Here is a 56,467-nt window from a genome sequence, read left to right on the forward strand (position 1 = left end):
ATACAACCGAATCAGGCTCCACAGCTACAACAACTACCTGTCGCCAATAGCCATGGAGCAAAAAGCGGCATAAACACCGTAATCGGTGTCCGGGATTACTTGACCAGTTCAGCCCCCTCCCACATTGTCCTGAGTTGATTTCAGACAGCTCGGTTTCAACCCTTCCTACCGCCAATTCCCTTCTTCGTGCTCTTCGCGGGCAGGCCTGTTGTCGCCTGCAAAAAACCTCGTTATAAGAGCTAGTGGCATACCGCCACACAACAGGGAGTGTTGCGATGACCCAGGGAAGTTTTGTCATAGAGAAGCTGTACAAGCACTACAACGTCCATGTAGAGCAACTGGGCAACGACCCGCGCAGAAAAACCGTGTTGCTGGTCAACGGTGCACTGTCCACCACGCGTGCCTTTGCGCGCACCAGCAGGTGCCTGGCCGGGCATTTCAATGTGGTGCTGTTCGACCTGCCTTTCTCCGGCTACTCGCGTGAATACAACACCGACCTGGACCTGGTGACCAAGGACGACGAAGTGCAGATGCTCCGCGCCCTGGTGGAGCGCTTCGAGGTCAACCACCTGGTATCGGCCTCCTGGGGCGGTATCTCCACGCTGCTGACCCTGGCGCACAACCCGCCGTCCATCGAAAGCTCGGTGGTGATGGCCCTCGCCCCCAACCTCAACCCGGCCATGCTTGCGTACGTGGAGCGCGTGCGTGTGCTGATCGAGGCCGATGACAAATCCGCCGTGGGCCACCTGCTCAACGAGACAGTCGGCAAATACCTGTCGCCGCGCCTCAAGCGCAACAACCACCGCCACCTGTCGAACATGGCCACCACCGAATATCGCCAGGCGCGTTTTCATATCCACCAGGTGTTGGCGCTGGGCGATGGCAACTACTTGCCGGCGCTGCGGCACATTGCAACACCGGTGCACTTCCTCAACGGTACGCTGGACGAATACACCCCTGCCGCCGAAGCCCGGTTGTTCGGCGATTACGTAGAGCGCAGCAGTTTCGCCGTGGCCGAACACACCGGCCATTTGCTCGACCTGGAATCACGCGAGGCGGCGCTGGCGGTGCATCGTGCCTTGCTGGATTTTCTGGTGGGCGAGCACGCCGCGTTGTCGGCTATAGACGAACCGCTAGTGGGAAAAACAGCGACGAATGGCGCATAATCGCCGACACATAGCCTGCTAACAAAAGGGTTCCCATGCCGAATCGTGCCCCTCTCGACGCCAAGACCGCCCGCTGGCTCCCCTGGGTGGTCGCGATTGCCTTCTTCATGCAGTCGCTGGACGGGACGATCCTCAACACGGCGCTGCCGGCCATGGCCCGGGACCTGGCGGAAAACCCGCTGCGCATGCAGGGCGTGGTCATTGCCTACATGCTCACCGTCGCCTTGCTGATCCCCGCGTCGGGCTGGATCGCCGACCGCTTCGGCACCAAGAAAATCTTCTTTGGCGCCATCCTGCTGTTCAGCATCGGATCATTGTTGTGCGCCTTGTCCAGCAGCTTGAGCATGCTGGTGGGTGCGCGGGTGATCCAGGGCCTGGGCGGCGCGCTGATGCTGCCGGTCGGGCGCCTGGTGGTCCTGCGCGCCTATCCCCGTTCCGAGCTGGTGCGGATCATGGGCTTCATTACCATCCCCGGCCTGCTCGGCCCATTGCTCGGCCCGACCCTGGGCGGCTGGATGGTGCAATACCTGACCTGGCACTGGATCTTCCTGATCAACTTGCCGGTGGGCATGATCGGCTGCTACGCGGTGTGGAAGTTCATCCCCGACCTGCGCGGCAGCGAGCGCACGCGTTTCGATAGCCTCGGCTTCCTGCTGTTCGGCGCGGCCATGGTGCTGATCACCATCGCCATGGAGGGCCTGGGCGAACTGCACCTGCCGCACCTGCGGGTGATGTTGCTGCTGTTCGGCGGGCTGGCGTGCCTGGCGGCGTATTGGCTGCGCGCCGGGCATATCGACAACGCCCTGTTCTCGCCGGTGCTGTTCAAGACCCGCACCTTTGCCGTGGGCATCCTCGGTAACCTGTTCGCGCGCCTGGGCAGCGGTGCGCTGCCGTTCCTGGTGCCGCTGCTGCTGCAGGTAGCGCTGGGTTATTCGCCGTCACAGGCGGGCATGAGCATGCTGCCGCTGGCGGCGGCGGCGATGTTCGCCAAGTCCATCGCCCGGCCGTTGATCGAGCGCCTGGGTTATCGCGTGGTGCTCACCGGCAACACCCTGGCCCTGGGCGCCATGCTCGCGAGCATGGGCCTGGTCAGCGAGCAAACCCCTTACCCGCTGCTGCTGGCGATGCTGGCGGTGCTCGGCGCCATCAACTCGCTGCAATTCACGGCGATGAACACCGTGACCCTGATCGACCTCGACGACGCCCAGGCCAGCAGCGGCAACAGTTTGCTCTCGGTGGTGGCGCAACTGTCCCTCAGCCTCGGCGTGGCCTGCGCCGGTGCCCTGCTCGGCGGGTTCACCCTGGAGACCGGCAATGATGGGGTGAACACGGTGCTCGGCGCGTTCCAGCTGACGTTCCTCACCGTGGGAATCATGGCCATGCTGGCGGCGGCGATCTTCCTGCAATTGTCGCCAAAAGACGGCAAACGCGTGGTCAGCCGCGAGCATGATATCGAGCACTGACCGGCGTCTCGTCTAGAACTTGCGGGGAAATTCCCACGAGACTGGTACACTGCGCGACATTTTGTTTTGCAGAGCCAGTCCCGTGACCACCATCGCCACCGCTTTTAATACTTTGCCCCTGTCCGCCGCCATGCTGGCTAACCTCGACTCGCTGGGTTATGTCGAGATGACGCAGATCCAGGCGCAGAGCTTGCCGGTGATCCTCAAGGGGCTGGACCTGATTGCCCAGGCCAAGACCGGCAGCGGCAAGACCGCCGCCTTCGGTATCGGCCTGCTGAACCCGATCAACCCGCGCTATTTCGGGTGCCAGGCCCTAGTGATGTGCCCGACCCGCGAGCTGGCCGACCAGGTGGCCAAGGAAATCCGTCGCCTGGCCCGCGCCGAAGACAACATCAAGGTGCTGACCCTGTGCGGCGGCGTGTCCCTCGGCCCGCAGATCGCCTCCCTTGAGCACGGCGCCCACGTGATCGTCGGCACCCCGGGCCGCATCCAGCAGCACCTGCGCAAAGGTTCGCTGGTACTGGACGGCTTGAACACGCTGATCCTCGACGAAGCCGACCGCATGCTCGACATGGGTTTCTACGACGCCATCGAAGACATCATCAGCAAGACCCCGGCACGCCGCCAGACCCTGCTGTTCTCGGCCACCTACCCGGTGAGCATCAAGCAACTGGCCTCCAAGTTCATGCGCGCGCCGCAGCAAGTGAAGGCCGAAGCGTTCCACTCCGACGATCAGATCGAACAGCGGTTCTACGAGATCTCGCCGGAAGAACGCATGGACGCCGTGACCAAGGTGCTGGCGCATTTCCGCCCGGCGTCGTGCGTGGCGTTCTGCTTTACCAAGCAGCAAGTGCAGGAAACCGTGGATCACCTGACGTCCAAGGGCATTTCCGCCGTCGGCCTGCACGGTGACCTGGAGCAACGCGACCGTGACCAGGTACTGGCCATGTTCGCCAACCGCAGCACCTCGGTGCTGGTGGCCACCGACGTCGCCGCCCGTGGCCTGGACATCGACTCGCTGGACATGGTGATCAACGTCGAACTGGCCCGCGACTCGGAAATCCACATTCACCGTGTTGGCCGTACCGGTCGCGCGGGAGAGACCGGCCTCGCCATCAGCCTGGTGGCGCCGTCCGAAGCGCACCGCGCCCAGGCCATCGAGCAACTGCAGAAGTCGCCGCTGAACTGGGATCAACTGGACAACCTCAAGCCGCAGAGCGGTGGCCCGCTGCTGCCGGTGATGAGCACGCTGTGCATCGCCGCCGGCCGCAAGGACAAGGTTCGCCCAGGCGACATCCTCGGCGCCCTGACGGGTGACGCCGGCATCCCCGGTGCCCAGGTCGGCAAAATTGCGATCTTTGACTTCCAGGCCTTCGTGGCCGTGGAACGCGGCATCGCCAAGCAGGCGCTGCAGCGCTTGAACGACGGCAAGATCAAAGGCCGTTCGTTGCGCGTGCGGATCCTGTAACACGACCGTTGATCCAATGAAGATCCAATGTGGGAGGGGGCTTGCCCCCGATGGCGGTGTGTCAGTCAGTCCATCTGTTACTGATACACCGCTATCGGGGGCAAGCCCCCTCCCACAGTTTTGATTACATTTCAGATGAATATTTGTATGAGGACATGGCTGTGCGCTCGACCGAAGTTGTGATCATTGGCGCCGGCGCCGCTGGCTTGATGTGCGCACTGACCGCCGCCGGGCGCGGGCGCAAGGTGATGCTGATCGACCATGCGAACAAGGCCGGCAAAAAGATCCTGATGTCCGGTGGTGGCCGCTGCAACTTCACTAATCTGTACACCGAGCCGGCCAACTTCCTCTCGCACAACGCGCACTTCTGCAAGTCGGCGCTGGCGCGCTACACCCAGTGGGATTTCATCGGCTTGGTGGCCAAGCACGGCGTGCCGTACCACGAAAAGAAACTCGGCCAGCTGTTCTGCGACAACAAGTCCAGCGATATCCTCGGCATGCTGCTCGATGAATGCATCCAGACCGGCGTGAGCCTGCACCTGGACACCTCCGTCCAGCAAATCGCCAGGCTCGACAGCGGCTATCAGTTGCACACCACCTTGGGCGAGCTGCACTGCGAGTCCCTGGTGATTGCCACCGGCGGCTTGTCGATACCGACCCTGGGCGCCACCGGTTTCGGCTATCAAGTGGCCAGACAGTTCGGCCATGAACTGCTGCCGACCCGCGCGGGATTGGTGCCGTTCACCATCACCGACCAGCTCAAGGACCTGTGCGGCGAGCTGTCCGGCACCTCGGTGGATTGCCTGGTCAGTTGCAACGGCCAGAGCTTTCGCGAGAACCTGCTGTTTACCCATCGCGGCCTGAGCGGGCCGGCGATTTTGCAGATTTCCTCCTACTGGGAGCCGGGTGACACCGTGGAGATCAATCTGCTGCCCGACCACGACGCCCACGCGTGGCTGCAACAGCAACAGGCCGAGCGTCCCAACAGCGAGTTGAAGACACTGCTGGGCGAGATTTTCACCAAGAAGATGGCCAACCTGCTGGCGGACACCTGGTTCGCGTCCAAGCCGATGAAGCAGTACACCCATGCCGAAATCGCCGAGATCGCCGAGAAGCTCGGCAACTGGCAACTGGTACCGGCGGGCACCGAGGGCTATCGCACGGCCGAGGTGACGCTGGGCGGGGTGGATACGCGGGAAGTGTCGTCCAAGACCATGGAATCCCTGAAAAGCCCCGGGCTGTACTTCATCGGTGAAGTGCTGGATGTGACCGGTCACCTGGGCGGGTTCAATTTCCAGTGGGCCTGGGCTTCGGGCTACGCAGCCGCGCAATATGCCTGAAGGGTGTACTCGGTCAAATGTGGGAGGGGGCTTGCCCCCGATGGCGGTGTATCAGTCACCTGATGAGCTGGCTGACACACTGCTATCGGGGGCAAGCCCCCTCCCACATTGACTGCATTCCACATTGAGAATGGGTGTGCGGGAATAATTTTCTGTTGGATGTGATCACCACCCTTGCCGTGGCGTCCTTGATAGCTCAATTTAGCGACAACGTCCCGGAAGACTCCAGACTTCATGTCATCGACCTCGTTCAAGCAGTCCCTGCGACGCCTGTGGGCACTGGATAAATTCAGCTACAGCATTCGGGTATTCATCGCCCTGACCGGCAGCATGGCGCTGTGCTGGTATCAGGATGAAATGACGCTGCTGATCCCGCTGTTCCTGGGGATTATCGCCAGCGCCCTGGCCGAGACCGATGACAGTTGGCAAGGCCGTCTCAACGCCCTGGCGGTGACGCTGGTGTGTTTCAGCATCGCCGCGCTGTCGGTGGAGCTGCTGTTTCCCTACCCCTGGATTTTCGCGGCCTCCCTGGCCCTGGCCACGTTCGGCCTGACCATGCTCGGCGCGCTCGGCGAACGCTATGGCGCGATTGCCTCGGCCACGTTGATCCTGTCGGTCTACACCATGATCGGCGTGGACCAGCGCGGCGGTGCCGTCAGTGATTTCTGGCACGAGCCGCTGCTGCTGGTGGCGGGCGCGGCCTGGTACGGCGTGCTGTCGGTGCTGTGGCAGGCGCTGTTTTCCAACCAGCCGGTGCAGCAGAGCCTGGCGCGGTTGTTCCGCGAGCTGGGACGTTACCTGAAGCTCAAATCTGCGTTGTTCGAGCCGATCCGCCAACTGGATGTGGAAGCACGCCGCCTGGAACTGGCCCAGCAGAATGGCCGCGTGGTCGCGGCGTTGAATGCGGCCAAGGAAATCATCCTGCACCGCGTCGGCAATGGCCGGCCCGGCTCGAAGGTCAGCCGCTACCTGAAGCTGTACTTTCTGGCCCAGGACATCCACGAGCGTGCCAGTTCGTCCCACTACCCGTATAACGCACTGGCCGACGCGTTCTTCCACAGCGACGTGCTGTTCCGCTGCCAACGCCTGCTGCGCCAGCAGGGCAAGGCCTGCCAGGCCCTGGCCGAGTCGATCCAACTGCGCCAGCCGTTCATTTATGACGACAGCTTTGCCGAAGCCCTGGGCGATTTGAATGCCTCCCTGGAACACCTGCGCATCCAGAGCAACCCGGCCTGGCGCGGTTTGCTGCGCTCGTTGCGCGCCCTGGCCGCCAACCTGTCGACCCTCGACCGCCTGCTCGGCGACGCAAGCAACCCCGACGCCCTGGCCGACGCCACCGACAGCAACCTGCTGGACCGTGCCCCACGCAACCTCAAGGAAATGTGGACGCGCCTGCGCACCCAGCTCACGCCCACCTCGCTGCTGTTTCGCCACGCCTTGCGCCTGTCCCTGGCATTGACCGTCGGCTACGCCACCCTGCATGCCATCCATGCCTCCCAGGGTTACTGGATCATCCTCACCACGCTGTTTGTTTGCCAACCGAACTACGGGGCGACGCGCCGCAAGCTCGGCCAGCGGATCATCGGCACCGCCATCGGCCTGACCGTGGCCTGGGCGCTGTTCGACCTGTTCCCAAACCCGGTGGTGCAGTCGATGTTCGCCATCGCCGCCGGCCTGGTGTTCTTTATCAACCGCACCACGCGCTACACCCTGGCCACGGCGGCGATCACCCTGATGGTGCTGTTCTGTTTCAACCAGGTGGGCGATGGCTACGGACTGTTCCTGCCACGCCTGTTCGATACCTTGCTCGGCAGCCTGATCGCGGGCCTGGCGGTGTTCCTGTTCCTGCCGGACTGGCAAGGCCGGCGCCTGAACAAAGTGCTGGCCAACACCCTGACCTGCAACAGCATTTACCTGCGCCAGATCATGCAGCAGTACGCCGCCGGCAAGAGCGACGACCTGGCTTACCGCCTGGCCCGTCGCAACGCGCACAACGCCGATGCGGCGCTGTCCACCACCCTGGCGAATATGCTGATGGAGCCTGGGCACTTTCGTAAGGAGGCCGACGTCGGCTTCCGCTTCCTGGTGCTCTCGCACACGCTGCTCAGCTATTTGTCGGGCCTTGGCGCGCACCGCGATACCCAACTGCCGGCCGACGTGCGCGAACAGTTGATCGCAGGCGCGGGCAACAGCCTGGCAGCGAGCATCGATGAGATCGCCACGGGGCTGGCGAACAAACAGCCGATTGCGATCCAGAGCGATGATGAGGAAGCACTGGCCGCGCAGCTTGAGCAGATGCCGGATGAGATCGATGAGGGCCAGCGGCTGGTGCAGACGCAGTTGGCGTTGATTTGTCGGCAGTTGGGGCCGTTGCGTACGTTGGCGGCGCACTTGATCAAGGATACCAGCGCGGCTTAGGCCGCTATCGGGGGCAAGCCCCCTCCCACATTTGACGGTGTTCACAAATCAAAAGTGTGGGAGGGGGCTTGCCCCCGGTGAGGCCTGCACAGACGCTACATCCCATGGGCCTTCATCAACTTCGCATAACTGCCATCCGCCTTCATCCTGGCGATCTCCCGATCAAAGCCGGCAACGATCTGCGCATGCTCGGGGTTCTTCAGGCTGACCAGGATATGCAGGCTGTTCTCGCTCAGCGGCTCGCCCACGAACTCCACGGCGCTGCGCACCCTGGGCGACTCGCGCGCCAGGTAGTAACGCGCCACGAACTCATCCTCCAGGGTCAGGCGCACACGTTTTGCCGCCAGCATCCGCACGGCCATGGCAAAGTTATGCACCGGCACTTTCTGTAGCAGCGCATCCTGGTCGAACGCCGCCGAATAGGCATAACCACGCACCACGGCGATGCTTTCGCCGTGCAACTGTTGCAGGTCCTGATAATCGACAGGGTCGTCGCGGCGCTTGATAAAGCGCACGCGGTTGACCAGATATTGCGCGGAAAACTCACCCAACTGCGTGCGCTCATCGTTGTACCAGGCGTTGATCAGCACATCGTAGCGCCCATCGCCTATGCCCTTGAGCGCGCGCGCCCAAGGCACCTGCTCAAAATCACTCGCGTACCCGGCCCGAGCCAGCGCGGTGCTGACAATATCCGTAGCCAGCCCGCCGTTGATCAGCGTGACATCGGTAAACGGCGGCCAACCGTCCGCCACCAGGCGCAAACGCTGCGCCAATACCGGTTGAGCCAGCAACAACACTGCAATCAAAGCAACGGCACGAGACAATCGCGGCATGCTTAAAATCCTTGGCGGGCAGGCGATGGCCTGATAACAGTAGCTCATCAATGAGCCGGCATTGGTTATTGCACAAAGAAGTCAGGCACGCATGCACTGAATGATGGCAAATTGACGCCATTCACAAAAATGACCGGCTTTGGACAGCAGCGCCGGTCGCACTTACTATCCCTGCCAAGCCTTTGACAAGAGCGCACCTCATGACGGTCGATTGGATCTGCAGACATCACGACGATCTGGGCAAGGAACAGCTGTACGCCATCCTGCGCCTGCGCGGCGAAGTGTTCGTGGTTGAGCAACAGTGTGTTTACCAGGACATCGACGGGCAGGACCTGTCCGGCGATACCCACCACCTGATGGCCTGGAAAGCGGATGAGCTGGTGGCCTACCTGCGGCTGCTCGACCCGGAGTCACAGGGCGGCGATGTGGTGATTGGCCGGGTGATCGTTGCGCCGTCGGCGCGGGGCACCGGGCTGGGGCATTTGATGATGGAAGAGACCCTCAAGCAGATCGAGGAGATCTGGCCCGAGACACCGATCTTCCTGTCGGCCCAGGCGCATTTGCAGGGGTATTACGGGCGGTATGGGTTTGTGGTGGAGGGTGAGGAATATCTGGAGGACGATATTCCACATATTGGTATGCGGCGGGCTTGAGGGCCTCATCGGGGGCAAGCCCCCTCCCACACTTGATGTGTGAATACATTCAAATGTGGGAGGGGGCTTGCCCCCGATAGCGCCAGCCCAGACACCGCATCACTCAGGGATAACCCAACACCCGCTTGACCGCCGCAAGATTGGCCTCGATCCACCCCCGATCAATCGCCCCCCACTCACGAATCCGATAACCCCCGGCGTGATTGCGCGCCCCCTCTTCCTGCTCGAACTCACACACGATATCCAGGTCAGCCAACGCCGCAATCGTGTCCTGCGCCGTGCGCCGCGGCATACCGGTCACTTCAGTCAGCGCCGGGACGCTGCTGGCCAGCCCGCTGTCGATCAGGTACGCCACATACAAGCGACGGTAAAAGCTGCTCTTGGTCTTGCTCACATCCATGGTCAATCGCCTTGTAATTGGGGCTTGCCCTGCAAATCGCGCCAGGTCAGGTACACCCGCAGGTCGAATTCCACTTGGTGGTAGCCCGGCATCATGTGTTCACAGAGTTTATAGAACGCCTTGTTGTGGTCCGACTCCTTGAAGTGAGCCAGTTCGTGCACCACGATCATGCGCAGAAATTCGGGGGCCGCCTCCTTGAACAGCGAGGCGATGCGGATCTCTTTCTTGGACTTGAGATTGCCGCCCTGCACCCGGGAAATCGTGGTGTGCAAACCCAGGGCGCGGTGGGTCAGGTCCAGGCGGTTATCGAACAGCACCTTGTCGATCGACGGTGCATTGCGCAGGTGTTCCTGCTTCAAGGCCAGGGCGTAGCTGTACAGGGCCTTGTCGCTCTGCACGGCGTGGCGCTCGGGGTAACGCTGCTCCAGGTAGGCGCCCAACTGGTCCTTGGCGATCAATTGGCGCACTTGTTCCTGAAGGGCGGCGGGATAGGCCTGAAGGTATTTCAACGCGGTCATGGGGGCTGCAATGTGATTCGGACGGCCGCCAGTGTAGCGAATTCACAGCGCGTGAGGGTGCGACCAACCGACGACGTCCTCGGCCATCAGCGGTGCCGCCGCCCAGGTGCCCTGGATCAATGAACACCCGTTGGCCTTGAGCCACTGCGCCTGTTCGAGGGTCTGCACGCCTTCGGCGATCACCAGCACCTCAAAATGCCCGCACAGCTCGATGATGCTGCGCGCCATTGCGGCATCCCGCGCGGAGCCTGGCAATCGGGCCACCAATTGCGGGTCAAGCTTGAGGGTGTCGAACGCCAGGTCGCGCAGGTGGGCCAGGGAACAGCGACCCGCGCCAAAGTCATCCAGGGCGATACGCACCCCCAGCTCACGCAACAATGTGAGTTGCTTGGTCGATTCCTCAAGGTTGCTCATCAGGCAGTCTTCACTGATTTCCACCTCCAGTTGCCGCCCCTGCAAACCGTGCCGTTCGAGGACCTGCCGCAGTTGGCCGACCAGGTTGGGCGTATTGAACTGGCTGCTGCTCAGGCTCACGCTCAACACCAGCTCATCATCGAAAGACGCTTGCCAGACCTGGCGCTGGGCAGCGACCTGCTGGTAAATCCAACTGCTCAACTGGCTGATCAGCCGCGCCTCTTCCAGCAGCGGCAGGAACAATCCCGGCGGCACGTCACCGACACTCGGGTGCTGCCAGCGCAGCAACGCCTCGACACCCCGCAAGCGCCCGTCCACCAGCGACACTTGGGGCTGGTACACCAGGACGAAATCCTTGTTTTGAATCGCGGTGCGCACACTGTCTTCAAGCATCAGGCGCGAGCGGGCTCGACCGTTCATTTCATGGTCGTAATAGCGATATTGCTGACGGCCGGCGCGCTTGGCTTCGTACATGGCGATGTCCGCCGCGCGCAGCAGGCCGCTCAGGTCCGAGCCGCAGTCCGGGAAGGTCGCGATACCGATGCTGACGCCGAGCATCACCTCCAAACCGTCGACCTGCTGGCACACCGACACCCGCTCGATCAGTTTTTCCGCAATCTTCGCCGCCTGCTCCGGGAATTCCAGCTCCAGCAATGCCGTGAACTCATCCCCGCCCATGCGCCCAAGAATGTCGTAGGAGCGCAGGCACGCCTGCATCTGCTCGGACACCCAGCGCAGCACGCGATCGCCGGCGTCGTGGCCCAGGGTGTCGTTGACGCGCTTGAAGCCATCCAGGTCCAGGTACAGCAGCACCAGCGACTGCTCATTGCGCTCGCTGCGCGACAACATGCTCTCCACCGTCTGGTGGAAGCCCCGACGATTGAGCAGCCCGGTCAACGGGTCGGTCACCGCCTGGAACTCCAACTGCTGGTGCAGGTGGCGCACCTCGGACATGTCCAGCACCGTCACCACCATTGCCTTCTGCTCTGCGGGCAAGGGTGCGCAGGACAACGCCACCGGCACCTGTTGACCGCGACTGGTGCGCAAAATAGCGTCGTGCAAGCGCCACGTTTCGCCTTTGCAATACGCCTCGTACATCGGGAACCCCAGCCAGGCCGGCACATGGGGCTTTTGCAGGAAACTCAGGAAACTCTCGCCCTGCAACTCGGCCATGGTGGCATTGAGCAACCTTGAGATAGCCGGGTTGGCGTACTGGATCACGCTGCCCTCGCCCACCACCAGAATCCCTTCGGCGGCGTTGTCCAATACCGAGGCATTGAAGGCGCGGGCGGCCTCCAGGTCATGGCTCAACCGCTGCAGCTCACGGCGATTACGCTGATGTTCCAGCAGTGCCTGTACCTTGGGCTTGAGAATATGCGGGTCGAAGGGTTTGAACAGGTAGTCGATCGCACCGCTGGCGTAGCCCTGGAGCACCGCGTCGGGGGACTGGGCATTGGCCGAGAGAAAGATGATCGGCGTCATGCTCGTGCGCTGGCTGCCGCGCATCAGACGGGCCACCTCGAAGCCATCCATACCGGGCATCCGCACGTCCAGCAACACCAGGTCGACGTCATGCTCCAGCAGCAACTCCAGGGCCTGCAAACCGGAAGTCGCGGTAATCACTCGCCAGTCTTCACGCTGTAACACGGCACGCATGCTGACGAGATTTTCCGGGTAGTCATCGACCACCAGGAGAACTGAACTACCGTCGCCGAGGTTTGAAGCGCAATCCATGCTACGTCTCTTCCTTAAGGAACTGCACCGGTCACTTCGGGTACTCAAAACCGGACAAATAATGAGGCCTCACTCTAGCCCCGGGAATATAAAAGCAGAAGTAACGTCGGTGCCATCATCGCGCCAAACCCCGGGAAGCCGACTAACGGTAAGGCGCTACAGCCCGCGTACCATGGGCAACATGGCTTTTTGGCATTCCTCTGACGCCAATAAATCGCCAGCCAGCGTTTAACAAGTGGGTTAACACCACCTATAAAGAACCTGTGCAGCCCTCGGGCTAAAGCGTTCACCCCTCGTCAAAAGGCCAACACCATGATCGACCTTTCCACCTGGAACCTGAGCATTCCGGTCGGCTCCCCGCCCACGACCATCGAAACCCCGAAGCTGCTCAGCGGCTTCAATGACCAGTACTTCCAGGCCGAAGGCAGCGATGTGCAGTTCTGGACGCCCGTCACCGGCACCCGCACCGAAAACGCCATCTACCCGCGCAGCGAACTGCGCGAAACCTACGCCGACGGGCGCCTGCGCAACTGGACCTACCCCGAGGCCGACAACTTCCTGCGCGCCACGCTCACCGTCAACCAGGTGCCGTCCAGCGGCAAGGTCGTGATCGGCCAGATCCATGCCTATGACAGCCAGAAACCCCTGATCAAGCTGGAGTACCAATTCAAGGAAAAAACCCAGACCGGCAACATCGTCGCCAAAGTGCGCATGCGCCCGGATGAATCCGAAAGCAGGGTCATCACGGTCGCCTCCAACGTGCCCCTGGAGAAGAGCTTTACCTATGTGATCAACCTCAACAAGGCCGGATTGCTCAGCGTGAACGCGGCCGACAGCGAGTGGAATGATCGCATCGGCGCGGCCTGGGGCGACAAGCCGCTGTACTTCAAGGCGGGGGTGTATGTGCAGGACAACAGTGGGGACAGCAAGGAAGGCGCACGGGTGACGTTTGCCAAGTTGGATATTGATCACGAGTAAAACGGATCGGCCCAGCTTATGCAGGCAAGGTCTGATAAACCCAGGGACCGTTCCCAGGCCTTGAATCCACTGCAGTCCACCTGTGGGAGGGGGCTTGCCCCCGATGGCGGTGGGCCAGTCACCCACTCCGTTTGCTGACACACCGCAATCTTGCGGGTTTTCCACAAGCCTTAATGCAAAGGCTTTACCACCGGCTTGCGTCGCATACCCGACGCCACCGAGTCGTGTAACGCCATCGCACGGCCCGCGTCCCACTCCTTGCGCATTGTGGAAAAAAGCTCAACATCAACTCGCGTCTGATGGGCGCCAAGCGCCTCGGACATCGCGTCTGCAATACGCTCGATGATCACGCCTGGGGCTGCTACACCGCAGTGCTTGCGACCAAACTCAATCAGTTGCTGACGGTCAGGGTACGCCTTGGTTTTGTTCATCTTGATTGCCAACGTGCGATCAACCAATGCCTGGCCGGATTTCGGATTGTAGTGTTCATAGGCCGTGGTGGTTGTGACATCGAACACAGGCGCCAACTGCGCGGTTTCGGGGGAGCCCGGATGGGTATAGAGTACGCCGAAATTTTTCAGATGGGCATCGCCGTTGCGCACCATGACCGACAGGCAAATCATAGAGAAAAAACGTTCGAGCTCACGCAACACATCGCCCTGGCCGCAAACCTCGCGGATCACCGCGGCGAGCGTTTCGTAACTTTGGGAATATTTGTAGTTGTCGTGAGGATCCTTGTTCAATCCCAGCAATACAGCCATGTCCTCAAAGCCCAACCTGCCGGACGGTGTCAGATCAAAGCGCTCCATGACAAAAAGATCACCACTGTCGGAGAGCCAGAAACGCGGCGTTTCCAAGCCGCAAAGGCGAGCTGCTTCTAAACAGAGGAATTCGTTTTGCGCCAGGTGGGGATATTCATCTGCGCCGGATTTTACAATCAGGTCAGAGCTGAGCATGGTTTTGCGGTTGCCTTTGAGCTTGTCCAGATCAGGCACCAGCACCTTGGGCTGCACTCCCGAAATACCTGATTCAAAATAGGTGTCTACCAGGAAATCGAACACACCCTGCGAGCCCTGTGCTGACAATATCTCCTGCAATCCCACCTGAGCTTTAACAGGGACCGATGCTTCTACAGGATTCTCATAACTCAGCCGACCAATCTGGTTGCCTCCAATGATCGACAGCAGGCGCATTTCGTCCACCTGCATATGCTTGGCCATGCGGCGCTTGATTTGATCAGCCAGAAAACCTTCGGGCACATTCATATCGAAAATTGGATGCAGAACATTACTGACCGTAGGCGTCGGGTCGTAAGGCATGACCAATGACACCTCACGAGACGCCTCGGCCGACGCATAGGCGAATGAAAACTGCGACCCCTCGGACAGTTCACCCGCATTGCCTTGAGGTGTGGCAATGTTAAGCCGCTTGATTTTACTCATCGTGCTCAACCAGTTCGGCAAGGGATTTGAGATCGATTCGCCGGTCAACCACTTCCAATGCCATTCCCAACGCCATAATCACCCTGAAGGCGGTGTACATGGCAACGTTTTCCCCTGCTTCCAGGTCGATGATGGTTTTACGGCTGCACCGCGCTTTTTCCGCGAGTTGCTGCTGACTGTAGTGCTTCGCCCGGCGCAATTGCCTGATCCGCTCGCCAAAAGCCGGGGGAGTAGTGATGAGCAAAATGTCACCTATACAGAACTTTTAATGAAATTAATCTGATTATGTCCGTTATAACGGACATTTCAATCACCATACGTCTGATGCAATTGCCGACGAGCGTCTGCTCACGAGTAACGGATTGGCCTCAATGCGAGTAGGCCATGCCCGATGAGCGCGAGGATAAGTCCAGACGCTTGAATACCCTGTGGGAGGGGGCTTGCCCCCGATAGCGGTGGGCCAGCCGCCGACTGTGCATGCTGACACTCCGCAATCGGGGGCAAGCCCCCTCCCACAGTTGTCCTGCCTGGCCTGAGAGGCCGGTGTTCGTCCTACAGTACCGTTGCGGCCAGACAGATGGCCGCTTATAGTTCGCTCCGTCGCTGGCATTGATCGGCGACAGGGTTTCGCAGCCCTACAGAGTTAATTCCGCATCCGTCAAAACAGCCCAGGCTCCCAGCCGAAGGTCGTCTTTGTTATGGCGGCTGTGCGTGGGAGACCTTCGGGTCTGCCGGGTCTTAACTCCTCGGTCTGCGAACCCGCGTACAGCTGCCACCCAATTTGTTTCGCAGCAAACGGTGGCTATTCTTCTTTCGAGTTAAGGATTTGCCATGAACAACCAACTTCCGCCCCGCCGTTTTTATCCCTGCACTGAGTCCGCGACCGATTCGCCCGTTCTCTTGATAGACAGCAACGCCCCACTGCTAGACCTCCACGCCTGCCTGCGCGAACGCCTCAACGCCGCCCTCGAACACCTCAACCTCATGGCCTGCTCCAGCCTGCCGGACTTCGCCGAGCGCGACCTGAACAACGCGGCCAATACCGCACGCATTCTGGTGCAGGATGTGAGTGATGTGTTTCGAGTGATTGAACAGCGTGGTTTAGATACGCCCCACGCCGCCTGATCAAACCCAAGGCAAAAAAAAGCCCGCATCGCTGCGGGCTTCCTTAGTTAAACGCTTAAGACTCAGTTCACCTTAGCGTTCAACTCACCCTTCAAATACCGCTGATACATAGCCTCCAAAGAAATCGGCTTGATCTTCGAAGCATTACCGGCAGTACCAAATGCTTCATAACGCGCGATACACACATCACGCATCGCAGTCACGGTCGCACCGAAGAATTTACGCGGGTCGAATTCGCTCGGGTTGGTGGCCATCAGGCGACGCATCGCACCGGTGGAGGCCAGGCGCAGGTCGGTGTCGATGTTGACCTTGCGCACGCCGTACTTGATGCCTTCGACGATTTCTTCAACCGGTACGCCGTAGGTTTCCTTGATGTCGCCGCCGTACTGGTTGATGATCGCCAGCCACTCTTGCGGTACCGAGGAAGAGCCGTGCATCACCAGGTGGGTGTTGGGGATGCGTTTGTGGATTTCCTTGATACGATCAATCGCCAGCACGTCGCCGGTAGGCGGCTTGGTGAACTTGTAGGCGCCGTGGCTGGTGCCGATGGCGATGGCCAGGGCGTCGACCTGGGTCTTCTTGACGAAGTCCGCAGCCTCTTCCGGATCGGTCAGCATCTGGCTGTGGTCGAGCACGCCTTCGGCGCCGATGCCATCTTCTTCACCGGCCATGCCGGTTTCCAGGGAGCCCAGGCAGCCCAGTTCGCCTTCTACCGACACGCCGCAGGCATGAGCCATGGCCACGGTTTGCTGGGTCACGCGTACGTTGTACTCGTAATCGGTCGGGGTCTTGCCGTCCTCGCCCAGGGAGCCGTCCATCATCACCGAGCTGAAGCCCAGTTGGATGGAGCGCTGGCACACGTCAGGGCTGGTGCCGTGGTCCTGGTGCATGCACACCGGGATGTGCGGGAATTCTTCAATGGCGGCAAGGATCAGGTGGCGCAGGAACGGCGCGCCGGCGTATTTGCGGGCACCGGCCGAAGCCTGGACGATCACGGGGGAGTCGGTCTTGTCAGCGGCTTCCATGATGGCGCGCATCTGCTCAAGGTTGTTGACGTTAAAGGCTGGAACGCCGTAGCCGAACTCGGCTGCGTGGTCCAGCATTTGACGCATGCTGATAAGTGCCATTGTGTTGTCTCTCCCGATCGAGGGTCGTTAATCGTGCAAGCCTGCCGTAGCGGCGGCTGCTATTCAAGTTATTGCAGATCAAGGGGTTGAGCTTGAGCTGCTGAATCGTTATTGCTGGTGTAGCCGACTCAAATTCCAAGTTGAAACCGAATCAATGTGGGAGGGGGCTTGCTCCCGATAGCGGTCAGCCTGACACCCAAGTGCTGACTGACACACCGCAATCGGGGGCAAGCCCCCTCCCACATTTGGATCTCATCTCATGACAGATCTCAGTTGGCCTTGCAGCCGCGCCCAATCAAATCATCCGTGGCCACCCAATACACCAGGCCTTCCTCACCCTTGGTGTGAAAGGCCAGCTGGCCGTCGCTGTACAGCGCGCCCGATGCCGCCACGTCCTGCTTGAGGCGGTAAACCTGATCCGAACCACCGAGACGTACATCCACCTCGCTGCGGTCCTGATTGACAAAGCGCCAGTTGACCTCGGCCTTGCTGTCGCAGGTCCAGGTGGTCCACTTGTCTGCAGGCTCAGCCTTGTCGAACATGCTCATGCTGCTGCAACCGGCCAACAAGGCCAGGGTTGCCAGGGCGAAAACGCCTTTCATTGCCAATCCTCGCAGGGCGACCAGGGGCCGCCGTTGCTGTGGGTTAGTGGATCAGACCCGTCATGGGCAACCCTGTTCCTGACCGTTGGGCGCGGAGTCGTATTTCTCCAGCCGTTCGTTGCCGATGCGCTTGTTGATCACCGGCATGGTCTCGGCTTGCCAGTCAGCCTGGTAGCAGCTTTTTTTAAGCGGTGCCGAGGCCTTTTCCGCCTCGGGCGCCGCACTCGGCGTGCTGCCGCAGCCGGCCAACAGGCCCGCTGCGATCACCAGTGCCAACGACTTGATCATGGGAACGCTCCTTTTCCTGATCACGCGCGCCTTAACCCTTGGCCCGGGTTTCCAGCACTTCCACGGCCGGCAGTACCTTGCCCTCGACGAATTCAAGGAACGCACCGCCACCAGTAGAAATGTAGGAGATCTGATCAGCAACGCCATATTTATCGATGGCCGCCAGGGTGTCACCGCCGCCGGCGATGGAAAATGCGGAGCTTTCAGCAATGGCTTTGGCCAATACTTTGGTGCCATTGCCGAATTGGTCGAATTCGAAGACGCCGACCGGGCCATTCCACAGGATGGTCTGGGAAGCTTTCAACAGTTCAGCGAAGTTGGCTGCGGTTTGCGGGCCGATGTCCAGGATCATGTCGTCGTCGGCCACGTCAGCGATCAGCTTGACGGTCGCTTCGGCGCTTTCAGCGAATTCCTTGGCGACCACCACGTCCACCGGCAGCGGCACGCTGACTTTGGCGGCGATGGCGCGGGCGGTGTCCAGCAGGTCCGGCTCGTACAGGGACTTGCCCACCGGGTGACCCGCTGCAGCCAGGAAGGTGTTGGCGATGCCGCCGCCGACGATCAACTGGTTGCAGATCTGGCTGAGGCTGTTGAGCACGTCCAGCTTGGTGGAGACCTTGGAACCCGCGACGATGGCGGCCATCGGTTGTGCCGGAGCGCCCAGGGCCTTGCCCAACGCATCCAGCTCAGCCGCCAGCAGCGGGCCGGCCGCCGCGACCTTGGCGAACTTGGCCACGCCGTGGGTCGAGCCTTCGGCGCGGTGGGCGGTGCCAAAGGCGTCCATCACGAACACGTCGCACAAAGCTGCGTATTGCTGGGCCAGTTCGTCGCTGTTCTTTTTCTCGCCCTTGTTGAAGCGCACGTTTTCGAACAGCACGATGTCGCCGGCTTTCACGTCCACGCCACCCAGATAATCTGCGACCAACGGCACGTCACGGCCCAGGGCCTTGCTCAGGTACTCGGCGACCGGCTTGAGGCTGTTTTCGGCGGAAAACTCGCCTTCGGTCGGGCGGCCCAGGTGGGAGCAGACCATCACGGCCGCGCCTTTTTCCAGGGCCAGCTTGATGGTCGGCAGCGAGGCCAGGATTCGCGCATCGCTGGTGACAACACCGTCCTTGACTGGGACGTTGAGGTCTTCGCGAATCAGTACGCGCTTACCTTGCAGATCGAGGTCGGTCATCTTCAACACGGTCATGGGTCGCAGTTCCTGAGTTACTGTTGAGGTTGTTTAGCGGCGATGTGCAGATAGTGTTCTGCCACATCAAGCATGCGGTTGGCAAAGCCCCATTCGTTGTCGAACCAGGCCAGAATGTTCACCAGCCTCGGGCCGGAAACGCGGGTCTGGCTGGCATCGACAATGGCCGAATGCGGGTCATGGTTGAAATCACAACTGGCGTGCGGCAACTCGGTGTAGGCCAGCAGGCCTTTGAGCGGGCCGCGGGTGGCGGCGTCGCGCAGGATCCGGTTGACCTCCGTCGCATCGGTGTCGCTGACGGTTTGCAGGGTGATGTCCAGGCAAGACACATTCACCGTCGGCACCCGTACGGCTTTGGCCTGGATTCGTCCGGCAAGTTCCGGCAACAGTCGCTCGATGCCGCGGGCCAAGCCGGTGGACACCGGAATCACCGACTGGAATGCCGAGCGCGTGCGGCGCAGGTCTTCATGATGATAGGCGTCGATCACCGGCTGGTCGTTCATTGCCGAGTGAATCGTGGTGATCGACACGTAATCGATGCCGATCGCCTGATCCAGCAGGCGCAACAACGGCACGCTGCAGTTGGTGGTGCACGACGCATTGGACACCAGCAGCTCAGCGCCGGTCAGGCAATCCTGGTTGATGCCGTAGACGATGGTGGCGTCGACATCGGCCTCGCTGGCCATCGGCTGGGAAAACAGCACGCGCGGTGCGCCGGCGTCGAGAAAACGCTGGCCGTCGGCACGGGTGTTATAGACACCGGAACATTCCAGCACCAGGTCGACGCCCAGTGCTTTCCAGTCGATGCCTTCAGGGGTGGCGCTGCGCAAGACCTGCACGCAGCTGCCATTAATATGCAGACAATCACCTTCGATCCGCACTTCGCCGGGGAAACGGCCGTGGGTGGAGTCAAAGCGTGTCAGGTATTCGATGCTGGCCATGTCGGCCAGATCGTTGATCGCGACAATTTCAAACCCGGCCGCCGCCCCTCGTTCGAACAGCGCACGCAAGACGCAACGACCAATGCGGCCGTAGCCGTTGAGTGCAACTTTGTAGGGACGCGGTTGGGGCATGGGGTTCTCGCATTGTGGGCGACACAAACTGTAGGAGCGAGCTTGCTCGCGAAGAACTTGAGAGCGCCGCGTTAAACCAGAAACGCTGCGTTATCGTTGACGATCTTCGCGAGCAAGCTCGCTCCTACAGTAGAGGCGGTGGCCAGTGGGCCACCGCGTTAGCGCCTTAGTCTTCCAGCAGTTCTTCAGCCTGACCCAGAATGTTTTCCAGGGTGAAACCGAACTCTTCGAACAAGGCTGGCGCCGGCGCCGACTCACCGTAGGTGGTCATGCCGATCACGCGGCCTTCCAGGCCCACGTACTTGTACCAGTAGTCAGCGTGGGCCGCTTCGACAGCGATACGCGCGCTGACCTGCAACGGCAGTACCGATTGCTTGTAGCCGGCGTCCTGGGCTTCGAACACGCTGGTGCACGGCATGGACACAACGCGAACGTTGCGACCTTGCGCGGTCAGCTTGTCGTAGGCCTGGACGGTCAGGCCCACTTCGGAACCGGTGGAGATCAGGATCAGTTCCGGCTCGCCGATGCAGTCCTTGAGCACATAACCACCACGGCTGATGTCGGCGATCTGCGCGTCGGTCCGCACCTGGTGCTGCAGGTTCTGACGCGAGAAGATCAGCGCCGAAGGGCCGTCCTTGCGCTCGATGGCGTGCTTCCAGGCCACGGCGGATTCCACCGCGTCGGCGGGGCGCCAGCAATCCAGGTTCGGCGTGGTGCGCAGGCTGGTCAGTTGCTCGACCGGCTGGTGCGTCGGGCCGTCTTCACCCAGGCCGATGGAGTCGTGGGTGTACACATGGATCACACGCTTCTTCATCAGCGCGGCCATGCGTACGGCGTTACGCGCGTATTCCATGAACATCAGGAAGGTCGCGCCGTAAGGCACCAGGCCACCGTGCAGGGACACGCCGTTCATGATGGCGCTCATGCCGAACTCACGCACGCCGTAGTACATGTAGTTACCGCTGGCGTCTTCAGCCGACACGCCTTTGCAGCCTTTCCACAGGGTCAGGTTAGAGCCGGCCAGGTCGGCCGAACCGCCAAGGAACTCCGGCAGCAACGGACCGAAGGCGTTCAGGGTGTTCTGGCTGGCTTTACGGCTGGCGATGGTCTCGCCCTTGGCCGCGACTTCGGCGATGTAGGCCGAGGCTTTTTCCGAGAAGTCGGCAGGCAGGTCACCGGCCAGGCGGCGTACCAGTTCATTGGCCAGCTCCGGGAATTCGGCGGAGTAGGCAGCGAAACGCTGGTCCCACTCGGCTTCGGCGGCCAGGCCTTTTTCTTTGGCATCCCATTCGGCGTAGATATCAGCCGGGATTTCAAACGGGCCGTGGGTCCACTTCAGCGCTTCACGGGTCAGGGCGATTTCCGCGTCACCCAGTGGGGCGCCGTGGCAGTCTTCCTTGCCTTGCTTGTTCGGCGAACCGAAACCGATGGTGGTCTTGCAGCAGATCAGGGTCGGCTGCGCGCTCTTGCGGGCGGTGTCGATGGCGATCTTGATTTCTTCCGGATCGTGACCGTCGACGTTGCGGATTACCTGCCAGTTGTAGGCTTCGAAACGCTTGGGGGTGTCATCGGTGAACCAGCCTTCGACTTCGCCGTCGATGGAGATGCCGTTGTCATCGTAGAAGGCAATCAGCTTGCCCAGGCCCAGCGTGCCGGCCAGGGAGGCGACTTCGTGGGAAATGCCTTCCATCATGCAGCCATCACCCAGGAACACATAGGTGTGGTGGTCGACGATGTCATGGCCGGGGCGGTTGAACTGCGCGCCCAGGACTTTTTCCGCCAGCGCGAAGCCGACAGCGTTGGCCAGGCCCTGGCCCAGGGGACCGGTGGTGGTCTCGACGCCTGGGGTGTAGCCGAATTCAGGGTGGCCGGGGGTGCGGCTGTGCAGTTGACGGAAGCTTTTCAAGTCGTCGATGGTGACGTCATAGCCGGTCAGGTGCAGCAGCGAATAGATCAACATCGAGCCGTGGCCGTTGGACAGCACGAAGCGGTCACGGTCGGCGAACGACGGGTTGCTCGGGTTGTGTTTCAGGTAGTCACGCCAAAGTACCTCGGCGATATCCGCCATGCCCATCGGGGCACCGGGATGGCCGCTGTTGGCTTTTTGCACGGCATCCATGCTGAGGGCACGAATGGCGTTGGCACGCTCACGACGGCTGGGCATCGCTGATCTCCTGGGGGCTTGAATAAGGAAACGGAAAAAAGGACCGGCATTTTCCCTCAGCCACCGCCTGCGGGCAATGACAGATAGTCACTTGAGCAGGTTTTTCCCGCGGTTTGCGCGCCGATCCCTTGCACAATTGCGCTGCGGGTTCGTCTAAAGGCAATAGCGGCTGCTTATAACCGCCACTTATCGATCAATATCAAAACTTTTTGATATTGGCCTTGCGGCGAGTACCACCCGTCTCTAGACTGCTGGCCTTATGAACCTACCCGTGCCCTCCCTGCTTCCCGCCGACAGCGATGAACTGGCAGCCCTTTGCAAGGCTGCGGGTGATCCGTTGCGCTTGAACGTATTGCGCGCACTGGCCAATGATTCATTCGGGGTACTGGAACTGGCGCAGATCTTCGCCATCGGCCAGTCCGGCATGAGCCATCACTTGAAGGTACTGGCCCAGGCCGACCTGGTGGCCACTCGCCGCGAAGGCAATGCGATTTTTTACCGCCGCGCCCTGCCCCACACCGAGTTGCTCGGCGGCAAATTGCACGCGGCGCTGCTCGAAGAAGTCGACAACCTGGGCCTGCCCGGCGCTGTGCAAGCGCGGATCGCCCAGGTGCATGGGCAACGTGCTGCCGCCAGCCAGGACTTTTTCTCCCGGGTCGCCGACAAGTTTCGTGCCCAGCAGGACCTGATCGCCGGCTTGCCCCAGTACCGCGAAAGCGTACTGGCGCTGTTGGACAAGCTGAGCTTCAGTGATAAGGCCACGGCCTTGGAAGTGGGCCCTGGCGACGGCGGTTTTCTGCCGGACCTGGCGCGACGCTTCGGGCAGGTGACGGCACTGGACAACAGCCCGGCGATGCTCGAACTGGCCCGCCAGTTGTGTGAGCGCGAAGCGTTGGCCAATGTCAGCCTGCAACTGGCCGACGCCCTGAGTGACACCCGCCTGCAGGCCGATTGCGTGGTGCTGAACATGGTCTTGCACCATTTCGCCGCCCCGGCCGATGCGCTCAGGCAAATGGCCGGGCTGTTGCACCCCGGCGGTAGCCTGCTGGTGACGGATTTATGCAGCCACAACCAGAATTGGGCCAAGGAGGCCTGCGGTGATCTCTGGCTGGGTTTTGAACAGGACGATCTGGCCCGTTGGGCCACCGCTGCGGGACTCGTTCCCGGGGAAAGCCTCTATGTAGGTTTACGTAATGGTTTCCAGATTCAGGTCCGCCATTTTCAGCGACCGGCTGGCGACACTCACCATCGGTAAATATCAGGAAAACATCGAGATGAGCGAATACTCCCTTTTCACCTCCGAGTCCGTGTCTGAAGGGCATCCGGACAAAATCGCCGACCAGATTTCTGACGCGGTGCTGGACGCCATCATTGCTGAAGACAAGTTCGCCCGTGTGGCGTGCGAGACTCTGGTGAAAACGGGCGTGGCGATCATCGCCGGCGAAGTCACCACTACGGCCTGGGTCGACCTGGAACAGATCGTGCGAGACGTGATCACCGACATCGGCTACACCAGCTCCGATGTGGGCTTTGACGGCGCGACCTGCGGCGTGATGAACATCATCGGCAAGCAGTCCCCCGACATCAACCAGGGCGTCGACCGCGCTAAGCCTGAAGATCAGGGCGCCGGCGACCAGGGCCTGATGTTCGGCTACGCCAGCAATGAAACCGACGTGCTGATGCCTGCGCCTATCACCTTCTCCCACCAGTTGGTGCAGCGCCAGGCCGAAGCGCGCAAATCCGGGCTGTTGCCATGGCTGCGCCCGGACGCCAAGTCCCAGGTCACCTGCCGCTACGACGGCGGCAAAGTGGTCGGTATCGACGCCGTCGTACTGTCCACCCAGCACAACCCGGACGTTTCCTACAAAGACCTGCGCGAAGGCGTGATGGAGCTGATCGTCAAGCACGTGCTGCCGGCCGAACTGCTCACCAAGGACACCCAGTTCCATATCAACCCGACCGGCCAGTTCATCATTGGTGGCCCGGTGGGCGACTGCGGCCTGACCGGTCGCAAGATCATCGTCGACAGCTACGGCGGCATGGCCCGCCACGGCGGTGGTGCATTTTCGGGCAAAGACCCTTCCAAGGTTGACCGTTCCGCCGCCTACGCCGGTCGCTACGTGGCCAAGAACATCGTCGCCGCAGGCCTGGCCGAGCGTTGCGAGATCCAGGTGTCCTACGCCATTGGCGTAGCCCAGCCGACGTCTATCTCGCTGAATACCTTCGGTACCGGCAAGATCAGCGATGACAAGATCGTCAAGTTGGTGCGTGAGATTTTCGACCTGCGCCCTTACGCGATCACCACCATGCTCGACCTGCTGCACCCGATGTACAAGGAAACCGCAGCCTACGGCCACTTCGGCCGTACCCCTGCGCAGAAGACGGTCGGCGACGACACCTTCACCACCTTCACCTGGGAAAAAACCGACCGCGCCAACGACCTGCGGACCGCTGCCGGCCTGTAATCGCTCGCGGCCGCCAAAGCCCCGCCGGGTTCGCCCGGTGGGGCTTTTTCGTTTCTCAAAGGTTGCAACAAAATCGTTGAAACCACGGCCGAAGTCGACGCGGGCCAGCAAAAGCGCGGCGCCGAGACGCATAACAACGACGCGCCGCACGCGTGGGGCGGCCTGTTCACCCAAGCAGAAACACCCGGTAAAAAGCCCCGCTCGGTCGGGGCTTTTTTGTGGCCGTGCCGATCACTTAGGCTGAGCACCCTTTCCGAGCAAGGATGCTCACGATGCGTCTGTTGATGATTTTCCTGATCAGCTTTCTAGCGTGCCGGGCCTGGGCCGAAGACTGCCCCGATGATGTCCGAGCGCAAATCGACACGTTGGCCAGGCAGGTCAGCCAATGGGATGACGCCTACCACCGACAGGGTCAATCCCCCATCAGCGATGAACTGTACGACCAGGCCCGGCGTCGCCTGGCCCATTGGCGCAAATGCGCGCTGCAACCCACACCCAGGGCTGACAATCCGCTGGCAAGCGCTCGTGGCACAGTCCGCCATCCGGTCGCCCATACCGGGCTGGAGAAGCTGTTGGACGCATCCGAAGTGGGTGATTGGCTCAGCACCCGACAGGACGTCTGGATTCAACCCAAGGTCGACGGCGTCGCCGTGACCCTGGTGTATCGCAAAGGCCGCTTGCACCAACTCATCAGCCGCGGCGACGGCCTGCTCGGTCACGATTGGTCCGCTGGCGCCCGCAGAATCCCGGGTATCGTCCAGCAACTGTCGGAGCCGGTCGATGCGGTACTGCAAGGCGAGCTCTACTGGCGCCTCGACGACCACGTACAGTCTGCACAGGGCGGACTCAACGCGCGCAGTAAAGTGGCTGGCTTGATGAACCGACGGCAATTGAGCGACACCGAGGCAGGCGGGATCGGGCTGTTCGTGTGGGCCTGGCCCGAGGGCCCGGCCAGCTTCACCGAGCGCCTGGCCACGCTGGCGCGGTGGGGGTTTACCGACAGCCAGCGGTATAGCCAGTCCATCGCCAGCATCAGCGATGCCGCGCGTTGGCGTCTGCATTGGTACAACCATCCGCTGCCGTTCGCCAGCGATGGCGTGGTGTTGCATCAGGCGGCGCGCGCGCCGGCCAAACGCTGGAAAGCCAGCGCACCCTACTGGGCCGTGGCCTGGAAGTACCCGGTGAGCAAGGCGTTGGCACTGGTGCGCAAGGTGCAGTTCAGGATCGGGCGTACCGGGCGTATCACACCGATTCTCGAACTGGACCCCGTGTGGCTGGATGATCGGCAAATCAGGCGGGTCAGCGCAGGCTCGCTGAAAAACTGGCAGAACCTGGACATCCGTCCCGGCGACCAAGTGTCCATCAGCCTGGCCGGCCAGGTCATTCCCCGGCTCGACGAGGTGGTCCTGCGCAACAAGACCCGGGTGGAAGTGCCGGTGCCCGATACTCGCGACTTTCATGCCTTGAGTTGCTGGCAACTGGACCCTGGTTGCGAGGAGCAACTGCTCTCGCGCCTCACCTGGCTGAGCAGCAACCAGGGCCTGGCCTTGCCCCATATGGGGCGTGAGACCTGGAACGTATTGATCCAGGCCGGTCTAATCGCAGGCTTTCTCGATTGGTTGACCCTGGATGCGGCAGAGCTTGCTAACATTGATGGCTTCGGCGAACGCACCCGTACGCGGGTGCTCGACAGTATTCACAGCGCCCGCAAACGGCCTTTTGCACAATGGCTCAAAGCATTGGGGGTGCCGCCCGCGGCGCGCAACAACCTGCAGGGCGACTGGCATACGCTGGTCGCCAAAGACACCCAAGCCTGGCTGGCCTCTGACGGCATCGGCCCGGGACGCGCAGCGCAACTGAGCGCTTTTTTCCGCGACCCGCAGGTACAGGCATTGGCTGAAATATTACATGGCGCCGGCATAGACGGTTTTTGAAACCGGCCCGGCCCTCTGATTGCTACCTTGGAGCCCTTATATGAAATTTCTTGCCCCTCTTGCGTTACTCACCTTCGCAAGCTTCACGACCACGCCGCTGCTGGCCGCCGACGAAGCCCCCCAACTGACAGGCTGCGCCGCCAAGCGCCAAGCCATCAGTACCCAGATCGAACAGGCCAAGGCCCATGGCAACAGCGCCCAACAGGCCGGGCTGGAAAAAGCCCTGAGCGAGGTCACCGCCAACTGCACTGACGCATCGCTGAAGAAAGAGCGCGAAAACAAGGTGCTCGATGCCAAGCACGAAGTCAGCCGCCGTCAGGCCGACCTCGACAAGGCCATGAAAAAAGGCGATGCGGACAAGATCAACAAGCGCAAGGACAAGCTCGCCGAATCGCGCAAAGAGCTGCAGGATGCGGTGGAAGAACTCGACCAGTAAAACCGGTCAATGGTCCCGGAACTGCTTATGGCAAGCGCTGCAGGCATCTTCGACTTTCTGCACCGCAGGTTGAAGGCTGCCGGCCTTATAGGGCTGGACGCGGCTTGCGGTCACCAATTCACCGGTGGCCGCCTCGAGGTCGCGAGCCAGTTGCTGAAATTGCGCCTGCTTTTGCCACACTTCGTCCCTGGCACTGGTGTGGTCGTCTTCACGTACGCTCGGGAAGTGCTGCCAGGGTTCATGGGCCAACACGTCCAGCTTGACCGCGCCGTCGGCAAACCGGGCGCCGTCGAACGGGATACGCCCGCGCAACATGCCACCCAGGTCTTCGCTGGTCTTGAGCATCTGCTTGAAGATCGCCTTGCGCTGACCCAGGGGCGAATTGGGGTCAACACCGCCGCAGGCGGACAAGGCCAGGCAGGCCAGCACTACAACCGTCATATGTTTAAAAGTCATGGTGGCTCAGGGTCACGGGAAACGGCGGCCAGTATCCCCGCCTCGTCCGCAAAGACCAATAGCCCTATTAATAATAAGGGTTGCCCAACGCGATAAAGCCCGGGCAATCGCTTCAGGAATTACGTGCATGAATGACAATTGGAAACCCTGGAGCCGCCTGGCGTGGGCTCTGCCGATGATCGCGCTGCTGGCCGGCTGCGACCTGGGCAAGGACGCGGGCAAAGAGCCCGCCAAAGAAGAAGCCGCCAAACCCCATGCCGTCGCCACTTACGTGAGCGCGCCGTGGGAGGCGCTGCCGTCTGTTTCCGACAGCGATCTGCTGGCGGGTTTCGAATCCTGGCGCAGTGCCTGCCAGCGCCTCAAGGCCGACCCGGTCTGGGGTGCGACTTGCGCAGCCGCAGCGAGCGTGCCGGGCGATGCCGTGGCGGTTCGCGGGTTCCTCAAGGAGCGCCTGGATGTATTTGGCCTGCGTTCAGCCGACAACACGCCGAACGGCCTGATCACCGGCTACTACGAGCCGGTCTACCCCGGCAGCCTCACCGAAACCGCCACCGCCCATGTGCCGGTGTATGGCGTGCCGGACGACCTGATTATCGTCAACCTGGAAGCCATCTACCCGGAACTCAAGGGCAAACGCCTGCGCGGTCGCCTGGAGGGCCGCGTGCTCAAGCCATATGACGATGCCGGCACCCTCAACGGCCAAGGCTCGAGCGCCAAGCCGATCGCCTGGCTGACCGACCCGATGGACCTGCAGTTCCTGCAGATCCAGGGCTCCGGGCGTATTCAACTGGCCGGTGGGCGTCAACTGCGCGTGGGTTATGCCGACCAGAACGGCTATCCCTATCGCCCTATCGGTCGCTGGCTGGTCGAGCAGGGCGAGCTGAAAAAGGAAGACGTGAGCATGGCCGCCATCAGCGCCTGGGCCAAGGCGCACCCGCAACGCATCCCCGAACTGCTGGCGAGCAACCCCAGCTACGTGTTCTTCAGCGCCCGCCCCGACAGCAATGAAGGGCCGCGCGGCTCGCTGAACGTGCCCTTGACGGCGGGATACAGCGTAGCGGTTGACCGCAAGGTGATTCCGCTGGGGAGCCTGTTGTGGCTGTCCACCACCAAACCCGACGGCTCACCGATCGCCAGACCCGTCGCAGCGCAAGACACCGGCGGCGCCATCACCGGAGAAGTACGCGCAGATTTGTTCTGGGGCACAGGCGAAGCAGCAGGCGAGTTGGCGGGGAACATGAAGCAGCAGGGACAGATCTGGATGCTATGGCCCAAGGGTACGCCGCTGCCGCACGTGCCGGATGCCCCCGCGGGCACCTGACAGCCATAGGTATCGACACAACGCGGTAGCACCCAACGCTAACCACGATGCGAAGCGAGTCGCCCTTGATCTGGCTTTTGATCTTGATCTTAGGCGCCCCGTTAAACCACGCTGGCCGAACGCAGGCTTGAATCCGTGGGCAACCCGGCAGGACGCCGGGTTAGCCGCACTGGGCCAGGGATGGCCCATTGCGGCGGCCCACGGATTCAAGCCGGAGAGAGGGCACACCGAGCCTAAGCGAGGTGCCGAGTGGTGGGGCAAGAGCGTTTTGCTTACTTTTGCGCTTTTCAAAAGTGAGCCGCCGTCAGGGCGGAACCCTAAGCAGCCGTTACCGCAGAAACGGATATGTACTCAGTCTGATCCAGCATTCTGGTCGGCCCAGAGGCCGCCATCGGGGGCAAGCCCCCTCCCACAAGGGATCTGCGCTAACCGACTGGCATTGGGGCAAGCCCCCTCCCACAGGGGATCTGCGCCAACCGACTGGCATTGGGGCCAGCCCCCTCCCACAGGGGATCTGCGCTAACCGACCGGCATGGGGGCCAGCCCCCTCCCACAGGGGATCTGCGCTTAACCGACTGGCATTGCGGCCAGCCCCCCTCCCGCAAGATTCCGCGTCAGGCTTCAGATCGAAACAAAGAAGAAACTCGCAATCAGCGCCATCCCCACAATCCACACCAGCGAACGCAACATCGCCCAGTCCGCCAGGTAGCAAATGATGTACAGCAGGCGGCTGGTGATAAACAGCACCGCCAGCACATTGATCGTCACCAACTCGGCCGTACCGGCCAAGTGGGCGATAATCACCGCCGCCGCAAAGGCCGGAGTCACTTCAAAGCTGTTGAGCTGCGCATTGTGGGCACGCTTGGCAACGCCTCCGACCGTGTCCAGAAACGCGCGCGGGTCGCGGTTATGCCGTAGCTCAAACTTGCCCTCGCTGAACTTGGCCACACCCGTACACAGGTACGGCAGAAAGATCGCAATCAACACACACCAGAAAGCCACTGTCATCAGTCATTCCCTTTTAAGATTTATCAAGGCAGTCAAAGCTTCATCACCCATGTGCCAATCAGCCCCACCCACAAGCTATGAGCCGTGACCGGCCGAAAGGTTCTTTCAGGTAATTGCACCTGTTTATACTAAACGACTTCTTATACCAAACGACTTCGCGACGCACGCTGTGCGCCTCTACGTCCCCGCCCCAAGGACCCCGGATGCTTGAACTTGTTGCCGCCTTCATTTGCCTCACCACCCTGCTCACTTATGTGAACTTCCGTTTTATCGGCCTGCCGCCGACCATCGGCGTGATGGTCACTGCGCTGCTGTTTTCGTTGCTCCTGCAAGGCCTCAGTTTCATCGGCTACCCGGGCCTGGAGGAACGCATCCAGCAACTGATCGGCCAGATCGACTTCGGCGATTTGCTGATGAACTGGATGCTCTCGTTCCTGCTGTTCGCCGGCGCGTTGCACGTCAACTTGAGCGACCTGCGCAGCTACCGCTGGCCCATCGGCCTGTTGGCGACCTTTGGCGTTTTGATCGCCACCGTCGTGATCGGCAGCCTGGCGTACTACATTTTTGCCCTGTTCGGCTGGCACGTGAGCTTCCTGTATTGCCTGTTGTTCGGCGCGCTGATCTCGCCCACCGACCCGATTGCGGTGCTGGGTGTGCTGCGTACCGCCAATGCGTCGAAGCCGCTGAAAACCACTATCGTCGGCGAATCGCTATTCAACGACGGCACAGCGGTGGTGGTGTTTACCGTACTGCTGGGCATCGCGCAGTTGGGTGAAACACCGACCCTGGGCGCCACCGCAATGCTGTTCGCCCATGAGGCGATTGGCGGCGTGGTATTCGGCGGGCTGATCGGTTACCTCGTGTACCTGATGATCAAGAGCATCGAACAACACCAGATCGAAGTCATGCTGACCCTGGCGCTGGTGATCGGCGGCTCGGCGATGGCCACCGAGCTGCACGTCTCGGCACCGATTGCGATGGTGGTGGCCGGCCTGATCATCGGCAACCTGGGGCGCAAGCTGGCGATGAACGACATGACGCGGCGCTATCTGGATGGTTTCTGGGAGTTGCTTGACGACATGCTCAACGCCTTGCTGTTCGCACTGATCGGCATGGAACTGCTGCTGTTGCCCTTCAACTGGCTGCACGTATTGGCGGCCAGCTTGCTGGCGGTGGCGATCCTGCTGTCACGCCTGCTGACCGTGGCCCCGGCGATCCTCCTGCTGCGACGCTGGCGCACGGTCCCGCGCGGCACTATCCGCATCCTCACCTGGGGCGGGTTGCGCGGCGGCGTCTCGGTAGCGCTGGCCCTGGCATTGCCGCTGGGCCCGGAACGCGACCTGCTGCTGAGCATCACGTATATCGTGGTGCTGTCGTCGATCCTGCTCCAGGGCCTGAGCATCGGCAAACTGGTCAAGCGCGTGACCCAGGGCGAACCCGAGGCCACGGCCGAAGAACATCACTGATCCTTGTCGACCTGCTGCGGATGCCTCGGGTCCGCAGCCTTCTTGCCCGGCAAGCTGCCTTCACTGCGAATCTGTGCATGGCTGATCAACGCAAAGATAAAGCTGCCACCGATGATATTGCCGGCCAGGGTGGGGCCGGCAAATACCAGCCAGAAGTCATGCCACGACAGTTCACCGGCAAACACCAGGTATGACACTTCCGCCGAGCCCACCACGATGTGGGTGAAATCGCCCAACGCCATCAGGTAGGTGATCAGGATGATGATCCACATCTTGGCGCTTTCCATCGACGGAATCATCCACACCATGGTGGCGATCATCCAGCCGGAGACGATGCCTTTGGCGAACATCTGGCCGGCGTCGTTTTCCATGATCTTGCGCCCGATTTCGAGGAAGGCCATGTCGGTCTTGGTGTCGAATATCGGCAGGTGCAGCATCACGTAGGCCACCAGCAGGGTGCCACACAGGTTGCCCACCAGCACCACCGCCCACAGGCGCAACAGGCGCCCGGCATTGGCCAGGGTCGGCTTGCTCATCACCGGCAACACGGCGGTGAGGGTGTTTTCGGTAAACAGTTGCTGGCGCGCAAGGATCACCGCGAGGAAACCGGCGCAATAACCAAAGCTGGCGATGACCTTGAACGCTTCGCCGTCCGGCAGGCGCGAATTGAGCAATCCCATGGCCATCAGCGACAGGCCCATGGTCAGGCCGGCAGCCAGCGCAGACCACCACAACGCCGCGACGCTGCGCTCCAGTTCCTGGTCGCCCTGGGTACGGATGATTTCGTGCAGCACCGCCGCGCGGGGCGGCTGGTTTTCGTCTACGTCCTGCTGTTCTTCCTGCGACAGATTGGGGGTTTTACCTGCTTCGTCGGTGGCCATGATTATCCGGAGTCCAAGGGGGGCGTGTAGCTACGACACGCGGCCACCGTACCTGTTCAGTGGCCCCGCAACTAAACCGGAATCCTCCAGGCCCTGGCCATTTGTACCGTGGTCAAACCGGACGCTTTATCCCATGGTTTATTACGTGCGCTATAGCGCTCGCCGAGGGTGTCGAGCACACGATTGAACTCGCTGGGCGTGGTAGCCCACCCCAAGTCTTGAGCCGTACGATGGAGCAGTTCGACATTGGCCTCGGGTTGGCCAGGCCGAAACAACGAAGGGTAGATCACCTCCCGTGTGAAGTTGTCTGCCTTGATCGCAATATCGCGCACGCCCATCTGGGCGACAGCACCGACGAGGACTTTGGACACCGGCGGCGCACTGCCTGCGACCTGCCTGGCCGCCATTTGCAGCAATTGCTGAAAGTTGCGCTGATCGGCGCCATTGAGTCGCCCTGCCAACCAGTCGATTTGCTCAGGCCGTTGTACAAGGGCATCCAGGTTGCGCAGCGCTGATGAGATTTGCGGCGTAAACATCAACGTATCGTGGGTCTGATTCGCTTCGGTGATCGCCTGATCCAAGGCTTGCAACGCCTGCTGCGCGTTGCTTCTGAACGTCAGTACATCTACGGCGGCCGCATCTTTTTGCAGCGCCGACTGAACGCTGGCGAGCAGTCGATCATCCATGGCCAGCACGGCGTCATGCAGGCTTTGAAACCCATGATGCTCAAGGGCTGTGGAGCGGCGCTCCAAATGCATCTCCACCGCTTGACGCGCCTTGGCCTGCAAATGTTGCTTGTGCTCATCCTGCATAATGAAGTTGACGGTGCCGCCGAGCAGGCCGCGAAAATCACCTTCTTCGGTCTTCAGCGGCAGTGTGACGACTTGATCGGCAAACGCTTCGAGCTTTTTCTCCTGGAAGGCTTCAGCGGCCGAATGCGCAACACCGGTGACGCGATCGGCCACACTGCTGAGAAAGCTGCCGCTTCGCGCCGGTGTCTCGCTGGTGCTGGGCTCAAACTTGACGATCAACGCTTCAGGCTTGTTCAAGGGACTATCGGGAAATGACCTGTGCACCACACCCGGCGCCGGGGTATTGAGCAATAAGCCACCGTCCTTGAACGCGGTGATTTCACCTGAGGCCTGAAAGCCATGACCTTGTTCCACGGGGCTTTTGAACACCACCGGCAAGGAACCGGAAATATGCGCCGCCCGAGCGATGTCCATCTGTGGGGTCAGATCGGCATTGAACACCACCAACTGCGGGCGCTCGGCAAACATACCGGTGCCGGTGATACTCAGCTGCTTGATCGCGGGGATATACCGGTTCAACACCTCAAGGTCACCGAACGTCGGTGCGCTGCCGGCACTCAACTTGTCGGCAATCTTCATCACTTGCGCGGGCCGGGTGTCCCGAGGGCTTTGCGCGATATGCGCAAGCAGCGACCGGCGCGACTCATTTCGGATCATCTCCTCCAGAGGACAGGCTTCAGTTTGCAGGCGCGGCAACAATGTCACCAATAACTGAGACACATGGCCGACGGGGCCGGGCAAGCGGCCGATGAGCGTGCCGAGTGTGCTACTGGCGTCCTGCATCCACGCCGTCACGGTATCCGTGCTGTTGAGCAGGCTCGGCAGATCAATGCTATCGCATAACCTGTCGAAGGCTGCCGCCCCAAGCCACTGGCGATCAACGCCGCCGAAATCGCGCCGGCGGATGAGCCGCAAGCCAATTGGATGCCTTGCAGCTTTCCCGCCTGCTCAAGGGCCTGCACCACCCCCGAAAAAGCGATGCCCTTGGCTCCTCCGCCGCTGAGCACCAGGCTGGTGGCTGGCGCCGCCGACAAAATCACTTCGACCCGTCCCCGGTCATCACGCAGCAGCGTCACATTGCGCTCGCCCACCCCCTCCAGCAGAGGCATCTTGGCGCCGGGCGTGGCCGCCGACTTGACCTCGTTATCCAATGAGTGCTGAATCCGGGCACTTGAACTGAACACTTGCATACACAGGCTCTCCATAGGGTGTGAGCCTGAGTGATGAAAGCGTCTCGTGACGATCCGTACGGAATGATTTGGTAAAGCAAATCACACCGCTACGTCGTCACTCGGACAGACTGTCTTCCTTGAACTGATCCTTCACGTATCTGATTTCAGTGCGACCATGGGGCGCCGGCAGGCCATCTTCACCGAGGTTGACGAAGACCATTTTCTCCACGGTCAGGATGCTCTTGCGGGTGATCTTGTTGCGCACTTCACAGGTGAGGGTGATGGAGGTACGCCCGAACTCGGTGGCGGTGATGCCCAGCTCGATGATGTCGCCCTGGCGCGAGGCGCTGACAAAGTTGATTTCGGAAATGTACTTGGTCACGACGCGCTGGTTACCCAATTGCACGATCGCGTAGATAGCCGCTTCTTCGTCGATCCAGCGCAGCAGGCTGCCACCGAACAGGGTGCCGTTGGGGTTGAGGTCTTCGGGTTTTACCCATTTGCGGGTGTGGAAGTTCATGGTCACTCCAAAGCGTCTTGCGAAATGATGGGTAACATCATGGCAGAGCCCGGAGCCAAGCTCTATGAGCCATTGGCTATCACCCCCATGAGCGATCTTCATGCCGCCGACGGAAAGGCTTGGGAAGTGCCGCATACACGGCTATAATCGCCCCCGTTTCAAAACGGTCATCTTCAGTTGATACCGTTCTCCCGCCACCTGTCCGAGGGGCGCTGCAGCAGGCTTGGCCTGTCAGGCTCGGATGGGGCGTTGTCCGGCCTGGTCTTGCAGCTGGATACTAAACGCACAACGGCGCCCATTCGCACACTACGAATGGAGGCTCTTCATGAGCGCTGTCAACACGCCTGCAGATTTCACCGACTACAAAGTCGCCGACATGTCCCTCGCCGCCTGGGGCCGTCGCGAAACCTTTATCGCCGAATCCGAAATGCCAGCCCTGATGGGCCTGCGTCGCAAGTACGCCGCTGAGCAGCCGCTCAAGGGCGCGAAGATTCTCGGCTGCATCCACATGACCATCCAGACCGCCGTGCTGATCGAAACCCTGGTTGCCCTGGGTGCCGAAGTGCGCTGGTCGTCGTGCAACATCTTCTCGACCCAGGACCAGGCCGCTGCCGCTATCGCCGCCGCCGGTATCCCGGTATTCGCCTGGAAAGGCGAGACCGAAGAAGAGTATGAGTGGTGCCTGGAGCAAACCATCCTCAAGGATGGCGCGCCTTGGGATGCCAACATGATCCTAGACGACGGCGGCGACCTGACCGAGCTGCTGCACAAGAAGTACCCGCAGATTCTCGACCGCGTCCACGGCGTGACCGAAGAGACCACCACCGGCGTGCACCGTCTGCTGGACATGCTGGCCAAGGGCGAGCTGAAAATTCCGGCCATCAACGTCAACGACTCGGTGACCAAGAGCAAGAACGACAACAAGTACGGCTGCCGTCACAGCCTGAACGATGCGATCAAGCGCGGCACCGACCACCTGCTGTCGGGCAAGCAAGCCCTGGTCATCGGCTACGGCGACGTGGGCAAGGGTTCATCCCAGTCCCTGCGCCAGGAAGGCATGATCGTCAAGGTGTCCGAAGTTGACCCGATCTGCGCCATGCAAGCCTGCATGGACGGTTTCGAACTGGTGTCGCCGTTCATCGACGGCATCAACGACGGCACCGAAGCGAGCATCGACAAGGCCCTGCTGGGCAAGATCGACCTGATCGTCACCACCACCGGCAACGTGAATGTCTGTGACGCGAACATGCTCAAGGCCCTGAAGAAACGCGCAGTGGTCTGCAACATCGGTCACTTCGACAACGAAATCGACACCGCTTTCATGCGCAAGCACTGGGCATGGGAAGAAGTGAAGCCGCAGGTCCACAAGGTTCACCGTACCGGCGCCGGTGATTTCGACCCGCAGAACGATGACTACCTGATCCTGCTGGCCGAAGGCCGCCTGGTTAACCTGGGCAACGCCACCGGTCACCCAAGCCGCATCATGGATGGCTCGTTCGCCAACCAGGTACTGGCGCAGATCTTCCTGTTCCAGCAGAAGTACGCCGACCTGTCGCCCGCCCAGAAAGCCGAGCGCCTGACCGTGGAAGTACTGCCGAAGAAACTCGACGAAGAAGTGGCCCTGGAAATGGTTCGCGGTTTCGGCGGCGTTGTGACCCAACTGACCAAGAACCAGGCCGACTACATCGGCGTGACCGTTGAAGGTCCGTTCAAGCCGCACGCTTATCGCTACTAAGTAATCAGCTCCACCTGCTCTACCTGTAGGAGCGAGCTTGCTCGCGAAGAACGCCAACGATGACGCAGCGCTTCTGGTTTACAGCGGCGCTCTCAGGTTCTTCGCGAGCAAGCTCGCTCCTACAGTGCAGGTGGGTTGCACAGTCGGCTTCCGAGTTTCAAAGGGTATTACCATGTCCCAAGACCGTCGCTACAGCTTCGAGTTCTTCCCGACCAAGACCGATGCTGGGCATGAAAAACTGATGGCCACCGCCAAGGTGCTGGCCAGCTACAACCCCGATTTCTTCTCCTGCACTTACGGCGCCGGCGGTTCGACCCGTGACCGCACGATCAATACCGTGCTGCAGCTGGAAAGTGAAGTCAACGTTCCCGCCGCTCCGCACTTGTCGTGCGTGGGCGACAGCAAAGCCGACCTGCGCGGCCTGCTGACCCAATACAAGGCCAGCGGCATCAAGCGCATCGTGGCCCTGCGTGGCGACCTGCCGTCCGGCATGGGCATGGCCAGCGGTGAGCTGCGCTACGCCAACGACCTGGTGAGCTTCATCCGCGAAGAAAGCGGCGATCACTTCCATGTCGAAGTGGCCGCATACCCGGAGATGCATCCCCAGGCGCGCAATTTCGAAGACGATCTCAAGAACTTCGTGCGCAAGGCCAATGCCGGCGCCAACAGTGCGATCACCCAGTACTTCTTCAACGCCGACAGCTACTTCTACTTCGTCGAACGTGTACAGGCCATGGGGGTGAACATCCCGATCGTGCCGGGCATCATGCCGATCACCAACTACAGCAAGCTGGCGCGCTTCTCCGACGCCTGCGGTGCCGAGATCCCACGCTGGGTGCGCAAGCAGCTGGAAGCCTATGGCGACGACGTCAAAAGCATCCAGGCGTTCGGTGAGCAGGTCATCACCGAGATGTGTGAGCAATTGTTGCAAGGTGGCGCGCCAGGGTTGCACTTCTATACCCTGAACCAGGCTGAACCCAGCCTGGCCGTCTGGAACAACCTCAAGCTGCCACGCTAAGGCTTGTCCGATGGTGCCAAGGCCCTCGTTCAGACGAGGGCCTTTGTCGTTTTACGTTGTCGTTTCAGGTATCCAAGGGGAACCCCGCAGTCCATGAATACAGTGCCTTCCACTTCCCGTCCGCAGCTGGTCTACCTGGTCTTCGGCGCCGAGACCTACCACCAGGAAGCGGTATTCAGCATCGCCAGCGCGTTGGCCTTCCTGCAGGACGACCCCGATGCGGCCGTGGACATCCAGGTATTCAGCGACAACCCCGAACCCTATCGCCTGCTGCCGGTAAGCGTGCGCCCCCTGGACGAAGCAACCCGCAAACGCTGGAGCGAACCCCACGGTTATCACTTTCGCACCAAGCACGTGGTGCTGCGCCAGGTGCTGCAGGAATCGCCGGTGGCGCTGCTGATCGACACCGACACGTTTTTTCACCGCTCCCCCCTGGCCTTGTTCGAGCGCGTGCAGCCGGGCACGCTGCTGTGCAACGCCTTCTACACCCGGTACGGCGACAACCACGAAAGCATTCTCTACACCGCGCTTCACCAGCGCCTGCTCGACATGGGCGTGGCCGATGACGACATGATGACCCTCAACTCCGGCGTGATGGGCCTGACCCAACAGGACGCGCACATCCTCGACCGTTCCATCGAGTTGATGGATGAACTGTTCCCCCATGCCCAGGGCGCCTACACCCTGGAAGAGTTCTGCCTGTCCATCGCCGCCTATCGCACGCTCAACGTGCGCGAGTGTCCGGACCTGATACACCATTACTGGAGCCGCAAGCAGCTGTTCCGCGCCAAGGTCAAGGCCTGGATCGCCAAGCACGCCGCCGCGCCCACCAGTGCGCTGGCCCTGGCCGACACGCGCCAGGTCTCCGCCCACCTGCCGCGCCCGCCGCGTTTGCAGCGCACGCTGTACAAGCTGATTACCCTGCTGCTGCCCAGGCACCAGCAGCAGTTCATCCGCGAGATTCTCTACGGTTGCTATGAACACGAAAACGAGTTCGACCAGGCCTGTGGCCCGGTTTGGTGGGACAAGGCGCGACAAAACCAGGAAGAGCGCCAGCAGCGTCCGATTGACGCGCACCAGCTCGAACACTGGTTCGCCAACCCGGTGGTGCGCCTGATTCTCGGCGAGCGACGTGCCGCGATCCATGCCCACCTGATGGACGCACCGGCAAAATAAGCCCGCCCGCCAAAGCGCGTGCCAGAGCTTCTCTTTATGCCGGGAGCGTCGTAACCTCCGGGTATGCCCGTCACTTTCAAGTTGTTGATCGCTGCGCTTTTCACTTGCCTGAGCCTCGCGGCCCATGGCGAGAAATTGCGCATTGTCACCGAGCCATGGGCGCCCTACGTCTACGACGACAACGGCACCATGCGTGGCCTGGACTATGAAACCACGGTGGTCGTGTTCCAGCGCCTCGGTGTGGATGTGCAATGGCAGTTCCTGCCCTGGAAGCGTTGCCTGGCCATGCTCGACCAGGGCCACGCCGACGGCGCGCTGGATATTTTCCACAGCCACGAGCGCGACGCCTTGCTGCTCTACCCCAGCGAACCGTTGTCGGCGGTCGAGTTCGTGCTGTTCTATGCCAACGAGCGCCCTCACCCCGCCGAAACCCTCGACGACCTGCGCGGCCTGACCGTCGGCGTCTCGCCCGGTTACCTGTATGGCGAGGCATTCAGTGCCTCCAACGCGTTCGCGCGTGAACCGGCCCCCAGCCATGAAGCCAACTTCGGCAAGCTCATGCTGGGGCGCATCGACATGGTGGTCACTGACCGTCGCGTGGGGCAGCACTTGATCAAACAATTGGGCCTGGAGGGCAAGGTCAGCCAGGCGTCCGTGGTGGTCAGCCGCCAGCCGCAGTTTCTTGCCGTACGCCGTGGCGCGGGCATGGATTTGCTGGTCCAGCGCTTCGCCGCCGAGCTCAGGCGCTTCAAGCAAGAGCCGGCCTATGCCGCGTTGAGCGCCAAATACGGCGGTATCCAGGCACAAACGACCCCGATCAACGCGTTCGATTACACCGTTGAGCAGCAGGAAAGCAGCGCGCAGTGATTGCTCTGTTATACTCCGGCCTTTCCGCCAGGCTTACGCCCGGCCGCTCGGGTCTTGAAAAAGGCACCCAACCCCGCTACAGCGCAGCTTTGCAGCCCGCGCGAGCCGGTGGAGTGCCCGCCAGACACAGCAGGACCGGACGGGATTACGCTCCCCTAAGCGCCATTCACGCCCGGCAAGATTATCCCTTTGGGCCAAGCCCTAACTAAAACAGGATTACTCATGTCCTTTGCTTCCCTCGGTCTCTCCGAGGCTTTAGTCCGCGCCATCGAGGCAGCGGGCTATACCGAGCCTACTCCGGTGCAACAGCGGGCCATTCCCGCCGTGTTGCAAGGTCGCGACCTGATGGTTGCGGCGCAGACAGGTACCGGTAAAACCGGTGGTTTCGCCCTCCCGATTCTGGAGCGGTTGTTCCCCAACGGTCACCCGGACAAATCCCAGCGTCACGGCCCGCGCCAACCGCGCGTACTGGTCCTGACCCCCACCCGCGAACTCGCCGCCCAAGTGCACGACAGCTTCAAGCTGTATGCCCGCGACTTGAAGTTCGTCAGCGCCTGCATCTTCGGCGGCGTCGGCATGAACCCTCAGGTTCAGGCCATGTCCCGTGGTGTCGACGTGCTGGTGGCATGCCCGGGTCGTTTGCTCGACCTGTGCGGCCAGGGCAGCGTCGATTTGTCCCACGTGGAAATCCTCGTGCTGGACGAAGCCGACCGCATGCTCGACATGGGCTTTGTCCATGACGTGAAAAAAGTGCTCGCCCGCCTGCCGGCCAAACGTCAGAACCTGCTGTTCTCGGCAACGTTCTCCCAGGACATCACTGCCCTGGCCGGCAAGTTGCTGCACAACCCGGAGCGCATCGAAGTCACGCCGCCCAACACCACGGTCGAGCGTATCGAACAACGGGTCTTCCGCCTGGCCGCCAGCCACAAGCGCTCGCTGCTGGCGCACCTGATCACCCACGGCGCGTGGGAACAGGTGCTGGTGTTCACCCGCACCAAGCACGGCGCCAACCGCCTGGCCGAGTACCTGGACAAGCATGGCCTCACCGCCGTTGCCATCCACGGTAACAAGAGCCAGAACGCACGCACCAAGGCCCTGGCTGACTTCAAGGCCGGTTCCGTACGCATCCTGGTCGCCACCGATATCGCCGCCCGCGGCCTGGACATCGACCAACTGCCGCACGTGGTCAACTTCGAGCTGCCCAACGTCGATGAAGACTACGTGCACCGTATCGGCCGCACAGGCCGTGCCGGTCGTTCGGGCGAGGCCATTTCCCTGGTCGCGCCGGACGAAGAAAAACTGCTCAAAAGCATCGAGCGCATGACCAAGCAGAAAATCGCCGACGGCGACCTGATGGGCTTCGATGCCAGCACCGTGGAGGCCGAAAAGCCAGAAGCGCGCGAGCGTCCGGACGTGCGTAACCCACGCAACCCACGTGGTCCGAAGGGCGATGGCCCGAACGGCGGCGGTGGTGGCGGTGGTCGTCGCGACAAGGGCAAGGACAAGGGCAAGGAAAAAACCGCGACCAGCAGCCGTGGCGAACGCCCGGCCCGCGAGCAGAAGCCACGTGAAGGCACCCCGGCCCGCGAACAGCGCCAGCCGAGCCAGCCGCCACGTGCTGCCGCCGATCGTGCTCCGGACGAATTCCTCGACGACGATGTGGATAACTTCGGTAACCGCGTCGACTACGTGCCACAGGCCAAGCCTGCACAAGGCCGTGGCCGTCGCCCAGGTGCCCCGGCACAAGGCGCAGGCGCAGCCGCTCCACGTGGCGGCCAGCCACAGGGCGCTCGTCAGAATGGCCCACGCAACAGCAGCGGCGGCACCACCGGTACGCCGCCGGCCAAGCGCAGCGGCCCGCGTAACGGTGCACCGCGTGACGGTCAGGCCCGTCGCGAAGACTCGCGCAGCAACAACCGCCGCCCGGCCCGTGACGAGCAGCCACGTTCGTCCGAGCCAGCAGTGCAAAACCCGCGCGGCGGCCCGGCGCCGAAAATTATCCACAAGGAGTCGAAAGCGGATCGCTTCCCGACACCCGAGCAGTTGGATCAATTGCCTGGCCGTCCTCGTGGTGAGAAACCAGCGCTGCTGACCCGCAACCGCTGAGTTTCAAAGCGCCATAAAAAATGCCCCGCCTCTTTCGAGACGGGGCATTTTTTTTGCTTTTAAACTGTCGGAGCGAGCTTGCTCGCGAAGCACTCACAGACACCGCGTACATCCAGGTTTCACGCGTCATCGTTGACGTTTTTCGCGAGCAAGCTCGCTCCTACATACCAAGCATTACTTCTGCTTCACGCCTTCCAGCGTGATGTCCAGGTCGACAGTCTGCGAAGTCGGGCCTGGGCCTTTCACGCCGAAGTCGTTCAGGTCGATCGTGGTCTTGGCGTTGAAGCCGGCACGTTCGCCGCCCCATGGATCCTTGCCTTCACCGTTGAAGGTGGCCTTGAAGGTCACCGGCTTGGTCACGCCGTGGAAGGTCAGGTCGCCGGTCACGTCAGCGGTCTTTTCGCCGGTGGGTTTAACGGCGGTGGACACGAACTTGGCGTCGGCAAACTTGGCCACGTCGATGAAGTCTTTGCTGGCGATGTGCTTGTCACGTTCAGCGTGGTTGGACCACAGGCTGGCGGTTTTCACGTCGACGGCGATTTTGCTGGCTTCAGGCTTGGCTGCGTCCCAGCTGAAAGTGCCATCCCAGTCCTTGAAGGTACCGTAAATGTAGCTGTAGCCCAGGTGGCTGATTTTCCAATCGATGAAGGCGTGCTGGCCTTCCTTGTCGATCTTGTAGTCAGCAGCCATTACCTGGCCGGCAGACAGCAGGGCGGTACCGATTGCCAAAGCGGCGAGTGTCTTCTTCAACATGTTTTCTATTCCTTGTGAGTCGAGGTTGAACATCAGGCTTTGCGCCCCAGCATTCGCGTCAGGGTCGCATCACGATCGATAAAATGGTGTTTCAGTGCCGCCACGCCGTGCAAGCCGGCGAACACCACCAGCACCCAGGCCAGGTACAAATGCACCCAGCCGGCGGTATCTGCCTGGTCCGGTAGACCGGAAACCACGGCAGGAATTTCAAACAGGCCAAACACCGGAATACCGACACCGTCTGCGGTGGAAATCAGGTAACCGGCAATCATCACGGCAAACAACCCGAGATACAGGAACGCGTGACCAAACGCGGCGCCGATGCGGGTCAGGCGACTGTAGCTGGCCAACGGCGGCGGCGGCGGGCTGACCAGGCGCCAGACAATGCGTACCAGCATGATGGCGAACAGCGTGATGCCAATGCTCTTGTGCAGGTCCGGCGCGTCTTTGCGCCAGGCGCTGTAGTAATCGAGGCCGACCATCCACAGGCCCAGGGCGAACATTCCAAACACCACCAGGGCCACGCCCCAGTGCAAAACCATGCTGACCCAGCCATAGCGGGCCGGTGAGTTGCGTAGCTGCATGTACTTAATCCCGTAAGAACTGTGCCCAAGACTAGCGTTTTACCTATCGAATTAAAGCGGAAAATTTCGCTTTGAAATATCGAGAAATACGATCTGAAGGCTATGCATCATAAATTAACAAGGGATTAAGACTATTCCCAACAAACGTGACAGACCGTCCTGCATTTACCGCGAATTTCCCCACAATGGCTTGTGACCCACGCCACCATTGCATAGGCTTGCGCGATTGTTTCGCCTGCACAGGTTGCAGGACCGCTTCGAGGAGATGACCGATGGGCTTGAATAACCAGTGGATGCAACGCGACCTCGCGGTGCTGTGGCATCCCTGCACCCAGATGAAAGACCACCAGCAACTGCCCGTTGTGCCGATCAAGCGCGGTGAAGGCGTATGGCTGGAAGACTTCGAAGGCAAGCGCTACCTCGATGCCGTCAGTTCCTGGTGGGTCAACGTGTTCGGCCACGCCAACCCGCGCATCAACCAGCGCATCAAGGACCAGGTCGACCAGCTGGAGCATGTGATCCTCGCCGGTTTCAGCCACCAGCCGGTGATCGAGCTGTCCGAACGCCTGGTGGCCATGACGCCCGCAGGCCTGACCCGCTGCTTCTACGCCGACAATGGCTCGTCGTGCATCGAAGTCGCGCTGAAGATGAGCTTCCACTACTGGCTCAACCGTGGCCTGCCGAACAAAAAGCGCTTCGTCACCCTGACCAACAGCTACCACGGCGAAACCATCGCCGCGATGTCGGTGGGTGACGTGCCGCTGTTCACCGAAACCTACAAGGCGCTGCTGCTCGACACCCTCAAGGTGCCGAGCCCCGACTGCTACCTGCGCCCCGAGGGCATGAGCTGGGAAGAACACTCGCGCACGATGTTCCTGGCGATGGAACAGACCCTGGCCGAACACCACGACAGCGTCGCTGCCGTGATCGTCGAGCCGTTGATCCAGGGCGCCGGTGGCATGCGCATGTATCACCCGGTGTACCTCAAACTGCTGCGCGAAGCCTGCGACCGTTATGGCGTGCACCTGATCCACGACGAAATCGCCGTGGGCTTTGGCCGCACCGGCAGCATGTTCGCCTGCGAACAGGCCGGCATCCGCCCGGACTTCCTGTGCCTGTCCAAGGCCCTGACCGGCGGCTACCTGCCGCTGGCCGCCGTGGTCACCACCGATGACGTGTACGACGCCTTCTACGACGACTACCCGACCCTGCGCGCCTTCCTGCACTCCCACAGCTACACCGGCAACCCGCTGGCGTGCGCGGCAGCGTTGGCGACCCTGGATATCTTCGAAGCAGACAACGTGATCGAAAACAACAAGGCCCTGGCCCAGCGCATGGGCAGCGCCACGGCCCATCTGGTGGACCACCCGCACGTGTCGGAAGTGCGCCAGACCGGCATGGTGCTGGCCATCGAGATGGTGCAGGACAAGGCGACCAAGACCCCCTACCCCTGGCAGGAACGCCGAGGCCTGAAGGTGTTCGAGCATGCCCTGGAACGTGGCGCGTTGTTGCGACCGCTGGGCAGCGTGGTGTATTTCCTGCCGCCGTATGTGATTACGCCGGAGCAGATCGACTTCCTGGCCGAGGTGGCCAGTGAGGGGATTGATATCGCCACCAACAGCAGCGTCAGTGTGGCGGTGCCGAAAGACTTTCACCCAGATTTCCGTGATCCGGGATAGTGTCCAAAATCCCTATAGGAGCGAGCTTGCTCGCGAAGGTATTCCAGGCACATTACGGCGTCGGGTATACGTTTTTCGCGAGCAAGCTCGCTCCTACAGAAAGACAGAACGTGTGTATGCATAATTTTTCCAGAGAACAGACATGAGACTGTCCCGCTTTTTCACCGACACCCCGCTGAGCCTCGGCGACCTTGAGCTGCCCGAAGCCCAGGCGCATTACATCAGCCGTGTGTTGCGCATGGTCGAAGGCGACGCCGTGCAACTGTTCGACGGCTCCGGCCAGGAGTTTCTCGGCAGCCTGCTGGAAGTCGGTAAAAAACGCGTCACCGTGCAACTGACGCAACGCTTCAACGGCCAGGCCGAATCGCCGCTGCACATCCACCTGGGGCAAGGCCTTTCCCGAGGCGAACGCATGGATTGGGCGATCCAGAAAGCCACCGAACTGGGGGTCAACGCCATCACCCCGATTTTCAGCGAGCGCTGCGAAGTGCGCCTCAAGGACGAACGCGCCGACAAACGCCTGCTGCACTGGCGCCAGGTGGCGATCAGCGCCTGTGAGCAATGCGGGCGTTCAACGGTGCCGGTGATTCACCCGCCGCTGTTGCTGGCGGACTGGTTGAAACAGACCGAGGCGGATTTGAAGCTGGTGCTGCACCCGGTGGCCGAGCCGATGGTCAGCCATGCCAAGCCTTCAAGCCTGGCCTTTCTGATCGGCCCTGAAGGCGGTTTGACCGACGGCGAAGTCGACACCGCCCAAGGCGCCGGCTTCCACGCCGCCCGCCTCGGCCCACGGGTTCTGCGCACTGAAACCGCCCCGGTGGTGGCGCTGGCCGTGGCTCAGCAATTGTGGGGCGACTTCTAACCCTCCCAGTGATCGTTCCCACGCTCTGCGTGGGAATGCCGCCTTTAACGCTCTGCGTTACGACTTTAGAAGCGGACGCGGAGCGTCCAAGGATGCATTCCCACGCGGAGCGTGGGAACGATCTTGGGTAGCACTTCTTACTCCACCGGGTCGCTGACCGGCTTGGCGATAATCGCTTTCAACTCACTGGTCATCGGGAATTCCAGGTTCAGGCCCTTGGGCGGAATGGGTGACTCAAACCAGCGCCGGTAAATCCCGTTGATCTCCCCACTGCGATAAAGGTCGCCAAGTGTCTCGTTGACCACCGCAAGAAACTGCGGGTCGTCCTTGCGCACCATGCAGCTGTAGATTTCCCGCGACTGCTCCTCCCCCACCACCACCCAATTGTGCGGATCCTTGGCCTTGGCGCGCTCGCCGTAAAGCAACGCGTCATCCATATAGAACGCCGCTGCACGGCCGGTCTCGAGCATCTTGAAGGCTTCGCCATGGTCCTTGGCGCTGATCACGAACATATTGGCCTTGTGCTCGGCGTTGTAGCTTTTGAGGAAACGCTCGTTGGTGGTACCCGCGGTGGTCACCACGTTCTTGCCCGCAAGATCAGCAAAGCCTTGGATACCACTGTCCTTGGCCGTCAGCAATTGCCCCTTCACGTAGATAAACCCGTAGGAAAACGCCACCTGCTTCTGCCGTTCGGCCGTCACCCCGGTAGAACCGCATTCCAGGTCGACAGTGCCGTTTTGCACCAGCGGGATACGGGTTTGGGAGGTCACTAAGTTGTACTTCACATTGAGCGTGCCCACCCCGATTTTCTGCTGGATGCGCTCGACGATCTTATCTGCCAGCTCCACCGAGTAGCCCATGGGTTTGCCACTGTTATCCCCCACGTAGGAAAACGGCACCGACGCATCGCGATAGCCCAATGTGATGGACTTGGCGTTGGCGATCTTGCCCAGCGTGCCGTCCAATGGCGCTTGGTTCGCATGGGCTTGTGCGCCCAGCAAAAGCGCCAGGGTGCAGCCGGTCAACAGGATTTTTTTCATTGTTATTCTCCGTTGGTTTTTCGATTATTTACGTACAGCAATCACGCTGATTTCCACCAGCACACTCGGCCGCGCCAGTTCCGCTTGAAGGGTCGTGCGCGTCGGCGCCATGCCCGGTGAAAGCCAGGTCCTTGAAGGTCACTGCGCCCGAGAGGCGCTCATTGCTGCAGATTCGGGTGATGGTCATCCATACATCCTCATGCGGCGCGGGGCGCAAGGCCCTGCATATCAATGGAAGGCGCGTGTTGCCCGATCAACTCAGCCAGCAACTGGCCGCTGCCGCAGGCCAGGGTAAAACCAAGGGCGCCGTGGCCCAGGTTCAGCCACAGGTTGCGATACACACTGGCACCAATCAGCGGCACGCCAGTGGGGGTGGCCGGGCGCATACCCGCCCACTCCACCGCATGGGCGTAATCGCCGGCCTGCGCAAATGTCTCCAGTGCCTGGCGTTTCATCAGCGCCAGGCGCTTGGGTTCAAGGCTGGCGTCGAAGCCGACGATATCCACCATGGCCGCCACCCGCAGTTGTTCGCCGATGCGCGCATAGACGATCTTGCGGTCGTAGTCGGTAATGCTCACGTTCGGCGCCTGGTGCTGCGCGCCAATCGGCACACTGAGGCTGTAACCCTTGAGCGGGTACAGCGGCAGCGGCACACCCAACTCGGCGCTGCGATAACCGGCCGCCAGTACCAGATGCTCGACCGGCACCACCTCAGCGCCCAGTTCGATAGCCTGCACCGCACCGTCAGCGTGGCGAATGCCGGTGACCTTGCGCCCCAGCAAAAAGCGGCAGCGCCCGGACGCTTCAAGCCGCGCCGCCAAGCGCTGGCAGAAAGCATGACAATCAGCCACCTCCTCATTCGGCGTGTAGATCCCGCCGACAAAACCACCGCCCGCCAGCGCCGGCTCCAGGCGTGCGCAATCGGCGGCCGACAGCACCTGCTGTTGAAGGATATCGGTGACCTTGCTGCGGGCATGCGCAAATGAGCTGGCGTTGCGGAAGGTGACCAGTTTGCCGTTGCGCCGCCAGTCGAAGCCGTCCAGGTGATCATCCTCGCGCCATTGCTGCAACGTGTGCTGGCTCAGGGAGGCCAGTCGCAGCAGGTGGGCGGCATTGCGTGTGTTCACCGAACTACGGCATGCACCGAGGAACGCGGCCATCCAGCGCCATTGCTGAGGGTCGAGGCGTGGGCGCAGCTTTAACGGCGAGTCACCGCGCAACAGCCAACCGATGGCCTGAAGCGGCACGCCGGCATCGGCCAGCGGCGCCACGTAGCGATAGGACAACTGCCCGCCATTGGCAAAGCTGGTTTCACTGCCCAGGGTCTCGCGCGCGTCGATCACCGTCACCTCGTGGCCCGCACGCACCAGCGCATACGCGCTCGCCAGACCAATCACCCCACCCCCAATGATGTGCACCATTCCCGCCGCCCGCCGCTGAATCAAGAGGCCTCAAGCCTAGGGGCAGGTGACAGGCCACCGACAATGAATAAAGATGGGTCACCTATAAACAAAGGTTATGGACTTGCCATGCGCTTGCGTCATATCGAAATCTTCCAGGCCATCCGCCAGACCGGCTCCATCAGCGCCGCCGCGCAGTTGTTGCATGTCTCGCAACCGGCGGTGACCAAGGTGTTGCAGCACGCCGAATTGCAGTTGGGCTTTGCGCTGTTCCTGCGCGTGCGCGGCAAATTGCAGCCCACGCCGGAAGCGCTGGCGCTGGAGAGTGAAGTCGAGAAAGTCACCGCAAGCCTGCAAGGCGTGCGGCGCCTGGCCAAAAGTTTGCGCCACATGCCGGGACAAAGCATACGGATTGGCGCAATCCCGGCGCTGGCCCTGTCCCTGCTGCCACCGGCAATTCTGGAATGGACGCGCGATTACCCGGACATGGCCTGCGAACTGTCCAGCGACCATAGCCGCGAGTTGGTGCAAAAGCTGTTGATGCGCGAGATCGACCTGGCGCTGACGCTCAACTTCTCCGGCCATCCCGGGCTGACTACCCAAGTGCTGGCCAACGGTGTACTGGTGGCGCTGGCGTCCAAAGGCTATTGGCCGGATGCCGAACGGCATCAGCCCTTGCCGTTGGCCGAGCTGGCCGGAGCGCCGTTGATCGGCCTGTCCAGCGCCGACCCGCTGGCGGCGAAGCTGGGCAGCTACCTGGAAAATATCGACCCGCCGCCACGGGTGACGATCTCGGTGCAAACCTATTCCCTGGCGCGTGCGATGGTCGAATCCGGCGCGGGCCTGACCGTGATCGATCCGTTCACCGCGCTGGGTGCCTCAACGGCCACCACCCAGATCCGCACGCTCACCCCACCGCTGCCCATCACCCTCTACGCCCTGACCCGCGCCAACGAGCCACCGCCGCATATGCTGGCCAAGCTGCTGGAGATTTTCGGCAGTCGAGCCTGTGAACTGTTGGCACGTCTCTAAGAACACCCTGGGTCCAATGTGGGAGGGGGCTTGCCCCCTCCCACATTCAAAGCACGTAATGCATGATCGCCACAAAATGCAGCAGGCTGCCGCCAATCACAAACAAATGCCAGATCCCATGGGAGTGCCGCAGGCGGTCCTCCAACGCAAAAAAGATAATCCCCACGGTGTACAACACCCCGCCCGACGCCAGCCAGATAAACCCTGCGGTGCCCAGCGCGGCGAGCAGCGGCTTGACCGCCACCAGCACGATCCAGCCCATCACCGCATAGATTACGATGGATAGAATCCGCGCCTCGGAGCGCGGCTTGATCTCCTGCAAAATGCCGATCACCGCCAGCCCCCACACAATCCCGAACAGCGTCCAGCCCCACGGCCCGTGCAGCGTCACCAGGCAAAACGGGGTGTAGCTGCCGGCGATCAACAGGTAGATCGAAAAGTGATCGACCTTCTGCATGATCTCTTTTCGCCGCCCCCGCACGCTGTGGTACACCGTCGAGGCGCTGTACAGCACGATCAGCGTAAAGCCATAAATCGCCACGCTGACGATCTTCCAGGGGCTGCCATCCAGGCTCGCCACCACCAACATCCAAACAGCGCCCATGCACGCCGCGACAGCACCGAGCAAATGGCTCCAGGCGTTGAATCGTTCTCCGTGGTACATCTGTCACCGACCTCCTGTAACTCCAAGCACACGCGGACAAGCGTCCAGCCTTGCGCATCAGAGTGCAAGCGGCTTATGACGTTCCGGGGACGCCGCGCGGTTTTGCGGGCACAATTGTCGGCATTCGAACAAGAGCCCACGGCCATGTTGATCGACGAAGAATTCACCCTCAAAAAGCTGGAAATCTTCCTGGCATTCATGCGCACCGGCAACCTGGCCCGCGCCGCCGCCGAATTGCAGACCAGCAACGTCAGCGTGCACCGCGCCATTCATTCGCTGGAAAATGCCCTGCGCTGCCCGCTGTTCAAACACGAGGGCCGCAACCTGACGCCGCTGGAAAGCGCCTACGTACTCGAAGAGCGCGCGCAGAAGCTGGTGGCCGACGTGGTCGACAGCGTGCGCCTGACCCGCGAGGCCGCAGGTTTCTCCGCCGAACGTTTCAAGCTCGGCTCGCTGTACTCGCTGACGGTCAAGACCGTTCCGCAACTGATCATGGGCCTGAAAATCCGTCGCAGCGAACTGAATATCGACCTGATTCTGGGCTCCAACTTCGACCTGCTCTACAAGCTCAAGAACATGGAGGTGGACGCGATCCTTATCTCCCTGGATGAGCACGCCAACGACCCCGACTGCGAACAGATCGCGCTGTTTACCGACGACATTTTCCTCGCCACTCCGGCCGAATCACCGTTCGACCGCGAGCAGGAAATTGACCTGGCCGACGTGCGCGACGCCACCTTCATCACCCTCACCCAGGGCTTCGCCACCCATCAGGATGGCAACCGGGTATTCAAGCAGGCGGGGTTCGAGCCCAAGGTGGCGATGCAGGTCAATGACATCTTCACGCTGCTGAGCATGGTCAGCTCGGGGGTGGGTTATGCGCTGTTGCCGGGGCGGATCGCGGCGGTGTACGAGAACCGCGTGAAGCTGATACCGCTGCAGCCCAGGTATCGGTTGCAGCAGCATATCGGCGTGGTGTTCCTGAAGGCCAAGGAGCGCGATCCGAACTTGCTGGCGTTGTTGGCGGAGTGTCGGATGTATGCCAATCGCCAGGCTTGAGATCGCTATCGGGGGCAAGCCCCCTCCCACAGTTGACCGAGTTCCAACATGAGAATGCGGTCAACATGTGGGAGGGGGCTTGCCCCCGATGGCGCCCGACCAAACACCACCATCTCCAAAACTAACCGACCAACCCCCGCACAATGAAGTACATCAACGAAGGCCCAAGCAGGCAGCCCAACCCGGTATGAAACGTCGCCGTCAGCGCGCCATACGGCACCAACCGCCGATCCGTCGCCGCCAGCCCCGCCGTCACCCCGCTCACGGTGCCGGCCAGGCCCCCGAACACCATCGCCGAGCGCGGGTTGTCCAGGCCCATCCAGCGCGCCGCCACCGGCGTGCCGACCATCACCAGGATCGCCTTGATCAACCCGGTGGCAATCGATAGCGCCATCACATCCGAGGTCGCGCCAATCGCCGCGCCGGTCACCGGGCCGACGATGTAGGTCACGGCGCCCGCGCCGATGGTGGTCATGCTGACCGCATCGCGATAGCCGAAGGCCCAGGCCATGCTCGCACCGACGATGAACGGCAGGATCGTGCCCAGCAGCAGGGCAATCACCCCGATCATCCCGGCTTTGCGCGCCTCGGTGGCCTGCACTTCAAACGCCGTGGCAACGATGGCGAAATCCCGCAACATCGCGCCGCCCATCAGGCCGATACCGGAGAACAGTGCCAGGTCCGCCAGGCCCTTCTGCCCGCCCGTGATGGTGCCGCCGACCCAGGCCAGCACCAGGCCGATGACGATGGCAATCGCCGAGCCATGGATGCGCCCGAACGTCAGGCGCTTGGACAGCACCACCGAAATCCACATCACCACGCCCACAAAGGCGAACGCGGTGATCAGGCCATTGTGCTCCAAACCTTTTTCGATGAGGTCCCACATATCAGCGACCTCCTGCAGCGAGGATCAGCGGCTCTTCGGGCGGCAAAGGCTCGCCCCTGTGCGTGCGGCTGATCAGGGCAATGGTGCAACCACACACCACCACCGAACCGATGGCCGCCAGCACCGCCACCGGGCCGCCGTGCAAGGCGGTGACCACGTTCTGCTGCGCGGCCATCGCCACCACCACGGGGATATACATGGCGCCCCAGAAGCCAACGCCCATCTCGCAATCCTTGGTCATGCCGCCGCGCTTTTGCATCCACAGCCGCGCGCAGATCAGCAGGATCATCGCGATGCCCACGCCGCCCACATTGGATTTGACCCCCAGCAACACGCCGAGCATGTCGCCCATGATCACGCCCGCGAGCGTGCAGATCGCCAGCAATGCCACACCGTAAATAATCATTGTTGTTGTCCTCAAAGTGCTCGATCGAAATTGTTGTTGTTGTGCTTCGAAAGCCTTGGGTCGTGCTTTATCGGTGGCGGCGCTCCTCCTCTTGCAGCAGGGCCTGCAAGGTATCCAGGCGCGCGCCCTCGCAGGCGATCACCGTGCCTTGTTCGAAGACGCGGCGGGAAAGGCCGGTGAGCACCGCGCCCGGTGGCAGTTCGATCTGCAGACGCACACCACGCTCGTAGGCGCTTTGCACGGTGCCGCGCCAGTCGACGACGCGGCACATGTTGAAGGCCAGGTCATCGCGCAGGTGCTCAGGGTTGTGGATAGGCCGCGCGCGGGTGCTGCTCAGGTAAGTGATGCGCGGCGCCTTGAGCGGGACGAAGGCCTGGGCGAGGACCCTGGCCGGTGCGTCCAGCAAGGCGCAATGGGACGGCACGCTGACCGCCAGGCGCCTGGCGATGCCGTTGCCCTTGATGCGTTCTGCGACACGCTGCATCGCCGCGTCGCTGCCGGCAATGACCGTCTGGTTATCGGCATTGATATTGGCCAGGTACACCGGGGTCTGTGGGCTGTGGATTTCGGCGAGCAATGTTTCGACGGTGGATAACTGCGGGCCGATGATCGCGGTCATCCCGTAGCCCTGTGGATAAGCGCTTTGCATCAGTTCGCCGCGCAGGCTGACGAGTTTGATGGCATCGGCAAAGTCCATTGCGCCGGCGATAACAGCAGCGGGATAGGCGCCGATGGACAGGCCCGCCACGTAGTCCGGTGTGTGCTGCAACAGGCGCGCATGCGCCACGCCAGCCATCAACAGGCAAAGCTGGACGGCGCGCGTCGATTCAAGGGCCTGTGCCGAATCGAGCCGGCGCACGTCTTCACCCAGGGCAGCGCTGGCCTCGTCGAGGACGTCGACGGGCAGCGACTGGAGCATGCCGACTCGCTGGGCGCCCTGCCCCGGAAATACCAGCAAGCTGCTCATGCCACCGCCTGCCAGGGGTCGACGACAAGGTGCGCCCCGTTGGCGGTTTTCAGCAGCACCCGGCGTGATGCGCCCGCCCATTCACGCAAGGCGACAGCGCCGACGGGGGTTTGCAGTTGCAGGTCGACGGCGCACGGTGCGCTATCGAGCATCGCCAATAACGCGTGCGCCTGGTCACGCTCAAGCGGCTCGGGGGTGCGCAGGATCAAATCCAGATCGCTCGCGGCATGCAACGCTTCGATGCCGCTGGCCAATTCGAATCCGGCACTGCCGCTGACGCCCCAGTCGTTATGCGCCAACAGCGGCCGTAGGTGGTCAAGGGCCCGCAGCGCCGGCACATCCCGTGGCGAGGTCACGTCCCGCAGGGCTTCGGGGGCCACACGCCGTTGTACCGCAGCAATCGGCATCTGCGCGGCAAACCGCTGCTCACGCAAACGTCCCCGTACACCGACCGCCACATGACCCGGCGCGACGACGGCGCGACGCACCACCACCGGGTGGCCGGCGCTGAGCGCATCCACCACCCAGCCGGGCGCATCGGCGGGCAGATGGGCCGGGGTCATGCCCCAGAGCAAGTCGTGAGCGTTCACCATTGCTCCCGCAGCAGCTGACGCACGTGGCTGGACGCCGCACGATTGGACGCCCCCAGGCGCCCGCTCAGATTGGGGCCATCGATATCCTTGATCGCATTCACCAGGCAATCGCTGACCTGCGCCACGTCGTCTGCCGTGGGTTGTTCAATCTGGCTGACCGTCAGCGTCTCCCAGAGCAGCCCAAGGCTGGCATAACTGTCGATGTCATACGCCATCGGCGGCACGCTGGCGGCCAGGGCCTCGAGTTCTTCGACGCTGCGCAGGGTGACCCGCGCCGCCGAGGCCTTGCCCATGGCATGCACCATCACGCCAGGGTCGCGCAGGGCAATCAGGCGATTGGCCTGGTAACCGTGAGCGAGGAACGCGCCGGACATGGCCTTGCCCACCAGCAGCGCAATCACCGGGTGACCGGCGAGACGGGCACGGGCGTAGCTGTCGGCGGCAGCGGCCAGGGCTTGATGGATGCCGAGGGCTTCTTCGCGACGACCGTAGGCTTGGCTGGGTACATCGACGATGGCGATCAGCGGGCGTTTGTCACCCCTGGCGATAGCGTCGTCGACGGCCTTGGCGAGCCCCCAGCCCTCCAGCAAACCGACTTCGCCATTGCGCGCGCGCGGGAAGCGGTTGTTCGGGTCGGTGACCACGGCAAGAAAGCGCACGCTCTGGCCGTTCAACTGGCCATCGGCGATCCTGAGCGAGTCAGGCAAGCCTTGCACCCGCGTCGCGCCGGCGCTTAGCGCGTTAAACCACTGCAAACCTCTCATGGGCGTTCTCCCTGATACAGCGTGCGCACCGTCGCCGGGTCGATCTGCGCCGTGGCGTCGAGTTCGGCCAGGCGCGCCAGATAAAAATCAGCGCGGCGGCTACGGTGTTGTTCGGGCGCGCCTTGCTGCAACAGCGCGCTGACGGTCTGCTGGATCTGCGCCACATCGTCGGCCACATAACGGTCGGCCAACCCACTGTTGAAGCGCTGTTCGCCACCCGTAAGGCTCCAGATAAACGGCCGGTCGCGGGAGTCGTATTCGTCCAACCCGGCTTCCTGCTCGATCACCTGCGGGCCGTTCAAGCCCAGGCGCGCTTCACGGGTGACCACCAGATAGCTGCACAACCCTGCGGCGATGGACATGCCGCCGAAGCAGCCGACACTGCCCGCCACCACGCCGATTACCGGCTGGTACTGGCGCAGGTCGACAATCGCCGCGTGGATATCGGCAATGGCGGCCAGACCCAGGTTGGCTTCCTGCAGGCGTACGCCGCCGGTTTCCAGCAGCAGCACGGCGCGGGTCGGGATGCCGTTGCGGTTATCTTCAGCGGCCAGTTCCAGCGCTCCGGCGATTTTCGCGCCGCCGACTTCACCGAGGCTGCCGCCCTGGAAGTTACCTTCGATGGCGGCAATCACTACCGGCAGACCGGCAACGCTGCCTTTGGCGATGACCACCCCGTCATCCGCCTGGGGCACCACGCCCTGGCGGCTGAGCCACGGCGACATGACGCGTTGAAAGGGGTCGATCAACTCGCGAAAGGTGCCGGCATCCAGCAACGCCTTGGCGCGCTGCCGAGCACCGAGTTCAACGAAGCTGTGTTTGTTGAGCCAATCAGTCATGGCCGATCTCCTCGAAGCCTTGCTCCAGGCGCAAACGCACCACACCGGGTGTGGCGCCAAAATCGTGGATATCAATGTTCAAGGCCGGTGGCATCTGCTCCTGGAAGATGCGTTCGAACAGGTGCTGCCAACGTTGCTCGGCGCCATTGACCGAGGTTTGTACCTGGATGGTCAGCGTGCCGGCGGTGCCCGGTTCCAGCAGCACTTCAAGGTCGCCGGAGCCGACGCACCCCACCAGCGCACGGCCTTTTGGCGGCTGCCCGGCGGGGAATTCAAAGGATAAAGTCTCCATCACAACGCTCCGTCGAGGCGGTCGATAAACAGGCAGGCGGCCAACAGGTCGGCGGCGCCGCCGGGGGAGGCATTCAGGGCCAGCAGTTGTTGGTCCAGCGCGTGCAGTTGGCGGCGGCCGGCCAGGGTTGCGCTGCCGCCGGCGTCCAGCACGGCCTGGGCGCCCTGTTGCAGGGTGGTCAGGCCTGCGTAGCCGGCGCGGTAGAGCACGCAGGTGTCGGCCAGTTCGGTCATGATCGCGAGCAAGGCATCCAGGCGCGCGTTCTGTTCTCCGGCATTTTGCCGGCGGCTCTTGTGCAATTGCGGCAGGCCACGCTGCGTCACCGAGGGGAAGCCCAACTGCGCTTCTTCGCGGGCACCGCGAGCGCCGTAACGTTGGGCGACCAGGGCGCCGTGGCTCAGGGTTTGTGGCGCATGTCGGTCGTTGAGCAAGGCTAATCTGGCCGCGTTCAGCGTAACGGCGCCAGGGTCCAGGGCCGCTGCGGCGGTGAGCAGACCGAGCGCCCAGATCGCACCGCGATGAGTATTCACGCCATTGGTGGTAATGAGCATCGCTTGCTCGCCTTCGCGGCCAATACGGCCGAGGGCTTCGCGCAGAGGCAGGCCGATTTCGCCGATTTCAAGCGCGGCCTCGGCCATTTCCTTGAACATCGGCCACAGCGACAGCGCCGAGGCGTGCATCAAGCCCAGGTGCAGATCGGTGTGGGCGCCGTTGCCTCGCCGGTCTACCAGGGCGGGCTTGGGCGACAAATCCGCTTCGTCGATCAGCGCATCGACCGCCCTATCCGCCAGGCGATCGGCCAGGCTCACTTCATGCAGTTTGAGGGCGCGCATCTACCAACTCCTGAATTTGGCGGGTGGGTTGTACAGGCCG

53 protein-coding genes, 3 pseudogenes and 1 riboswitch (1 of these 57 cut by a window edge) are annotated in these 56,467 nt (G+C 61.8%); of the genes and pseudogenes, 24 read left to right on the top strand and 32 right to left on the bottom strand.

Translation table 11 applies throughout. From position 1 onward, the window contains the following. Window positions 1-275: 275 nt before the first annotated feature. From J1G34_RS08255 to yccS, 5 genes are all read left to right on the top strand, one after another. A complete protein-coding gene (locus J1G34_RS08255; RefSeq protein WP_122464258.1) occupies window positions 276-1,166 on the top strand; it encodes an alpha/beta fold hydrolase in 891 nt (296 codons plus the stop codon). A gap of 35 nt (window positions 1,167-1,201) precedes the next feature. After that, window positions 1,202-2,629, top strand: a complete 1,428-nt coding sequence (mdtD, locus tag J1G34_RS08260) for a multidrug transporter subunit MdtD (RefSeq protein ID WP_065885417.1) — start codon at window positions 1,202-1,204, stop codon at window positions 2,627-2,629. 130 nt (window positions 2,630-2,759) lie between these two features. Next, a complete protein-coding gene (dbpA, locus tag J1G34_RS08265; protein WP_240995367.1) occupies window positions 2,760-4,097 on the top strand; it encodes an ATP-dependent RNA helicase DbpA in 1,338 nt (445 codons plus the stop codon). A 161-nt stretch (window positions 4,098-4,258) separates the two neighbouring features. Next, on the top strand, window positions 4,259-5,437 hold the full coding sequence (locus tag J1G34_RS08270) for a BaiN/RdsA family NAD(P)/FAD-dependent oxidoreductase (RefSeq protein ID WP_222993779.1): 1,179 nt from the start codon (window positions 4,259-4,261) through the stop codon (window positions 5,435-5,437). 234 nt (window positions 5,438-5,671) lie between these two features. After that, window positions 5,672-7,855 (top strand): YccS family putative transporter, encoded by a 2,184-nt coding sequence (gene yccS, locus J1G34_RS08275; protein ID WP_065896301.1) that lies wholly within the window; start codon window positions 5,672-5,674, stop codon window positions 7,853-7,855. A 95-nt stretch (window positions 7,856-7,950) separates the two neighbouring features. On the opposite strand, the gene J1G34_RS08280 is transcribed toward yccS, so the two are convergent. After that, window positions 7,951-8,688, bottom strand: coding sequence for a substrate-binding periplasmic protein (locus tag J1G34_RS08280; protein WP_065937087.1), 738 nt, complete (start codon window positions 8,686-8,688; stop codon window positions 7,951-7,953). 200 nt (window positions 8,689-8,888) lie between these two features. Here J1G34_RS08280 and J1G34_RS08285 point away from each other — a divergent pair, with 200 nt between their 5' ends. Further along, window positions 8,889-9,341: a GNAT family N-acetyltransferase gene (locus J1G34_RS08285; RefSeq protein ID WP_065896302.1), complete on the top strand. Its 453-nt coding sequence runs from the start codon at window positions 8,889-8,891 to the stop codon at window positions 9,339-9,341. Window positions 9,342-9,444: 103 nt separating this feature from the next. Here the strand turns inward: J1G34_RS08285 and J1G34_RS08290 are convergent, their stop codons facing one another. Genes J1G34_RS08290 through J1G34_RS08300 form a run of 3 tightly spaced genes read right to left on the bottom strand, consistent with a single transcriptional unit; the run spans window position 9,445 to window position 12,407 of the window. Beyond that, window positions 9,445-9,741 (bottom strand): winged helix-turn-helix domain-containing protein, encoded by a 297-nt coding sequence (locus J1G34_RS08290; RefSeq protein ID WP_065885411.1) that lies wholly within the window; start codon window positions 9,739-9,741, stop codon window positions 9,445-9,447. Between the two features lie 2 nt (window positions 9,742-9,743). After that, window positions 9,744-10,259 (bottom strand): M48 metallopeptidase family protein, encoded by a 516-nt coding sequence (locus J1G34_RS08295; protein WP_065885410.1) that lies wholly within the window; start codon window positions 10,257-10,259, stop codon window positions 9,744-9,746. Window positions 10,260-10,301: 42 nt separating this feature from the next. Continuing rightward, entirely contained in the window at window positions 10,302-12,407 is a 2,106-nt protein-coding gene (locus J1G34_RS08300; RefSeq protein ID WP_065896303.1) for a putative bifunctional diguanylate cyclase/phosphodiesterase, read from the bottom strand. A gap of 312 nt (window positions 12,408-12,719) precedes the next feature. Here J1G34_RS08300 and J1G34_RS08305 point away from each other — a divergent pair, with 312 nt between their 5' ends. Then, window positions 12,720-13,385, top strand: a complete 666-nt coding sequence (locus J1G34_RS08305) for a polysaccharide lyase family 7 protein (RefSeq protein ID WP_065885408.1) — start codon at window positions 12,720-12,722, stop codon at window positions 13,383-13,385. A 170-nt stretch (window positions 13,386-13,555) separates the two neighbouring features. On the opposite strand, the gene J1G34_RS08310 is transcribed toward J1G34_RS08305, so the two are convergent. Both J1G34_RS08310 and J1G34_RS08315 read right to left on the bottom strand, forming a co-directional pair. Further along, window positions 13,556-14,827 (bottom strand): type II toxin-antitoxin system HipA family toxin, encoded by a 1,272-nt coding sequence (locus tag J1G34_RS08310; RefSeq protein ID WP_222993781.1) that lies wholly within the window; start codon window positions 14,825-14,827, stop codon window positions 13,556-13,558. Beyond that, entirely contained in the window at window positions 14,820-15,071 is a 252-nt protein-coding gene (locus tag J1G34_RS08315; protein WP_065896306.1) for a helix-turn-helix transcriptional regulator, read from the bottom strand. The genes J1G34_RS08310 and J1G34_RS08315 overlap by 8 nt, the downstream gene beginning before the upstream one ends. A 587-nt stretch (window positions 15,072-15,658) precedes the next feature. Here J1G34_RS08315 and J1G34_RS08320 point away from each other — a divergent pair. Beyond that, a complete protein-coding gene (locus tag J1G34_RS08320; protein WP_222993783.1) occupies window positions 15,659-15,952 on the top strand; it encodes a fructose-bisphosphate aldolase in 294 nt (97 codons plus the stop codon). A gap of 62 nt (window positions 15,953-16,014) precedes the next feature. On the opposite strand, the gene fba is transcribed toward J1G34_RS08320, so the two are convergent. From fba to tkt, 6 genes are all read right to left on the bottom strand, one after another. Next, the gene (gene fba / locus J1G34_RS08325) at window positions 16,015-17,079 is read right to left on the bottom strand and encodes a class II fructose-bisphosphate aldolase (RefSeq protein WP_003177554.1); all 1,065 of its coding nucleotides are present in this window, start codon (window positions 17,077-17,079) and stop codon (window positions 16,015-16,017) included. Window positions 17,080-17,348: 269 nt separating this feature from the next. Next, complete coding sequence (locus J1G34_RS08330) at window positions 17,349-17,681, bottom strand: MliC family protein (RefSeq protein WP_065892433.1); 333 nt, start codon at window positions 17,679-17,681, stop codon at window positions 17,349-17,351. A gap of 60 nt (window positions 17,682-17,741) precedes the next feature. After that, on the bottom strand, window positions 17,742-17,969 hold the full coding sequence (locus J1G34_RS08335; RefSeq protein ID WP_065885404.1) for a hypothetical protein: 228 nt from the start codon (window positions 17,967-17,969) through the stop codon (window positions 17,742-17,744). A 31-nt stretch (window positions 17,970-18,000) separates the two neighbouring features. Then, window positions 18,001-19,164, bottom strand: coding sequence for a phosphoglycerate kinase (locus tag J1G34_RS08340; RefSeq protein ID WP_015886293.1), 1,164 nt, complete (start codon window positions 19,162-19,164; stop codon window positions 18,001-18,003). 17 nt (window positions 19,165-19,181) lie between these two features. Continuing rightward, complete coding sequence (gene epd / locus J1G34_RS08345) at window positions 19,182-20,237, bottom strand: erythrose-4-phosphate dehydrogenase (RefSeq protein WP_065885403.1); 1,056 nt, start codon at window positions 20,235-20,237, stop codon at window positions 19,182-19,184. Window positions 20,238-20,403: 166 nt separating this feature from the next. Beyond that, a complete protein-coding gene (tkt, locus tag J1G34_RS08350) occupies window positions 20,404-22,401 on the bottom strand; it encodes a transketolase (protein WP_065892430.1) in 1,998 nt (665 codons plus the stop codon). Window positions 22,402-22,660: 259 nt separating this feature from the next. Between tkt and J1G34_RS08355 the strand changes: the two genes are divergently transcribed. The 4 genes from J1G34_RS08355 (at window position 22,661) to J1G34_RS08370 (ending at window position 27,236) form a co-directional block, all read left to right on the top strand. Beyond that, complete coding sequence (locus J1G34_RS08355; RefSeq protein ID WP_065896308.1) at window positions 22,661-23,656, top strand: ArsR/SmtB family transcription factor; 996 nt, start codon at window positions 22,661-22,663, stop codon at window positions 23,654-23,656. Between the two features lie 19 nt (window positions 23,657-23,675). Next, window positions 23,676-24,866 carry a methionine adenosyltransferase gene (gene metK / locus J1G34_RS08360; protein ID WP_065892428.1) on the top strand — a complete coding sequence of 397 codons (1,191 nt, stop codon included), beginning with the start codon at window positions 23,676-23,678 and terminating at the stop codon, window positions 24,864-24,866. A gap of 272 nt (window positions 24,867-25,138) precedes the next feature. Continuing rightward, entirely contained in the window at window positions 25,139-26,800 is a 1,662-nt protein-coding gene (ligB, locus tag J1G34_RS08365) for an NAD-dependent DNA ligase LigB (RefSeq protein WP_065934241.1), read from the top strand. A gap of 40 nt (window positions 26,801-26,840) precedes the next feature. Further along, window positions 26,841-27,236, top strand: coding sequence for a DUF1090 domain-containing protein (locus J1G34_RS08370; protein WP_065892426.1), 396 nt, complete (start codon window positions 26,841-26,843; stop codon window positions 27,234-27,236). A 6-nt stretch (window positions 27,237-27,242) separates the two neighbouring features. On the opposite strand, the gene J1G34_RS08375 is transcribed toward J1G34_RS08370, so the two are convergent. Beyond that, a complete protein-coding gene (locus J1G34_RS08375; protein ID WP_065892425.1) occupies window positions 27,243-27,692 on the bottom strand; it encodes a c-type cytochrome in 450 nt (149 codons plus the stop codon). 127 nt (window positions 27,693-27,819) lie between these two features. Here J1G34_RS08375 and mltA point away from each other — a divergent pair, with 127 nt between their 5' ends. Next, the gene (mltA, locus tag J1G34_RS08380; RefSeq protein WP_122738553.1) at window positions 27,820-29,013 is read left to right on the top strand and encodes a murein transglycosylase A; all 1,194 of its coding nucleotides are present in this window, start codon (window positions 27,820-27,822) and stop codon (window positions 29,011-29,013) included. Between the two features lie 621 nt (window positions 29,014-29,634). On the opposite strand, the gene J1G34_RS08385 is transcribed toward mltA, so the two are convergent. Beyond that, window positions 29,635-30,021, bottom strand: a complete 387-nt coding sequence (locus J1G34_RS08385) for an MAPEG family protein (RefSeq protein ID WP_065891543.1) — start codon at window positions 30,019-30,021, stop codon at window positions 29,635-29,637. A gap of 203 nt (window positions 30,022-30,224) precedes the next feature. On the opposite strand from J1G34_RS08385, the gene J1G34_RS08390 reads away from it, so the two are divergent. Next, window positions 30,225-31,487, top strand: coding sequence for a cation:proton antiporter (locus J1G34_RS08390; RefSeq protein WP_122738554.1), 1,263 nt, complete (start codon window positions 30,225-30,227; stop codon window positions 31,485-31,487). Here J1G34_RS08390 and J1G34_RS08395 read toward each other — a convergent pair. The 3 genes and pseudogenes from J1G34_RS08395 to J1G34_RS08405 all read right to left on the bottom strand — a co-directional run bounded on the left by J1G34_RS08395 (window position 31,481) and on the right by J1G34_RS08405 (window position 34,872). Further along, window positions 31,481-32,368 (bottom strand): formate/nitrite transporter family protein, encoded by an 888-nt coding sequence (locus J1G34_RS08395; protein WP_065885393.1) that lies wholly within the window; start codon window positions 32,366-32,368, stop codon window positions 31,481-31,483. The genes J1G34_RS08390 and J1G34_RS08395 overlap by 7 nt on opposite strands. Before the next feature lie 71 nt (window positions 32,369-32,439). Then, a pseudogene (locus J1G34_RS08400) lies at window positions 32,440-34,289 on the bottom strand (patatin-like phospholipase family protein). Window positions 34,290-34,467: 178 nt separating this feature from the next. Next, window positions 34,468-34,872, bottom strand: coding sequence for an acyl-CoA thioesterase (locus J1G34_RS08405; protein WP_065885391.1), 405 nt, complete (start codon window positions 34,870-34,872; stop codon window positions 34,468-34,470). Between the two features lie 198 nt (window positions 34,873-35,070). Continuing rightward, window positions 35,071-35,176, top strand: a riboswitch (S-adenosyl-L-homocysteine riboswitch). Between the two features lie 21 nt (window positions 35,177-35,197). Between J1G34_RS08405 and ahcY the strand changes: the two genes are divergently transcribed. From ahcY to J1G34_RS08430, 6 genes and pseudogenes are all read left to right on the top strand, one after another. Further along, the gene (ahcY, locus tag J1G34_RS08410; protein WP_222993785.1) at window positions 35,198-36,607 is read left to right on the top strand and encodes an adenosylhomocysteinase; all 1,410 of its coding nucleotides are present in this window, start codon (window positions 35,198-35,200) and stop codon (window positions 36,605-36,607) included. Window positions 36,608-36,644: 37 nt separating this feature from the next. Next, window positions 36,645-36,734: pseudogene (locus tag J1G34_RS27455) on the top strand (outer membrane lipoprotein carrier protein LolA); the annotation flags it as partial. 45 nt (window positions 36,735-36,779) lie between these two features. Next, the gene (gene metF / locus J1G34_RS08415) at window positions 36,780-37,625 is read left to right on the top strand and encodes a methylenetetrahydrofolate reductase [NAD(P)H] (protein ID WP_065891546.1); all 846 of its coding nucleotides are present in this window, start codon (window positions 36,780-36,782) and stop codon (window positions 37,623-37,625) included. 93 nt (window positions 37,626-37,718) lie between these two features. Further along, window positions 37,719-38,801, top strand: coding sequence for a hypothetical protein (locus J1G34_RS08420; RefSeq protein ID WP_065891547.1), 1,083 nt, complete (start codon window positions 37,719-37,721; stop codon window positions 38,799-38,801). A 63-nt stretch (window positions 38,802-38,864) separates the two neighbouring features. Continuing rightward, complete coding sequence (locus J1G34_RS08425; protein ID WP_065891548.1) at window positions 38,865-39,668, top strand: substrate-binding periplasmic protein; 804 nt, start codon at window positions 38,865-38,867, stop codon at window positions 39,666-39,668. Between the two features lie 222 nt (window positions 39,669-39,890). Then, a complete protein-coding gene (locus tag J1G34_RS08430) occupies window positions 39,891-41,774 on the top strand; it encodes a DEAD/DEAH box helicase (RefSeq protein WP_065885386.1) in 1,884 nt (627 codons plus the stop codon). Window positions 41,775-41,948: 174 nt separating this feature from the next. Here the strand turns inward: J1G34_RS08430 and J1G34_RS08435 are convergent, their stop codons facing one another. Both J1G34_RS08435 and J1G34_RS08440 read right to left on the bottom strand, forming a co-directional pair. Continuing rightward, the gene (locus tag J1G34_RS08435) at window positions 41,949-42,527 is read right to left on the bottom strand and encodes a YceI family protein (RefSeq protein ID WP_065885385.1); all 579 of its coding nucleotides are present in this window, start codon (window positions 42,525-42,527) and stop codon (window positions 41,949-41,951) included. A 32-nt stretch (window positions 42,528-42,559) separates the two neighbouring features. Further along, window positions 42,560-43,111 carry a cytochrome b gene (locus J1G34_RS08440; protein WP_065891549.1) on the bottom strand — a complete coding sequence of 184 codons (552 nt, stop codon included), beginning with the start codon at window positions 43,109-43,111 and terminating at the stop codon, window positions 42,560-42,562. 272 nt (window positions 43,112-43,383) lie between these two features. Here J1G34_RS08440 and J1G34_RS08445 point away from each other — a divergent pair, with 272 nt between their 5' ends. After that, a complete protein-coding gene (locus J1G34_RS08445; protein WP_222993787.1) occupies window positions 43,384-44,790 on the top strand; it encodes an adenosylmethionine--8-amino-7-oxononanoate transaminase in 1,407 nt (468 codons plus the stop codon). Between the two features lie 142 nt (window positions 44,791-44,932). Then, on the top strand, window positions 44,933-45,652 hold the full coding sequence (locus J1G34_RS08450) for a 16S rRNA (uracil(1498)-N(3))-methyltransferase (protein WP_065895751.1): 720 nt from the start codon (window positions 44,933-44,935) through the stop codon (window positions 45,650-45,652). A gap of 137 nt (window positions 45,653-45,789) precedes the next feature. Here the strand turns inward: J1G34_RS08450 and J1G34_RS08455 are convergent, their stop codons facing one another. The 3 genes and pseudogenes from J1G34_RS08455 to J1G34_RS08460 form a co-directional block, all read right to left on the bottom strand. Further along, window positions 45,790-46,692: a transporter substrate-binding domain-containing protein gene (locus J1G34_RS08455; RefSeq protein ID WP_122462194.1), complete on the bottom strand. Its 903-nt coding sequence runs from the start codon at window positions 46,690-46,692 to the stop codon at window positions 45,790-45,792. Between the two features lie 24 nt (window positions 46,693-46,716). After that, a pseudogene (locus tag J1G34_RS27145) lies at window positions 46,717-46,818 on the bottom strand (RidA family protein); the annotation flags it as partial. A gap of 71 nt (window positions 46,819-46,889) precedes the next feature. Beyond that, a complete protein-coding gene (locus J1G34_RS08460) occupies window positions 46,890-48,113 on the bottom strand; it encodes a D-amino acid dehydrogenase (RefSeq protein WP_122462189.1) in 1,224 nt (407 codons plus the stop codon). A gap of 108 nt (window positions 48,114-48,221) precedes the next feature. Here J1G34_RS08460 and J1G34_RS08465 point away from each other — a divergent pair, with 108 nt between their 5' ends. Further along, a complete protein-coding gene (locus J1G34_RS08465; protein ID WP_065891555.1) occupies window positions 48,222-49,124 on the top strand; it encodes a LysR family transcriptional regulator in 903 nt (300 codons plus the stop codon). 46 nt (window positions 49,125-49,170) lie between these two features. On the opposite strand, the gene trhA is transcribed toward J1G34_RS08465, so the two are convergent. Beyond that, window positions 49,171-49,788, bottom strand: a complete 618-nt coding sequence (gene trhA / locus J1G34_RS08470; RefSeq protein ID WP_065895755.1) for a PAQR family membrane homeostasis protein TrhA — start codon at window positions 49,786-49,788, stop codon at window positions 49,171-49,173. Window positions 49,789-49,932: 144 nt separating this feature from the next. Here trhA and J1G34_RS08475 point away from each other — a divergent pair, with 144 nt between their 5' ends. Then, window positions 49,933-50,847, top strand: coding sequence for a LysR family transcriptional regulator (locus J1G34_RS08475; RefSeq protein WP_065891557.1), 915 nt, complete (start codon window positions 49,933-49,935; stop codon window positions 50,845-50,847). Window positions 50,848-50,968: 121 nt separating this feature from the next. On the opposite strand, the gene madM is transcribed toward J1G34_RS08475, so the two are convergent. From madM to mdcA, 9 genes are all read right to left on the bottom strand, one after another. Further along, on the bottom strand, window positions 50,969-51,733 hold the full coding sequence (madM, locus tag J1G34_RS08480; RefSeq protein WP_222993789.1) for a malonate transporter subunit MadM: 765 nt from the start codon (window positions 51,731-51,733) through the stop codon (window positions 50,969-50,971). A gap of 1 nt (window position 51,734) precedes the next feature. Next, a complete protein-coding gene (gene madL, locus J1G34_RS08485) occupies window positions 51,735-52,139 on the bottom strand; it encodes a malonate transporter subunit MadL (RefSeq protein WP_065891559.1) in 405 nt (134 codons plus the stop codon). Between the two features lie 67 nt (window positions 52,140-52,206). Then, entirely contained in the window at window positions 52,207-53,106 is a 900-nt protein-coding gene (gene mdcH / locus J1G34_RS08490; protein ID WP_222993791.1) for a malonate decarboxylase subunit epsilon, read from the bottom strand. Then, entirely contained in the window at window positions 53,103-53,699 is a 597-nt protein-coding gene (locus J1G34_RS08495; RefSeq protein ID WP_222993793.1) for a malonate decarboxylase holo-ACP synthase, read from the bottom strand. Before J1G34_RS08495 ends, mdcH begins: the two co-directional genes overlap by 4 nt. Beyond that, window positions 53,693-54,463, bottom strand: a complete 771-nt coding sequence (gene mdcE / locus J1G34_RS08500) for a biotin-independent malonate decarboxylase subunit gamma (RefSeq protein WP_122482532.1) — start codon at window positions 54,461-54,463, stop codon at window positions 53,693-53,695. Before mdcE ends, J1G34_RS08495 begins: the two co-directional genes overlap by 7 nt. Then, entirely contained in the window at window positions 54,460-55,302 is an 843-nt protein-coding gene (locus J1G34_RS08505) for a biotin-independent malonate decarboxylase subunit beta (protein WP_122561323.1), read from the bottom strand. The genes mdcE and J1G34_RS08505 overlap by 4 nt, the downstream gene beginning before the upstream one ends. Beyond that, window positions 55,295-55,594, bottom strand: coding sequence for a malonate decarboxylase subunit delta (locus J1G34_RS08510; protein WP_065891564.1), 300 nt, complete (start codon window positions 55,592-55,594; stop codon window positions 55,295-55,297). Before J1G34_RS08510 ends, J1G34_RS08505 begins: the two co-directional genes overlap by 8 nt. Continuing rightward, window positions 55,594-56,427, bottom strand: coding sequence for a triphosphoribosyl-dephospho-CoA synthase (locus J1G34_RS08515; protein WP_065891565.1), 834 nt, complete (start codon window positions 56,425-56,427; stop codon window positions 55,594-55,596). Before J1G34_RS08515 ends, J1G34_RS08510 begins: the two co-directional genes overlap by 1 nt. Continuing rightward, a protein-coding gene (mdcA, locus tag J1G34_RS08520; protein ID WP_065885368.1) for a malonate decarboxylase subunit alpha crosses the window boundary here: on the bottom strand, window positions 56,428-56,467 show its 3' end. It continues 1,631 nt past the right edge of the window; only the last 40 of its 1,671 coding nucleotides appear in the window; the start codon falls outside the window, past its right edge; its stop codon occupies window positions 56,428-56,430.

Source organism: Pseudomonas sp. Wu6 (genome assembly GCF_019891515.1).
Classification (GTDB): Bacteria; Pseudomonadota; Gammaproteobacteria; order Pseudomonadales; family Pseudomonadaceae; genus Aquipseudomonas; species Aquipseudomonas orientalis_A.

Bases quoted from the DNA above. Each gene is read 5' to 3' on its own strand.
- J1G34_RS08385 (WP_065891543.1), bottom strand. From the start codon at position 30,021: ATGACAGTGGCTTTCTGGTGTGTGTTGATTGCGATCTTTCTGCCGTAC.
- dbpA (WP_240995367.1), top strand. From the start codon at position 2,760: ATGCTGGCTAACCTCGACTCGCTGGGTTATGTCGAGATGACGCAGATC.
- J1G34_RS08405 (WP_065885391.1), bottom strand. From the start codon at position 34,872: ATGAACTTCCACACCCGCAAATGGGTAAAACCCGAAGACCTCAACCCC.
- J1G34_RS08475 (WP_065891557.1), top strand. From the start codon at position 49,933: ATGTTGATCGACGAAGAATTCACCCTCAAAAAGCTGGAAATCTTCCTG.
- J1G34_RS08335 (WP_065885404.1), bottom strand. From the start codon at position 17,969: ATGATCAAGTCGTTGGCACTGGTGATCGCAGCGGGCCTGTTGGCCGGC.
- J1G34_RS08300 (WP_065896303.1), bottom strand. From the start codon at position 12,407: ATGGATTGCGCTTCAAACCTCGGCGACGGTAGTTCAGTTCTCCTGGTG.
- J1G34_RS08280 (WP_065937087.1), bottom strand. From the start codon at position 8,688: ATGCCGCGATTGTCTCGTGCCGTTGCTTTGATTGCAGTGTTGTTGCTG.
- metF (WP_065891546.1), top strand. From the start codon at position 36,780: ATGTCCCAAGACCGTCGCTACAGCTTCGAGTTCTTCCCGACCAAGACC.
- J1G34_RS08375 (WP_065892425.1), bottom strand. From the start codon at position 27,692: ATGACTTTTAAACATATGACGGTTGTAGTGCTGGCCTGCCTGGCCTTG.
- epd (WP_065885403.1), bottom strand. From the start codon at position 20,237: ATGCCCCAACCGCGTCCCTACAAAGTTGCACTCAACGGCTACGGCCGC.
- J1G34_RS08445 (WP_222993787.1), top strand. From the start codon at position 43,384: ATGGGCTTGAATAACCAGTGGATGCAACGCGACCTCGCGGTGCTGTGG.
- tkt (WP_065892430.1), bottom strand. From the start codon at position 22,401: ATGCCCAGCCGTCGTGAGCGTGCCAACGCCATTCGTGCCCTCAGCATG.
- J1G34_RS08455 (WP_122462194.1), bottom strand. From the start codon at position 46,692: ATGAAAAAAATCCTGTTGACCGGCTGCACCCTGGCGCTTTTGCTGGGC.
- J1G34_RS08450 (WP_065895751.1), top strand. From the start codon at position 44,933: ATGAGACTGTCCCGCTTTTTCACCGACACCCCGCTGAGCCTCGGCGAC.
- J1G34_RS08420 (WP_065891547.1), top strand. From the start codon at position 37,719: ATGAATACAGTGCCTTCCACTTCCCGTCCGCAGCTGGTCTACCTGGTC.
- J1G34_RS08330 (WP_065892433.1), bottom strand. From the start codon at position 17,681: ATGAAAGGCGTTTTCGCCCTGGCAACCCTGGCCTTGTTGGCCGGTTGC.
- madL (WP_065891559.1), bottom strand. From the start codon at position 52,139: ATGATTATTTACGGTGTGGCATTGCTGGCGATCTGCACGCTCGCGGGC.
- J1G34_RS08390 (WP_122738554.1), top strand. From the start codon at position 30,225: ATGCTTGAACTTGTTGCCGCCTTCATTTGCCTCACCACCCTGCTCACT.
- J1G34_RS08295 (WP_065885410.1), bottom strand. From the start codon at position 10,259: ATGACCGCGTTGAAATACCTTCAGGCCTATCCCGCCGCCCTTCAGGAA.
- J1G34_RS08460 (WP_122462189.1), bottom strand. From the start codon at position 48,113: ATGGTGCACATCATTGGGGGTGGGGTGATTGGTCTGGCGAGCGCGTAT.
- yccS (WP_065896301.1), top strand. From the start codon at position 5,672: ATGTCATCGACCTCGTTCAAGCAGTCCCTGCGACGCCTGTGGGCACTG.
- madM (WP_222993789.1), bottom strand. From the start codon at position 51,733: ATGTGGGACCTCATCGAAAAAGGTTTGGAGCACAATGGCCTGATCACC.
- J1G34_RS08305 (WP_065885408.1), top strand. From the start codon at position 12,720: ATGATCGACCTTTCCACCTGGAACCTGAGCATTCCGGTCGGCTCCCCG.
- J1G34_RS08440 (WP_065891549.1), bottom strand. From the start codon at position 43,111: ATGCAGCTACGCAACTCACCGGCCCGCTATGGCTGGGTCAGCATGGTT.
- J1G34_RS08465 (WP_065891555.1), top strand. From the start codon at position 48,222: ATGCGCTTGCGTCATATCGAAATCTTCCAGGCCATCCGCCAGACCGGC.
- metK (WP_065892428.1), top strand. From the start codon at position 23,676: ATGAGCGAATACTCCCTTTTCACCTCCGAGTCCGTGTCTGAAGGGCAT.
- ligB (WP_065934241.1), top strand. From the start codon at position 25,139: ATGCGTCTGTTGATGATTTTCCTGATCAGCTTTCTAGCGTGCCGGGCC.
- fba (WP_003177554.1), bottom strand. From the start codon at position 17,079: ATGGCACTTATCAGCATGCGTCAAATGCTGGACCACGCAGCCGAGTTC.
- J1G34_RS08290 (WP_065885411.1), bottom strand. From the start codon at position 9,741: ATGGATGTGAGCAAGACCAAGAGCAGCTTTTACCGTCGCTTGTATGTG.
- J1G34_RS08395 (WP_065885393.1), bottom strand. From the start codon at position 32,368: ATGGCCACCGACGAAGCAGGTAAAACCCCCAATCTGTCGCAGGAAGAA.
- J1G34_RS08340 (WP_015886293.1), bottom strand. From the start codon at position 19,164: ATGACCGTGTTGAAGATGACCGACCTCGATCTGCAAGGTAAGCGCGTA.
- mdcH (WP_222993791.1), bottom strand. From the start codon at position 53,106: ATGAGCAGCTTGCTGGTATTTCCGGGGCAGGGCGCCCAGCGAGTCGGC.
- J1G34_RS08370 (WP_065892426.1), top strand. From the start codon at position 26,841: ATGAAATTTCTTGCCCCTCTTGCGTTACTCACCTTCGCAAGCTTCACG.
- J1G34_RS08435 (WP_065885385.1), bottom strand. From the start codon at position 42,527: ATGTTGAAGAAGACACTCGCCGCTTTGGCAATCGGTACCGCCCTGCTG.
- J1G34_RS08505 (WP_122561323.1), bottom strand. From the start codon at position 55,302: ATGACTGATTGGCTCAACAAACACAGCTTCGTTGAACTCGGTGCTCGG.
- mdtD (WP_065885417.1), top strand. From the start codon at position 1,202: ATGCCGAATCGTGCCCCTCTCGACGCCAAGACCGCCCGCTGGCTCCCC.
- trhA (WP_065895755.1), bottom strand. From the start codon at position 49,788: ATGTACCACGGAGAACGATTCAACGCCTGGAGCCATTTGCTCGGTGCT.
- J1G34_RS08320 (WP_222993783.1), top strand. From the start codon at position 15,659: ATGAACAACCAACTTCCGCCCCGCCGTTTTTATCCCTGCACTGAGTCC.
- J1G34_RS08310 (WP_222993781.1), bottom strand. From the start codon at position 14,827: ATGAGTAAAATCAAGCGGCTTAACATTGCCACACCTCAAGGCAATGCG.
- J1G34_RS08510 (WP_065891564.1), bottom strand. From the start codon at position 55,594: ATGGAGACTTTATCCTTTGAATTCCCCGCCGGGCAGCCGCCAAAAGGC.
- mltA (WP_122738553.1), top strand. From the start codon at position 27,820: ATGAATGACAATTGGAAACCCTGGAGCCGCCTGGCGTGGGCTCTGCCG.
- ahcY (WP_222993785.1), top strand. From the start codon at position 35,198: ATGAGCGCTGTCAACACGCCTGCAGATTTCACCGACTACAAAGTCGCC.
- mdcE (WP_122482532.1), bottom strand. From the start codon at position 54,463: ATGAGAGGTTTGCAGTGGTTTAACGCGCTAAGCGCCGGCGCGACGCGG.
- J1G34_RS08515 (WP_065891565.1), bottom strand. From the start codon at position 56,427: ATGCGCGCCCTCAAACTGCATGAAGTGAGCCTGGCCGATCGCCTGGCG.
- J1G34_RS08425 (WP_065891548.1), top strand. From the start codon at position 38,865: ATGCCCGTCACTTTCAAGTTGTTGATCGCTGCGCTTTTCACTTGCCTG.
- J1G34_RS08355 (WP_065896308.1), top strand. From the start codon at position 22,661: ATGAACCTACCCGTGCCCTCCCTGCTTCCCGCCGACAGCGATGAACTG.
- J1G34_RS08495 (WP_222993793.1), bottom strand. From the start codon at position 53,699: ATGGTGAACGCTCACGACTTGCTCTGGGGCATGACCCCGGCCCATCTG.
- J1G34_RS08285 (WP_065896302.1), top strand. From the start codon at position 8,889: ATGACGGTCGATTGGATCTGCAGACATCACGACGATCTGGGCAAGGAA.
- J1G34_RS08430 (WP_065885386.1), top strand. From the start codon at position 39,891: ATGTCCTTTGCTTCCCTCGGTCTCTCCGAGGCTTTAGTCCGCGCCATC.
- J1G34_RS08255 (WP_122464258.1), top strand. From the start codon at position 276: ATGACCCAGGGAAGTTTTGTCATAGAGAAGCTGTACAAGCACTACAAC.